The sequence below is a fragment of the Pseudomonas sp. LPB4.O genome, from assembly GCF_038383825.1.
Classification (GTDB): domain Bacteria; phylum Pseudomonadota; class Gammaproteobacteria; order Pseudomonadales; family Pseudomonadaceae; genus Aquipseudomonas; species Aquipseudomonas putida.
Window position 1 is genome coordinate 5,347,680 of sequence record NZ_CP151298.1, and the last position, 57,407, is coordinate 5,405,086.

Annotated in this window: 50 protein-coding genes, 2 tRNA genes and 1 other RNA gene (2 of these 53 cut by a window edge); 18 read left to right on the forward strand and 35 right to left on the reverse strand. The window is 61.0% G+C overall.

The features are described 5' to 3' along the window. From acs to MRBLPB4O_RS24205, 3 genes are all read left to right on the forward strand, one after another. On the forward strand, positions 1-721 hold the final stretch of the coding sequence (gene acs, locus MRBLPB4O_RS24195) for an acetate--CoA ligase (RefSeq protein ID WP_341796817.1). The gene continues 1,214 nt to the left of window position 1, outside the view; the window shows 721 of its 1,935 coding nt (coding positions 1,215-1,935); the start codon falls outside the window, past its left edge; its stop codon occupies positions 719-721. Positions 722-763: 42 nt separating this feature from the next. After that, positions 764-1,633, forward strand: coding sequence for an oxygenase MpaB family protein (locus MRBLPB4O_RS24200; RefSeq protein WP_341796818.1), 870 nt, complete (start codon positions 764-766; stop codon positions 1,631-1,633). 78 nt (positions 1,634-1,711) lie between these two features. Next, the gene (locus MRBLPB4O_RS24205) at positions 1,712-4,648 is read left to right on the forward strand and encodes a DUF748 domain-containing protein (RefSeq protein WP_341796819.1); all 2,937 of its coding nucleotides are present in this window, start codon (positions 1,712-1,714) and stop codon (positions 4,646-4,648) included. A gap of 137 nt (positions 4,649-4,785) precedes the next feature. On the opposite strand, the gene MRBLPB4O_RS24210 is transcribed toward MRBLPB4O_RS24205, so the two are convergent. Further along, positions 4,786-5,199, reverse strand: a complete 414-nt coding sequence (locus MRBLPB4O_RS24210) for a VOC family protein (RefSeq protein WP_010955354.1) — start codon at positions 5,197-5,199, stop codon at positions 4,786-4,788. Positions 5,200-5,259: 60 nt separating this feature from the next. On the opposite strand from MRBLPB4O_RS24210, the gene MRBLPB4O_RS24215 reads away from it, so the two are divergent. Continuing rightward, entirely contained in the window at positions 5,260-5,562 is a 303-nt protein-coding gene (locus tag MRBLPB4O_RS24215) for a putative quinol monooxygenase (protein ID WP_049277401.1), read from the forward strand. A 78-nt stretch (positions 5,563-5,640) separates the two neighbouring features. Here MRBLPB4O_RS24215 and MRBLPB4O_RS24220 read toward each other — a convergent pair whose 3' ends face one another. From MRBLPB4O_RS24220 to rlmE, 16 genes are all read right to left on the reverse strand, one after another. Continuing rightward, the gene (locus MRBLPB4O_RS24220; RefSeq protein WP_063422843.1) at positions 5,641-5,991 is read right to left on the reverse strand and encodes a BON domain-containing protein; all 351 of its coding nucleotides are present in this window, start codon (positions 5,989-5,991) and stop codon (positions 5,641-5,643) included. A gap of 262 nt (positions 5,992-6,253) precedes the next feature. Beyond that, positions 6,254-8,359 carry a polyribonucleotide nucleotidyltransferase gene (gene pnp / locus MRBLPB4O_RS24225; protein ID WP_341796820.1) on the reverse strand — a complete coding sequence of 702 codons (2,106 nt, stop codon included), beginning with the start codon at positions 8,357-8,359 and terminating at the stop codon, positions 6,254-6,256. Positions 8,360-8,608: 249 nt separating this feature from the next. Then, positions 8,609-8,878 (reverse strand): 30S ribosomal protein S15, encoded by a 270-nt coding sequence (rpsO, locus tag MRBLPB4O_RS24230; protein ID WP_012274241.1) that lies wholly within the window; start codon positions 8,876-8,878, stop codon positions 8,609-8,611. Positions 8,879-9,025: 147 nt separating this feature from the next. Then, positions 9,026-9,943: a tRNA pseudouridine(55) synthase TruB gene (gene truB, locus MRBLPB4O_RS24235; protein WP_016501634.1), complete on the reverse strand. Its 918-nt coding sequence runs from the start codon at positions 9,941-9,943 to the stop codon at positions 9,026-9,028. 3 nt (positions 9,944-9,946) lie between these two features. Continuing rightward, positions 9,947-10,345, reverse strand: a complete 399-nt coding sequence (rbfA, locus tag MRBLPB4O_RS24240) for a 30S ribosome-binding factor RbfA (RefSeq protein WP_016489165.1) — start codon at positions 10,343-10,345, stop codon at positions 9,947-9,949. A gap of 116 nt (positions 10,346-10,461) precedes the next feature. Continuing rightward, positions 10,462-12,990, reverse strand: coding sequence for a translation initiation factor IF-2 (gene infB / locus MRBLPB4O_RS24245; RefSeq protein ID WP_016501636.1), 2,529 nt, complete (start codon positions 12,988-12,990; stop codon positions 10,462-10,464). A 27-nt stretch (positions 12,991-13,017) separates the two neighbouring features. After that, positions 13,018-14,499 (reverse strand): transcription termination factor NusA, encoded by a 1,482-nt coding sequence (nusA, locus tag MRBLPB4O_RS24250; protein ID WP_016489167.1) that lies wholly within the window; start codon positions 14,497-14,499, stop codon positions 13,018-13,020. Positions 14,500-14,558: 59 nt separating this feature from the next. After that, positions 14,559-15,017, reverse strand: a complete 459-nt coding sequence (gene rimP, locus MRBLPB4O_RS24255; protein ID WP_033702568.1) for a ribosome maturation factor RimP — start codon at positions 15,015-15,017, stop codon at positions 14,559-14,561. Between the two features lie 130 nt (positions 15,018-15,147). Further along, positions 15,148-15,224 (reverse strand) — tRNA-Met (locus MRBLPB4O_RS24260). A 101-nt stretch (positions 15,225-15,325) separates the two neighbouring features. Further along, positions 15,326-15,411 (reverse strand) — tRNA-Leu (locus tag MRBLPB4O_RS24265). Positions 15,412-15,432: 21 nt separating this feature from the next. Then, on the reverse strand, positions 15,433-15,831 hold the full coding sequence (secG, locus tag MRBLPB4O_RS24270) for a preprotein translocase subunit SecG (RefSeq protein WP_341796821.1): 399 nt from the start codon (positions 15,829-15,831) through the stop codon (positions 15,433-15,435). A 4-nt stretch (positions 15,832-15,835) separates the two neighbouring features. Beyond that, a complete protein-coding gene (gene tpiA, locus MRBLPB4O_RS24275) occupies positions 15,836-16,591 on the reverse strand; it encodes a triose-phosphate isomerase (RefSeq protein ID WP_341796822.1) in 756 nt (251 codons plus the stop codon). 65 nt (positions 16,592-16,656) lie between these two features. Next, on the reverse strand, positions 16,657-17,997 hold the full coding sequence (gene glmM, locus MRBLPB4O_RS24280; protein WP_341796823.1) for a phosphoglucosamine mutase: 1,341 nt from the start codon (positions 17,995-17,997) through the stop codon (positions 16,657-16,659). A gap of 16 nt (positions 17,998-18,013) precedes the next feature. Continuing rightward, the gene (gene folP, locus MRBLPB4O_RS24285; protein WP_341796824.1) at positions 18,014-18,865 is read right to left on the reverse strand and encodes a dihydropteroate synthase; all 852 of its coding nucleotides are present in this window, start codon (positions 18,863-18,865) and stop codon (positions 18,014-18,016) included. Positions 18,866-18,873: 8 nt separating this feature from the next. Further along, the gene (gene ftsH, locus MRBLPB4O_RS24290; RefSeq protein ID WP_041167879.1) at positions 18,874-20,778 is read right to left on the reverse strand and encodes an ATP-dependent zinc metalloprotease FtsH; all 1,905 of its coding nucleotides are present in this window, start codon (positions 20,776-20,778) and stop codon (positions 18,874-18,876) included. Between the two features lie 202 nt (positions 20,779-20,980). Next, positions 20,981-21,607 carry a 23S rRNA (uridine(2552)-2'-O)-methyltransferase RlmE gene (gene rlmE / locus MRBLPB4O_RS24295; protein WP_041167880.1) on the reverse strand — a complete coding sequence of 209 codons (627 nt, stop codon included), beginning with the start codon at positions 21,605-21,607 and terminating at the stop codon, positions 20,981-20,983. A 102-nt stretch (positions 21,608-21,709) separates the two neighbouring features. Between rlmE and MRBLPB4O_RS24300 the strand changes: the two genes are divergently transcribed. Next, positions 21,710-22,018, forward strand: coding sequence for a YhbY family RNA-binding protein (locus MRBLPB4O_RS24300; protein WP_341796825.1), 309 nt, complete (start codon positions 21,710-21,712; stop codon positions 22,016-22,018). Between the two features lie 12 nt (positions 22,019-22,030). Here the strand turns inward: MRBLPB4O_RS24300 and MRBLPB4O_RS24305 are convergent, their stop codons facing one another. The 8 genes from MRBLPB4O_RS24305 to grpE all read right to left on the reverse strand — a co-directional run bounded on the left by MRBLPB4O_RS24305 (position 22,031) and on the right by grpE (position 32,448). Beyond that, entirely contained in the window at positions 22,031-22,480 is a 450-nt protein-coding gene (locus MRBLPB4O_RS24305; protein ID WP_012053750.1) for a hypothetical protein, read from the reverse strand. Continuing rightward, positions 22,458-22,940 (reverse strand): transcription elongation factor GreA, encoded by a 483-nt coding sequence (greA, locus tag MRBLPB4O_RS24310; protein ID WP_016501645.1) that lies wholly within the window; start codon positions 22,938-22,940, stop codon positions 22,458-22,460. The genes MRBLPB4O_RS24305 and greA overlap by 23 nt, the downstream gene beginning before the upstream one ends. Then, positions 22,937-26,158 (reverse strand): carbamoyl-phosphate synthase large subunit, encoded by a 3,222-nt coding sequence (gene carB / locus MRBLPB4O_RS24315; RefSeq protein ID WP_016501646.1) that lies wholly within the window; start codon positions 26,156-26,158, stop codon positions 22,937-22,939. The genes greA and carB overlap by 4 nt, the downstream gene beginning before the upstream one ends. A 105-nt stretch (positions 26,159-26,263) precedes the next feature. Further along, complete coding sequence (carA, locus tag MRBLPB4O_RS24320) at positions 26,264-27,400, reverse strand: glutamine-hydrolyzing carbamoyl-phosphate synthase small subunit (RefSeq protein ID WP_341796826.1); 1,137 nt, start codon at positions 27,398-27,400, stop codon at positions 26,264-26,266. A gap of 325 nt (positions 27,401-27,725) precedes the next feature. Beyond that, positions 27,726-28,529 carry a 4-hydroxy-tetrahydrodipicolinate reductase gene (gene dapB / locus MRBLPB4O_RS24325; protein WP_016501648.1) on the reverse strand — a complete coding sequence of 268 codons (804 nt, stop codon included), beginning with the start codon at positions 28,527-28,529 and terminating at the stop codon, positions 27,726-27,728. A gap of 13 nt (positions 28,530-28,542) precedes the next feature. Then, positions 28,543-29,667: a molecular chaperone DnaJ gene (gene dnaJ, locus MRBLPB4O_RS24330; protein ID WP_110746145.1), complete on the reverse strand. Its 1,125-nt coding sequence runs from the start codon at positions 29,665-29,667 to the stop codon at positions 28,543-28,545. A gap of 196 nt (positions 29,668-29,863) precedes the next feature. Continuing rightward, positions 29,864-31,789, reverse strand: a complete 1,926-nt coding sequence (gene dnaK / locus MRBLPB4O_RS24335) for a molecular chaperone DnaK (protein WP_341796827.1) — start codon at positions 31,787-31,789, stop codon at positions 29,864-29,866. A 101-nt stretch (positions 31,790-31,890) separates the two neighbouring features. Then, positions 31,891-32,448: a nucleotide exchange factor GrpE gene (gene grpE, locus MRBLPB4O_RS24340; RefSeq protein WP_016489179.1), complete on the reverse strand. Its 558-nt coding sequence runs from the start codon at positions 32,446-32,448 to the stop codon at positions 31,891-31,893. Positions 32,449-32,641: 193 nt separating this feature from the next. Between grpE and recN the strand changes: the two genes are divergently transcribed. After that, positions 32,642-34,315 (forward strand): DNA repair protein RecN, encoded by a 1,674-nt coding sequence (gene recN / locus MRBLPB4O_RS24345; RefSeq protein WP_341796828.1) that lies wholly within the window; start codon positions 32,642-32,644, stop codon positions 34,313-34,315. Positions 34,316-34,510: 195 nt separating this feature from the next. On the opposite strand, the gene fur is transcribed toward recN, so the two are convergent. Next, a complete protein-coding gene (gene fur, locus MRBLPB4O_RS24350) occupies positions 34,511-34,915 on the reverse strand; it encodes a ferric iron uptake transcriptional regulator (RefSeq protein WP_003249922.1) in 405 nt (134 codons plus the stop codon). A 97-nt stretch (positions 34,916-35,012) separates the two neighbouring features. On the opposite strand from fur, the gene MRBLPB4O_RS24355 reads away from it, so the two are divergent. Further along, positions 35,013-35,549 carry an outer membrane protein assembly factor BamE gene (locus MRBLPB4O_RS24355; protein WP_016501653.1) on the forward strand — a complete coding sequence of 179 codons (537 nt, stop codon included), beginning with the start codon at positions 35,013-35,015 and terminating at the stop codon, positions 35,547-35,549. 63 nt (positions 35,550-35,612) lie between these two features. Here MRBLPB4O_RS24355 and MRBLPB4O_RS24360 read toward each other — a convergent pair whose 3' ends face one another. Next, the gene (locus tag MRBLPB4O_RS24360) at positions 35,613-36,047 is read right to left on the reverse strand and encodes a type II toxin-antitoxin system RatA family toxin (RefSeq protein ID WP_016501654.1); all 435 of its coding nucleotides are present in this window, start codon (positions 36,045-36,047) and stop codon (positions 35,613-35,615) included. A gap of 162 nt (positions 36,048-36,209) precedes the next feature. Between MRBLPB4O_RS24360 and smpB the strand changes: the two genes are divergently transcribed. Then, positions 36,210-36,692, forward strand: coding sequence for an SsrA-binding protein SmpB (gene smpB, locus MRBLPB4O_RS24365; RefSeq protein ID WP_016501655.1), 483 nt, complete (start codon positions 36,210-36,212; stop codon positions 36,690-36,692). Between the two features lie 122 nt (positions 36,693-36,814). Here the strand turns inward: smpB and MRBLPB4O_RS24370 are convergent, their stop codons facing one another. Then, complete coding sequence (locus MRBLPB4O_RS24370; RefSeq protein ID WP_341796829.1) at positions 36,815-37,582, reverse strand: FCD domain-containing protein; 768 nt, start codon at positions 37,580-37,582, stop codon at positions 36,815-36,817. A 254-nt stretch (positions 37,583-37,836) separates the two neighbouring features. On the opposite strand from MRBLPB4O_RS24370, the gene MRBLPB4O_RS24375 reads away from it, so the two are divergent. The 7 genes from MRBLPB4O_RS24375 (at position 37,837) to MRBLPB4O_RS24405 (ending at position 45,570) form a co-directional block, all read left to right on the forward strand. Then, positions 37,837-39,507: a lactate permease LctP family transporter gene (locus MRBLPB4O_RS24375; RefSeq protein WP_341796830.1), complete on the forward strand. Its 1,671-nt coding sequence runs from the start codon at positions 37,837-37,839 to the stop codon at positions 39,505-39,507. 63 nt (positions 39,508-39,570) lie between these two features. Continuing rightward, positions 39,571-40,716 (forward strand): FMN-dependent L-lactate dehydrogenase LldD, encoded by a 1,146-nt coding sequence (gene lldD, locus MRBLPB4O_RS24380; protein ID WP_043202589.1) that lies wholly within the window; start codon positions 39,571-39,573, stop codon positions 40,714-40,716. Positions 40,717-40,791: 75 nt separating this feature from the next. Further along, on the forward strand, positions 40,792-43,602 hold the full coding sequence (locus tag MRBLPB4O_RS24385; RefSeq protein ID WP_341796831.1) for an FAD-binding and (Fe-S)-binding domain-containing protein: 2,811 nt from the start codon (positions 40,792-40,794) through the stop codon (positions 43,600-43,602). 217 nt (positions 43,603-43,819) lie between these two features. Continuing rightward, complete coding sequence (locus MRBLPB4O_RS24390; protein WP_016501659.1) at positions 43,820-44,116, forward strand: hypothetical protein; 297 nt, start codon at positions 43,820-43,822, stop codon at positions 44,114-44,116. A gap of 99 nt (positions 44,117-44,215) precedes the next feature. Beyond that, positions 44,216-44,614, forward strand: a transfer-messenger RNA (tmRNA) gene (gene ssrA / locus MRBLPB4O_RS24395). 361 nt (positions 44,615-44,975) lie between these two features. Beyond that, entirely contained in the window at positions 44,976-45,218 is a 243-nt protein-coding gene (locus tag MRBLPB4O_RS24400; RefSeq protein ID WP_341796832.1) for a hypothetical protein, read from the forward strand. Between the two features lie 88 nt (positions 45,219-45,306). Next, positions 45,307-45,570 (forward strand): DUF3077 domain-containing protein, encoded by a 264-nt coding sequence (locus MRBLPB4O_RS24405; RefSeq protein WP_341796833.1) that lies wholly within the window; start codon positions 45,307-45,309, stop codon positions 45,568-45,570. Positions 45,571-45,729: 159 nt separating this feature from the next. On the opposite strand, the gene MRBLPB4O_RS24410 is transcribed toward MRBLPB4O_RS24405, so the two are convergent. After that, entirely contained in the window at positions 45,730-46,578 is an 849-nt protein-coding gene (locus MRBLPB4O_RS24410; RefSeq protein ID WP_341796834.1) for a helix-turn-helix transcriptional regulator, read from the reverse strand. A 157-nt stretch (positions 46,579-46,735) separates the two neighbouring features. On the opposite strand from MRBLPB4O_RS24410, the gene MRBLPB4O_RS24415 reads away from it, so the two are divergent. Together MRBLPB4O_RS24415 and MRBLPB4O_RS24420 are read left to right on the forward strand one after the other, a co-directional pair. Beyond that, positions 46,736-47,284, forward strand: coding sequence for a GNAT family N-acetyltransferase (locus MRBLPB4O_RS24415; RefSeq protein WP_341796835.1), 549 nt, complete (start codon positions 46,736-46,738; stop codon positions 47,282-47,284). Between the two features lie 45 nt (positions 47,285-47,329). After that, a complete protein-coding gene (locus MRBLPB4O_RS24420; protein ID WP_341796836.1) occupies positions 47,330-47,767 on the forward strand; it encodes a GNAT family N-acetyltransferase in 438 nt (145 codons plus the stop codon). 205 nt (positions 47,768-47,972) lie between these two features. On the opposite strand, the gene MRBLPB4O_RS24425 is transcribed toward MRBLPB4O_RS24420, so the two are convergent. The 3 genes from MRBLPB4O_RS24425 to MRBLPB4O_RS24435 form a co-directional block, all read right to left on the reverse strand. Continuing rightward, entirely contained in the window at positions 47,973-50,366 is a 2,394-nt protein-coding gene (locus tag MRBLPB4O_RS24425; protein ID WP_341796837.1) for a TonB-dependent siderophore receptor, read from the reverse strand. A gap of 139 nt (positions 50,367-50,505) precedes the next feature. Beyond that, positions 50,506-50,991, reverse strand: a complete 486-nt coding sequence (locus MRBLPB4O_RS24430; protein WP_341796838.1) for a hypothetical protein — start codon at positions 50,989-50,991, stop codon at positions 50,506-50,508. 189 nt (positions 50,992-51,180) lie between these two features. Continuing rightward, complete coding sequence (locus MRBLPB4O_RS24435; protein WP_341796839.1) at positions 51,181-52,722, reverse strand: MFS transporter; 1,542 nt, start codon at positions 52,720-52,722, stop codon at positions 51,181-51,183. Positions 52,723-53,002: 280 nt separating this feature from the next. Between MRBLPB4O_RS24435 and MRBLPB4O_RS24440 the strand changes: the two genes are divergently transcribed. Beyond that, entirely contained in the window at positions 53,003-53,866 is an 864-nt protein-coding gene (locus tag MRBLPB4O_RS24440) for a LysR family transcriptional regulator (RefSeq protein WP_341796840.1), read from the forward strand. A gap of 67 nt (positions 53,867-53,933) precedes the next feature. Here the strand turns inward: MRBLPB4O_RS24440 and MRBLPB4O_RS24445 are convergent, their stop codons facing one another. The 3 genes from MRBLPB4O_RS24445 to MRBLPB4O_RS24455 form a co-directional block, all read right to left on the reverse strand. Beyond that, positions 53,934-55,325 carry an amino acid permease gene (locus tag MRBLPB4O_RS24445; protein ID WP_016501678.1) on the reverse strand — a complete coding sequence of 464 codons (1,392 nt, stop codon included), beginning with the start codon at positions 55,323-55,325 and terminating at the stop codon, positions 53,934-53,936. Positions 55,326-55,825: 500 nt separating this feature from the next. Beyond that, positions 55,826-57,181 (reverse strand): glucarate dehydratase, encoded by a 1,356-nt coding sequence (gudD, locus tag MRBLPB4O_RS24450; protein WP_341796841.1) that lies wholly within the window; start codon positions 57,179-57,181, stop codon positions 55,826-55,828. 19 nt (positions 57,182-57,200) lie between these two features. After that, on the reverse strand, positions 57,201-57,407 hold the 3' portion of the coding sequence (locus MRBLPB4O_RS24455) for an MFS transporter (protein ID WP_341796842.1). 1,146 nt of this gene lie beyond the right edge of the window; only the last 207 of its 1,353 coding nucleotides appear in the window; its start codon lies beyond the right edge, outside the window; it ends in the stop codon at positions 57,201-57,203.

Genomic DNA, 57,407 nt, shown 5'->3' on the forward strand with positions numbered 1-57,407 from the left:
CGTCGATACCTGGTGGCAGACCGAAACCGGCGGCATCATGCTCACCCCGCTTCCCGGCTCACAGTCACTCAAGCCCGGTTGCGCAACCCAGCCCATGTTCGGCGTGCAACCGGTACTGCTGGACGAAAAAGGCAAGCTGATCGAAGGCCCCGGCGCCGGCCTGCTGGTGATCAAGGCCAGCTGGCCGGGTCAGATCCGCAGCGTCTATGGCGACCACCAGCGCATGGTCGACACCTACTTCAAGCCCATGCCCGGCTACTACTTCACCGGCGACGGTGCCCGCCGCGACGCCGATGGCGACTACTGGATCACCGGGCGTATCGACGATGTGATCAACGTGTCCGGGCACCGCATCGGCACCGCAGAGGTGGAAAGCGCGCTGGTGTTGCATGACAGCGTCGCCGAAGCAGCGGTGGTCGGCTACCCGCACGACCTGAAGGGCCAGGGCGTGTACGCCTTCGTCACGCCCATGAATGGCGTGGCCCCGGACGATGCGCTCAAGGCCGAACTGCTGGCCCTGGTCAGCAAGGAAATCGGCAGTTTCGCCAAGCCCGAGCTGATTCAGTGGGCGCCGGCATTGCCCAAGACCCGCTCAGGCAAGATCATGCGGCGTATACTGCGCAAAATCGCCTGCAACGAGCTGGAGAACCTGGGCGATACCTCGACCCTGGCCGACCCCAGCGTGGTACAGGGCCTGATTGATAAACGCCTCAACCAGTAACCGGCGGCCACTGTCCATGGCCGCCCTGAACCACAGGTCGCCATGGAAGCCCTTCGCCGCCGCATCGAAACCCAGGTCATGAGCCTCACCGGGCTGGCCCTCGGCCAGCTCGACCTGGAATCGCCCAAGGGCGACCCCGGCCTGTTCGGCCCGCACAGCATCAGCTGGCGGGTACATGGCGACTTCCCGAGCATGCTGGTCGGCGGCATCAGTGCGCTGATGCTGCAGCTGTTGCACCCGCTGGCCCTGGCCGGTGTGTGGGACCACTCAAACTTTCGTGAAGACCTGCTCGGCCGCCTGCGCCGCACCAGCCAGTTCATTTCCGGTACCACCTTTGGTGCTACCGGCGATGCCGAGTGGCTGATCGACAAGGTGCGCACCATTCACCTGCAGGTCACCGGCACAGCACCGGACGGCCGCCCCTATGCCGCCAGCGACCCGGACCTGCTGACCTGGGTGCATGTGGCGGAGGTGAGCAGTTTCCTCGCCGCCCACCTGCGTTACCGCAACCCGCACCTGCCGCGCGCCGAGCAGGATGCTTACTACAACGAAATCGCCCTGATCGCCGAACGCCTTGGCGCCCGTGACGTGCCACGTTCCTGCCAGCAAGTCGAAGACTACCTGCAACGCATGCGTGCGCAGCTGCACTGCGATACGCGCAGCCATGAGGTGATACAGATCCTGCTCGACGCCCCTGCCCCCAGCCGCCTGGCACAGCCGGTAGGCAAGCTGATGCTGCACGCCGGCATCGACCTGCTGCCCGGCTGGGCCCAGGCCATGCTCGGCCTGCAGCACAGCCCCTTGCAACAGCGCCTGATCCGCCTGGGCCTGAAACGCACCGCGCCTGTGCTGCGCTGGGCAATGCGCGACGGCTCGGCGCATCGGGCCAAGCGGCGCATGGGCATCGAGTGAGGGCAAATGGTCGCCCCTGCGGAACTGATTTAACGTGCCATACTCCAAGCACTCCTGCTTAGACAGACGAAGCGACACATGTACAAAGGATTGACTCGCGCCGCTGGCGCAATCGTGGCCCTCGTAGCCCTCTACAGCCTGCTCGGCTTTCTCGTTCTTCCCGGTGTCGCGCTGCGCATCGCCAACCAGCAGTTGGTCCAGTACGCGACCGTGCCGGCCCACCTCGAGCGGATCGAACTCAACCCCTTCAGCCTCGAGCTGACGCTATGGGGTCTGCAGCTTGGCGAGCCGGGCAAGGAGCAAGTCGGTTTCGAGCGGTTGTACGCCAACCTCTCGCTCGACAGCCTGTGGACCAAAGCCCTGCATGTGGAAGCGGTGGAACTCGACAAGCCACGCAACGAGGTACTGTTCGCCAAGGACGGTACCCTCAACCTGACCCGGTTGTTCAAGCTGCCCGCCGGTGAGGCCAAACCCGACGAGCCGCCCAGTGACCCGTTCCCACTGCGCATTGGCAGCATCAAGTTAGTCGATGGCTACCTGCACTTCGAGGACCTGCGCCCCAGCGAGCCGATCGAGTTCCTCTACGACAACATGAACCTGGAGCTGAAAAACCTCAGCACCCTGCCCAACGACAATGCCGACATGACGCTGGTGGCCAACGGCCCCAACGGTGGCCGTGTCGACTGGAAAGGCACCTTGAGCCTGTCGCCGATTGCCTCCGAAGGCACCCTGAAAGTCACCGACGCGAAGATGAAGCTGTTCTGGCCCTACGTGCGCGATGCCGTGCCACTGGTGCTGGAAGACGGCGTGGTCAGCCTCGATACGCATTACAAGCTCAACCTCGCCAAACAGACCGAACTGCTGCTGGATAACGTGTCCGTACGCATTGCGCCGTTCGCCATCAAAGCCCCGGATGGCCGCCCATTGGCGCGCTTGGCCAGCCTGGAAGTGAGCGAAACCTCCATCGACCTGGTCAAGCAACGGGTGACCGTGGGCAAGATCCGCAGCGAAAAACTGGAAACCTGGGCGGCGCTGGAAAAAGACGGCCAGCTCGACTGGCAGAAGCTGTTCGCCAGCCAACCGGCCAAGGCCACACCGAAGGAAAAAGCCGAGCCTGCCGCCGCCGAGCCTACAGCTGAAGAGAAAGCCGCCAACGAACCAGGCAAACCTTGGCAAGTGCTGCTCAAGGATGTGCAACTGCGCAACTACCTGGTGCACCTGGCAGATCGCAGTCAGAAAGATCCGGTAGCCTTGGACATTGGTCCCCTCAACGCCGACCTGCAAGGTTTCGACAGCCTCAACCAGACGCCCTTCACGCTCAAGCTCGATACCGGCGTAGGCAGGCAAGGCAAGCTGCAGGCGTCCGGCCAGGTTAACCTGGCGCCAATATGGGCCAAGCTGGATGTGAGCACCCGCGACATTGACCTGCGTGTGGCCCAGGCCTACATCAACCCGTTCATCCTGCTGGAGCTGCGCAGCGGCATGCTCGCCAGCGACCTCAAGGTCGACCTGAAGAACACCGCGCCATTGGCCTTCACCGTAACCGGCAAGGCGCAAGTCAACCAGTTGCATACCCTCGACACCATCAAGAGCCGCGACTTCGTCAAATGGCAGCAGGTGAATGTCGACGGCTTGTCCTACGTGCACGGCGACGCCCTGTCGATCGACAAGGTGACCCTGCTGCAACCCTATGCGCGTTTCATCATCAACGAAGACCGCACCACCAACGTCAATGACCTGCTGATCCCACAACCGGCCGGCGCTCCGGCGAGCAGCCAGGCCAAGCCGGCCTCGGCCAGCAGCGACAAACCACTGGGCATCCACATCGGCCAGATCGACATCAATGACGGCTCGGCCAACTTTGCCGACCTGTCGCTTACCCCCAACTTCGCCACCGCCGTCCAGCAGCTCAACGGCCAGATCGGCACCATCGACAACCGCAAGCCGCTGCCGGCCAAGGTCGATATCAAGGGCAAGGTCGACCGCTACGCACCGGTTACCATCAAGGGTGCCCTCAACCCGTTCAACCCGCTTGCCAGCCTGGACATCGCCACCAGCTTCAAGCGCGTCGAGCTGACCACGTTGACGCCCTACTCCGGCAAATTTGCCGGTTTCCGTATCCGCAAGGGCCGGCTAAACCTCGACCTGCACTACCTGATTACCAACGGCCAGCTCAAGGCCGAGAACAAGGTAGTGGTGGAGCAGCTGCAGCTGGGCGAAAAAGTCGACAGCCCGGACGCCGTCGACCTGCCGATCCGCCTGGCGGTGGCACTGCTGAAGGATACCGAGGGCAAAATCTCGATCGAACTGCCTGTGACGGGCGACCTCAACAACCCACAGTTCAGCGTGATGCCGATTGTGTGGCAAACCCTGCGCAACCTGGTGCTGCGCGCGGCACAGGCGCCGTTCAAGTTCATTGGTGGGTTGGTTACCGGCGGTGGCTCGGAAGACTTGGGTAACGTGGCCTTTGCCCCGGGCTCCAGCGAACTCACCGGCGATGCCCAGTCGTCACTGGACAAGCTGGCGTCGGCGCTGAAAGAGCGCCCGGAGCTGCGCCTGGAAATCGAAGGCACCAGCGCCCAGGCCAGCGACGGCCCGCTGATCGCCCAGCAGCGCCTGGAGCGTGAATACCAGGCCACCTGGTACAAGATCCTCCAGCGCCGCGGTGACAAAGTGCCGGCCAATGCGTCGATGCTGGTAGTCGACGACAGCGACAAGCCAGCAATGCTGGAAGGCATCTACCGCACGCGCCTGAAACAGCAACCGCCTGCCGAATGGGAGCAACTGGCCCGCGACGAACGCACCACCAAGCTACGCGAAGCAGTGATCAAGTCGTGGGCCGAAAGCACCGCCCTGCTGCGTACACTGGGCCAGGAGCGGGCCAGCAGTATCAAGGATTACCTGGTGGACAAGGGCAAGCTGGAAGATGACCGGGTGTATTTCATCGATACCAGCCTGGGCCAGCCTGAGAGCGATGGCCGGGTGGTGACGCCGATGCACCTGGATGCCGAATAGTCGTTTAGACTGACACTTACCCTTGTAGGAGCAGCCTTGTGCTGCGAAGAGGCCAGAGCTGGTAAAGCATTTGGTATCTGCCTGTTCCGGCCTCTTCGCAGCACAAGGCTGCTCCTACAAGGGGATGTGGTTGCCTACTAGACCAACCGCTGCCCCGACACCGCCGGGTGATACAGCGGCTGCACCTTGTTCCCCGCCGGGTCCAGCAAGTGGAAGCTGCGCGCCCCGTCACCATGGTTGAACGGCCGGTCGAGCAAGGTCACGCCATGGGCCTTGAAGTATTGATACCAGGCCTCCAGCTCCTCCACGCTGTCCACAATGAACCCATAGTGGTCCAGTGTCTGCAGCCCGTTCGCCGCCCCCGCCCCACGCCCCAGCGAAAGGTTGTCGTTGCCGCAGGTGAGGTACACCAGGTCTTCGTTGGCGCGGTTCAGCACTTCCATGCCCAGCACGTCGACGTAGAAGCGTTCGCACTCCTCAAGGTTGGGTACCAGCAGGGCAATATGGCGCAGGCCATTCAGGCGGCCGGGACGTGCAGGCAATTCAGACATTGGTGAGGCTCCATTTTTGTATACAATTCATAATCGAATTTAAAACAAAAGGAGCGACTTGTGTATAGCCTGTTCATCAAGACCCGTGTAAAGCCCGGTTGTGCGAAGGAGTTTCTGGCAGCGATCAAGGTCAATGCCGCCGCGTCCGTTGCCAGCGAGCCCGGCTGCCTGGTGTTCGATGTGTCGCAGGACCGGGTCGACCCGGAGCTGATCTACCTGTACGAAATCTACCGCGACGATGCCGCGTATGAAGCCCATACCCAGACCGCGCACTTTCGCGACAGCCGCCCACTGGTAGAACCGCTGATCCTGGAGCAGGAATGCTTCGAGAGCGATGTAATCGCCCGCAACCCGGTGTACTGAGCGCCAAAAGCAAAGCCCCGGCACAGGGCCAGGGCTTCGGTAGAGGTGGCCAAATCCTTATGGCCGACGGGACATCCCTTATTCGGACTTCAGGCCATCAGCCGACACGGCCTGAACGCCTTTGATTTTCTTGGCGATGGCGACTGCCATCTCTTTCTGTGAATCGGTAATGGCAACATCGGACGACAGCGACACTACGCCTTTGTTGGTTTCAACCTTGATGTCGCTGCCTGGCACGCCTTTCTCGGTCATCAGGTCAGCTTTGACCTTAGTGGTGATCCAGGTATCAGAGGTAGCTTCCTTGGCTTGGGTCACCTCACCGGCCGCCAGCGTCATGGGGGCCTGGGTGGACTGTTGGGCAAATGCCGCGTTAGCCATGGTCAGGGTCAGAGCGGTAGCAGTAGCGGCAGCAATGGCGAACTTCTTCATGTGGGTCACTCCTGTTTTTTCGAAAGGTCTGCGCCTGTGTCCTGGCGGCAGGTATGAAGGTAGTTGCATGTGCTGTGCCAGCTTTGAGACTTCTATTTAACCCTTATAAATCAATTGGTTAGCACACAGCCATCATTTGCGTGATCGTGCATTTTGCAATCAGCGCGGTAAACCTGCATGCAAGATGCAAGTCCGCAAAAGGTTCCCGCCACCCATGAAAAAAGGGCCCCGAAGGGCCCTTTTTCTGTTGCGGTGCAGTCGCTTAGACGCCCGAGGCCTTGGCCGCGGCAACATCTTTGATCGACAGCTTGATACGGCCGCGGTTGTCCACGTCCAGTACCAGCACTTCAACTTCCTGGCCTTCTTTCAGGATGTCGGTGACTTTTTCGACGCGAGCATCGCTCAGCATCGAAATGTGCACCAGGCCGTCCTTGCCAGGCAGGATGTTCACGAAGGCGCCGAAGTCGACGATACGCTCAACCTTACCCACGTAGATCTTGCCGATTTCGGCCTCTGCGGTGATGCCCAGGATGCGCTGCTTGGCAGCCTCTGCCGCTTCCTTGGTTTCGCCGAAGATCTTGATCGAGCCGTCGTCTTCGATATCGATCGAAGCCTTGGTCTCTTCACAGATGGCACGGATGGTGGCGCCGCCTTTACCGATGACGTCACGGATCTTGTCGGTGTCGATCTTCATCGCGATCATGGTCGGGGCGTTGGCCGACAGTTCGGTACGCGACTGACCAATGATCTGGTTCATCTGGCCGAGGATGTTCAGGCGCGCTTCCAGGGCTTGGCCCAGGGCGATTTCCATGATCTCTTCGGTGATGCCGTTGATCTTGATGTCCATCTGCAGCGCGGTAACACCTTTGGCGGTACCGGCTACCTTGAAGTCCATGTCGCCCAAGTGGTCTTCGTCACCCAGGATGTCGGTCAGAACGGCAAACTTCTCGCCTTCCTTGACCAGGCCCATGGCGATACCGGCAACCGGCGCCTTCATTGGCACACCAGCGTCCATCAGGGCCAGGGAAGCGCCACAGACCGAAGCCATGGAGCTGGAACCGTTGGATTCGGTGATTTCCGAAACCACGCGGATGGTGTACGGGAACACGTCAGCAGCCGGCAGCATGGCCTGGACCGAGCGACGGGCCAGACGGCCGTGGCCGATTTCGCGACGGCCAGCACCGCCCATACGACCACACTCGCCCACCGAGAACGGCGGGAAGTTGTAGTGCAGCATGAAGGGGTCTTTCTTCTCGCCTTCGAGGGTGTCCAGCAGCTGGGCGTCACGGGCAGTACCCAGGGTCGCAACGACCAGAGCCTGGGTTTCACCACGGGTGAACAGCGCCGAACCGTGGGTCTTCGGCAGAACACCTACTTCGATGTTCAGCGGACGAACGGTCTTGGTGTCGCGGCCGTCGATACGAGGCTTGCCGTTGACGATGTTTTCGCGAACGGTGCGGTATTCGATTTCGCCGAAGATTTCTTTGACTTCGGAAGCCGAAGGCTGGCCTTCTTCACCGGAGAACTTGGCGATGGCCTGGTCACGCAGCTCGCCCAGGCGCGCATAGCGGTCAGCCTTGACGGTGATGGTGTAACCCTGCGAAACCGCTTCGCCGAACTCGGCGCGGATGGCGTTGAACAGCTCGGTGTTGGCAACCGCAGGTTTCCAGTCCCAGGTCGGCTTGCCAGCTTCGGCAGCCAGCTCTTTGACAGCCTGGATAACAGCCTGGAACTCGTCGTGGGCGAACAGTACGGCACCCAGCATCTGGTCTTCGGTCAGCTCTTGAGCTTCCGATTCAACCATCAGCACGGCGTCGGAGGTACCGGCAACGACCATGTCCAGGCTCGAGGCAGCCAGTTGCTCGTAGGTAGGGTTCAGCAGGTAGCCGGTGCTTTCGTGGAAGGCAACGCGGGCGGCGCCGATCGGGCCTTCGAACGGAATACCCGAGATGGCCAGGGCAGCCGAGGTACCGATCATCGCAGCGATGTCCGGGTCGGTCTTCTTGCTGGTGGAAACCACGGTGCAGACGACCTGCACTTCGTTCATGAAGCCTTCCGGGAACAGCGGACGGATCGGACGGTCGATCAGGCGCGAGGTCAGGGTCTCTTTCTCGGAAGGACGGCCTTCACGCTTGAAGAAACCACCTGGGATCTTGCCGGCGGCGTAGGTCTTTTCCTGGTAGTGAACCGACAGCGGGAAGAAACCCTTGCCTGGATCAGCCTGTTTGGCGCCTACCACAGTCACCAGCACGGTGACGTCGTTGTCGACGGTAACCAGCACGGCGCCGGTTGCCTGACGGGCAATACGGCCCGTTTCGAGAGTAACGGTCGACTGACCGAACTGGAATGTCTTGATTACCGGGTTCACGGTTTCCTACCTTTTTCAGTGGCTCTGGGGGAACTGGTTTCTTGCGAATTTGTGGGCAGAACGGGGAATCGGCCCCATTGACCGTCCAGATACAACACGAGGCTGGGAGCCTGGTTGAAGAGCGGAAAACCGCTCCACTTCACCAGGCTGCCAACCTCGGAGATACGCATGGCGTGCCCATAGACAACGCTGCCAGGCAGCGCTGCCACTGCATGAGACACGCCATGCACACCACTGACCAGGCCGCTATTAGCGACGCAGGCCCAGGCGACCGATCAGGGCGCTGTAACGAGTGGTGTCTTTACCCTTCAGGTAGTCCAGCAGCTTACGACGCTGGTTTACCATACGGATCAGGCCACGACGCGAGTGGTGGTCTTTACCGTTGGCCTTGAAGTGGCCTTGCAGCTTGTTGATGTTCGCGGTCAGCAGAGCAACCTGAACTTCCGGGCTACCAGTGTCGCCAGCGGCTTGCTGGAAGTCGGTAACGATTTGAGCTTTTTCTTCAACGCTGAGGGCCATTTGGCTTCTCCTGATAACGGATCCCGCAAGCGGGGTCCAATAGGCCAGGGACAAATCCCTGTATTAATAAAAAAGGTGTGACCGTGCCTACTGACAGCCACCCTTGATTCCGTAGGGTTCGGCCAAAGCCTTACCCCGCGGTTTCGGTCATTCCGACCGAATAAGCCGACGCGGCGCAATACGCCCGTCTTCGCTCACTTCACCGATACCGATGAAGCGCGCATTGTGATCTTGTACCCGGACCATGCCAAACTGTGGCGCGTCCGGCGCGCGTACCGCCTGACCATGCAGCCAGTAGAACGCGCTGTGCTCGGACAGGCTCACCATGGGCCAGTCCTGCAGGCCGCTGTCCGAGGGCATCAGGAAGCGATCGAGCGCTTCGTTACCGCCTTCGGCATGGGCCTGTTCAAGCGCTTCGAGCGTGACCGTTTGTGCCAGCGCGAAAGGCCCGGCCTGGGTCCTGCGCAGCTCGGCGACATAGGCACCGCAACCAAGGGCCTCGCCGATATCCTCCACCAGGGTGCGGATATAGGTGCCTTTGCTGCATCCTACGGTCAACCGTGCACGAGTGCCTTCGCACTCCAGCAACTCCAAGCGGTTAATAGTAACAGAACGCGCCTCGCGCTCCACTACCTCTCCTGCACGTGCCAGCTTGTACAACGGCTGGCCGTCACGCTTGAGCGCCGAGTACATCGGCGGTATCTGGCTGATCGGGCCACGAAAACGTGGCAGCACCGCTTCGATGTCGGCACGACCAACGGTCACTTCGCGGGTCTGCAGCACCTCACCTTCAGCATCGCCGGTGTTGGTAGTCTGCCCCATCTGCATGACGGTTTCGTAGCCCTTGTCGGAATCGAGCAGGTACTGCGAAAACTTGGTCGCCTCGCCGAAGCACAGCGGCAGCACGCCGGTTGCCAACGGGTCGAGGCTACCGGTGTGACCGGCCTTTTCCGCGTTGAGCAGCCAGCGCACCTTTTGCAGGGCGGCGTTGGACGTGAAGCCCAGAGGCTTGTCGAGCAGGATGATGCCGCTGACATTGCGGCGGATACGTTTGACCTGGGCCACCGCTTACTCCTTGGTGTCCAGCTCGTCGGTATCCTTGTGCAGGCGGTCTTCGGCCACTGCACGCTCGATCAGCGCCGACAGGTGCACACCGCGGCTGACGCTTTCATCGAAGTGGAAGTGCAACTGCGGCACGCTGCGCAGCTGCATCGAGCGGCCCAGGTGCAGACGCAGGAAGCTGGCAGCACTGTTCAGTGCCTTCAACGACTGCTTCACGGCGTCTGGCGTTTCCTCGCCCATGACGGTGATGAACACCTTGGCATGGCCCAGGTCACGGCTGACGTCCACGGCGGTGATGGTGACCAGACCGACACGTGGATCCTTGACTTCGCGACGGATCAGCTCGGCCAGCTCGCGCTGCATCTGATCGCCGATACGTTGGGTACGGCTGTATTCTTTGGCCATTCTTGCTACCTGTAACTTAAAGCGGCAAACGCCCGGTCAGACGAATGCCTGACCGGGCGCTACCTGAAGAGGTGCCGCAAACCGCCCTGTAGCGGGCGTTTGCGGCTAGCTCGCCCTTAGAGGGTACGAGCCACCTGGACTTTCTCGAACACTTCGATCTTGTCACCGACCTTGACGTCGTTGTAGCTCTTGACGCCAATACCGCACTCCATGCCGTTACGCACTTCGGCGGCGTCGTCCTTGAAGCGACGCAGCGATTCCAGCTCGCCTTCGAAGATAACCACGTCTTCGCGCAGTACGCGGATCGGACGGTTACGGTACACGGTACCCTCGATGACCATACAGCCAGCGATGGCGCCGAACTTCGGCGAACGGAACACGTCACGTACTTCGGCGACACCCAGGATGTTCTCGCGAACATCGCTGCCGAGCATGCCGGTCAGGGCCTTTTTGACGTCTTCGATGATGTCGTAGATCACGTTGTAGTAACGCATATCCAGACCTTCCTGCTCGACGATCTTGCGCGCGCCGGCATCGGCACGCACGTTGAAGCCGAACAGTACTGCATTCGAAGCCAGCGCCAGGTTGGCGTCGCTCTCGGTGATACCACCGACGCCGCCACCGATCACACGGACCTGTACTTCGTCGTTGCCCAGAGCGCCGAGCGAACCGTTGAGCGCCTCGAGCGAACCGCGAACATCGGTCTTGAGAACGATGTTGAGGGTTTTCTTCTCGGCCTGGCCCATGTTCTCGAAGATGTTTTCCAGCTTGCCGGCGTGAGCACGGGCCAGCTTGACCTCGCGGTACTTGCCTTGACGGAACAGGGCAACTTCGCGGGCTTTCTTCTCGTCGGCCACTACCGACAGCTCGTCACCGGCTTCCGGCGTGCCATCCAGGCCGAGGATCTCGACCGGGATCGACGGGCCAGCTTCCTTCACAGGCTTGCCGTTCTCGTCGAGCATGGCGCGAACACGGCCATAGTTGGAGCCACACAGGACCATGTCGCCCTGACGCAGTGTACCGTCCTGGACCAGGATGGTAGCAACCGGACCACGGCCCTTGTCGAGGCGCGATTCAACCACGACACCACGGCCTGGGGCGGTCGGCGTAGCGGTCAGTTCGAGAACCTCGGCCTGCAGCAGGACGGCTTCGAGCAGTTCGTCGACACCGGTACCCATCTTCGCCGAAACCTTGACGAACGGCGTGTCACCACCCCATTCCTCGGAGGTCACGCCTTCGACGGACAGTTCGTTACGGATGCGATCGAGGTCAGCACCTGGCTTGTCGATCTTGTTCACCGCGACCACCAGCGGAACGCCAGCTGCCTTGGCATGCTGAACGGCCTCGCGGGTTTGCGGCATCACGCCGTCGTCCGCCGCCACCACCAGGATGACGATGTCGGTCGCCTTGGCACCACGTGCACGCATCTGAGTGAAAGCTGCGTGGCCCGGGGTGTCGAGGAAGGTGACCATGCCGCGGTCGGTTTCGACGTGGTAGGCACCGATGTGCTGGGTGATACCACCGGCTTCGCCAGCAGCAACCTTGGCACGACGGATGTAGTCGAGCAGCGAGGTCTTACCATGGTCAACGTGGCCCATGACAGTTACCACCGGCGCACGCGACTCGGACTGGCCTTCGAATTTCAGCGATTCGGCCAGGGAGTCTTCCAGGGCGCTGTCGCTGACCAGGGTGACCTTGTGGCCCAGCTCTTCTGCGATCAGCTGAGCGGTTTCCTGGTCGAGTACCTGGTTGATGGTAACCGGGGTGCCCATCTTGAACATGAACTTGACAACTTCAGCGCCCTTGACGGACATCTGGTTGGCCAGTTCGGAGACCGTGATGGTCTCGCCGATGGTCACGTCACGGATGACGGGGCCGGTCGGGTTCTGGAAGCCATGCTGGTTACGCTTCTTCAGCTTGCCCTTGCCACCACGACCGCGACGAGCGCCATCGCTCTCTTCGTCGGTGGTACGCGGAGCAGCACGCGGAGTCGGCGCCTTTTCCTTTTCCTTGACCTTGACCTTGATCGACACACGAGGCGCCTCGCCACGACGACGATCGTCATCGCGAGTACGGCTTTCGTTGCGACGGGTCTCGTCCTTCTTGCGCTCGGCAGCACGGGCTGCAGCGTCTTCGGAGGCCGGGGCGTCGGCGACTACCGGAGCCGGGGCAGCGGCAGGTGCCGGCTCTGGCTTGGCGGCAGGCGCAGGAGCGGCTACAGCAGAGTCGGCTGCCTGACGGCGAGCCTGATCTTCGTTGCGCTGGCGGACTTCGGCATCAACCTTGTCACGAACGGCGTTTTCAGCCGCGCGGCGCTCTTCCACTTCACGCTTCTGCTCAGCCTGGACTTCTTCCGGGCTGCGCTGCACGAATACTTTCTTCTTGCGTACTTCTACGCTAATGCTTTTGCTACCGGCGACACGCAGGGTGCTGGTGGTTTTGCGCTGCAAGGTAATCTTGCGCGGCTCTTCCGCCTTGCTCTTGTGGCTGCTTTTCAAATGAGTCAGCAGGGTCTGCTTCTCATTGTCGGTCACTACCTGACCGGCGTCGGTGTGCGGCAGACCTGCCTCACGCATCTGCTGCAGCAGGCGCTCTACCGGTGCCTCGACCTCTTGGGCCAGTTCTTTCACCGTGACTTGCGTCATGCACTTCTCTCCTCAGGCCGCGCCTAATTACTCGAACCAATGGGCTCGGGCGGCCATGATCAACTTGCCGGCACGCTCTTCGTCGATGCCGTCGATGTCGAGCAGATCGTCGATCGACTGCTCGGCCAGGTCTTCGCGGTTAACCACGCCGCGCACCGCCAGTTCAGCCGCCAGGTCCTTGTCCATACCCTCAAGAGAGAGCAGGTCTTCGGCCGGGTGGGCGTCTGCCAGTTTTTCTTCGGTAGCGATGGCCTTGGTCAACAAACGGTCCTTGGCTCGAGCGCGGAGCTCATTGACGATATCTTCGTCAAAGCCATCGATGTTGAGCATTTCTTCCAACGGTACGTAGGCAATTTCTTCGAGGCTGGTGAAGCCTTCGTCGACCAGCACTTGGGCCAGCTCCTCGTCGACTTCCAGTTCATCGATGAAATTGCGCAGGATGTCACCTGTTTCGGCCTGCTGCTTGGCCTGAATGTCCTTCTCGGTCATCACGTTCAGGGTCCAGCCGGTCAACTGACTGGCAAGACGAACGTTCTGACCGCCACGGCCAATGGCCTGGGCCAGGTTATCCTCGGCGACGGCGATGTCCATGGCATGGGCATCTTCATCAACGATGATCGCCGCGACTTCAGCCGGCGACATGGCGTTGATGACGAACTGCGCCGGGTTATCGTCCCACAGGACGATATCCACACGCTCACCACCCAACTCCCCGGATACAGCTTGGACGCGCGAACCACGCATGCCGATACAGGCGCCTTGCGGGTCGATGCGCTTGTCCTTGGAGCGGACGGCGATCTTGGCTCGCGAACCCGGATCACGGGAGGCAGCCATGACTTCAATGAGGCCCTCGGCAATTTCCGGCACTTCAATGCGGAAAAGCTCGATCAGCATCTGTGGCGCAGTGCGCGACAGGATCAGCTGAGGACCACGGTTTTCAGTGCGAATTTCCTTGAGCAGTGCACGCAGGCGCACACCCACACGGAAGGTTTCGCGCGGAATAATATCTTCGCGGGCCAGCAAGGCCTCGGCGTTGTTACCCAGGTCAACGATGACGTTGTCGCGGGTAACCTTTTTAACGGTACCGGAAATGATCTCGCCTACGCGTTCGCGGTAAGCATCGACCACCTGGGCACGCTCGGCCTCACGGACCTTCTGTACGATGACCTGCTTGGCGGTCTGGGCGGCGATACGACCGAACTCGATGGACTCGATCTTCTCCTCGATCACGTCACCAATCTTGGCTTCCGGATGAGTGTCCTTGATCTTGTCCAGCCAGGTTTCGATCGCCGGATCATCAAGATCGGCTTCATCGACCACGGTCCAGCGACGGAAGGTCTCGTAGCTACCGGTGTGACGATTGATTTCCACACGCAGATCGACTTCATCTTCAAAACGTTTTTTGGTCGCAGTGGCCAGGGCCACTTCCAGCGCTTCGAAAATGACGCCGGGCGGTACACCTTTTTCGTTGGATACCGATTCAACAACCAGCAGTACTTCTTTGCTCATCGTACGCCTCGCCTTGCGCAAGCCATTGGGCCCGGATAGTCCGCCGGGCCCGGCACGTCTCAGTCAAAACTGGGAATAATATTGGCCTTGTCGATCGAGTCGATCGGCAACAGGAACTCTTGATCGTCCACCTGGACCACCACATCCTGCTCCTCCACACCGCGGAGAAGGCCCTGGAAGTTACGACGACCCTCGAAGGGTGAGCGCAGCTTGATCTTCACTTGTTCGCCGGCATGCGAGGCAAACTGTTCAAGCGTGAACAGCGGGCGTTCCATGCCAGGAGAAGAAACCTCTAGGGTATATTCAGAGCTGATCGGATCTTCCACATCGAGAACGCTGCTGACCTGACGGCTGACTTCTGCGCAGTCGTCCACCAGAATCCCGCCTTCCTTGTCGATGTAGACACGTAGTACCGAATGCTTGCCTTGGGAGACGAATTCAATCCCCCAGCATTCGAAGCCCAGCCCCGTGACCACCGGGGCCAACAAGGCCTGCAACTGTTCTAGCTTGCTCGACACCTGAACCCCCTCGTGCATGCTGTGCAAATGAAAAATGGGCGAAGCGCCCATCCCTGAAAGCGCCGTTGGACAACGACGCCGAAAACTGTTCGGTTAGCAAAAAGCCCCTGAAAAGGGGCTCCGCTGAAGCTGGTTGCGGGGGCTGGATTTGAACCAACGACCTTCGGGTTATGAGCCCGACGAGCTACCAAGCTGCTCCACCCCGCGACAAAGCTGGGGCGAAAGTATAAGACCGAACCCCATTGAGGGTCAAATCCAAACCTTCACCTACAAGAAAGCCCGCTAAAGCGGGCTCTCAAGCTTCAATATGGTACCGAGAAGGGGACTCGAACCCCTACACCCTATGGGCACAACCACCTCAAGGTTGCGTGTCTACCAATTCCACCACCTCGGCAATACTACTACTTGAAACCCGTTACTTCTGCTCTTGAGCCGGAGGAGGTACATCACCCGTATTATTGGGGGTTTCGCTCTTCTGCTGCTGGAGCACCGGTACATCATCATTAACTGCCGGCTTCTGCTGCTCTTTCACTTCTAGCACTGCTGGATCTGGAAGACCTGCTTGGCTAAGCTGGTGAGCTTGTTGCTTCGCGAAGTATCCTAACCCAAGTGCTGTCAAAAAGAAAGTGGCAGCGAGTATAGCAGTGAATTTACTTAGGAACGTTGCAGAGCCCTGGCTCCCGAACACGGTATTTGAAGCACCCGCGCCGAAAGATGCACCTGCTTCAGCACCCTTACCCTGTTGCAACAGTACCAGCACTACAAGCGACAGCGCTGCCAACAGATGAAAAACAACGATGACTGTTTCCAGCATTTGTTCAGTTTCCTGCGGCGCGACAAATTGCACCGAATTCGTCTGCGTTCAGGGAAGCCCCACCAATGAGACCCCCATCGATATCCGGCATGCCGAACAGTTCGGCCGCATTGGCCGCCTTCACGCTGCCGCCGTAGAGCAGCTGCACCTTCGCAGCTACTTCAGCATCTTCTGCCGCCAGCTGGCCGCGGATGGCGGCGTGCACATCCTGGGCCTGCTGTGGCGTGGCCGTCAGGCCGGTGCCGATGGCCCATACAGGCTCATAGGCAATTACTGCATTGGCAAAAGCCTGAACACCGAATGCTTCGATGATACTGCTTAGTTGACGCCCGACAACTTCAAGCGTTTTGCCTGCCTCGCGCTCTTCAAGGGTTTCCCCGATGCAAAGCACTGGCTTCAAACCTTTGGCCTGGGCCGCTGCAAACTTGCGATTGAGCACTTCGTCGGTTTCACCAATGATCTGGCGACGCTCCGAGTGACCCACCAACACCAACTTGCAACCTGCTTCAACCAGCTGTTCCGGAGCAACTTCCCCGGTCAGCGCACCCTGTTCGGGTTGTACAGCAGAATTCTGTGCGCCGACAGTTATTTCTTTACCTGCCAGGCCATCAATCACCTGATTGATGAACAAAGCCGGTGGAAACACCGCGACTTCCACTCCGCTCGGCAAGGCGAGATTGCTCAAGCCTTCGGTCAGCTCAGCGACGCTAGCGCGGGTACCGTGCATCTTCCAGTTACCAGCTACCATAGGGCGACGCATGCTTTACCTCGTCGGTCAAAGTGGGCGCAGATCTTACCCAACCAGATCTGCGCTGGCAAGCGCCTTCAGACACAAACTTCGCCGACCAGTCTGGCCAACGCTTCAGCGTGCGTCCGCACCTGGCTTTCGTCTTCGCCCTCGACCATGACCCGCACCAACGGCTCGGTACCGGACTTGCGCAACAGAACACGACCGCGACCAGCCAAGGCTTCGGTCACATTGGCACTGGCCTCCTTGACTGCCGGGTGCTCCAGCGGGTCGACCTTGCTCGCGCCGAAGCGCACGTTGATCAGCACCTGCGGGCACTTGCGCAGGGCCTGACGAGCCTGCGCCAGGGTTTCACCACGGCGCTTGAGCGCCATCAGCACCTGCAGCGCGGCAATGATCGCGTCACCGGTGGTGGTGTGGTTGCAGCACACGACGTGGCCAGAGTTTTCCCCCCCGACCAGCCACTCGCGCTCCAGCAGTTCGGCCATGACGTAACGGTCGCCGACCTTGGCCCGCACGAACGGGATATCCAGGTCCTTCAGCGCAAGCTCCAGGCCCAGGTTGCTCATCAACGTACCCACTACCCCGCCCTGCAGCTTGCCACGGTCGTGCAGGTCGCGGGCAATGATAAACAGCAGCTCGTCGCCGTCGACGATGGCGCCAGTGTGGTCGACCATCAACACGCGATCACCGTCACCGTCGAAGGCAATGCCGAGGTCGGCATGGCCAACCAGCACAGCGGCCTGCAGCGATTCGATGTGGGTCGAGCCGCAACCTTCGTTGATGTTCAGGCCGTCCGGCTGGGCATGCAGCACGGTCACGTCAGCACCCAGCTCGCGGAACACGCTTGGCGCGACCTTGTAGGTGGCACCGTGGGCACAGTCGACCACAAGCTTCAGGCCATCGAAACTGGTGCTGCTAGGCACGCTGCTCTTGCAGAATTCGATGTAGCGGCCAGCAGCATCGTTGATGCGAGAGACCTTGCCCAGCTTGCTCGAGTCGACAACGGTCATCGGCTGGTCGAGCAACTCTTCGATCATCAGCTCTACTTCGTCCGGCAGCTTGGTGCCCTGGCCCGAGAAAAACTTGATGCCGTTGTCTTCGTGCGGGTTGTGCGAAGCACTGATGACAATGCCCGCCTGGGCATGGAAGGTGCGAGTCAGGTAGGCGATGGCCGGTGTAGGCATTGGCCCCAGCAGCATGACGTCGGCACCTGCTGCGGCCAGACCGGCTTCGAGTGCGGACTCGAACATGTAGCCGGAGATACGCGTGTCCTTGCCCACCAGCACGCGGCAATGGCCCTGCTTACGGAAGGCCATGCCGGCCGCCCAGCCAAGCTTCAGCATGAAGTCAGGCGTGATCGGGAATTCGCCGACGCGGCCACGAATGCCGTCGGTACCAAAGTATTTTCTGCTCATAGGGACTCCAATGTTCTTATTCGGCGTTTTGTACCGCAGCGATCATGCGCACCACATCGACAGTTTCGGCCACGTCATGGACACGAAGGATGCTCGCCCCCTTGGTCATGGCCAACGCCGCCAGCGCAAGGCTGCCGTACAACCGCTCGCCGACCGGACGATCCAGCGTCAGGCCGATCATGCTCTTTCGTGAAACGCCCACCAGCAGCGGGCGCCCAAGGCGATAGAGCGCTTCCATGTGCTTGAACAGGCTAAGGTTGTGCGCCAGTGTCTTGGCGAAACCAAAGCCTGGGTCAAGGATGATTCTGTTCGCATCGATGCCCGCTGCAGCGCAGGCGGCCATCCGCTGTTCAAGATAACGCGTAACGTCGGCGGCCACATCATCGTAATGCGGGTCGTCCTGCATGTTACCCGGCTCGCCGCGCATGTGCATGAGGCACACCGGGAGCCCGGTATCCGCAGCGGCATCCAGGGCGCCATCACGCTCCAGGCCACGGACGTCATTGATCAGCCCGGCACCGAGGCGCGCCGATTCACGCATGACGGCAGGCGTCGAAGTATCGACCGAAATGACGACGTCCAGGCGGCTGTTGATAGCCTCGACCATCGGCGCCACACGCTCCAGCTCCTCGGTCACGGATACCGCCCGCGCACCGGGGCGCGTGGACTCACCACCGATGTCGATCAGCGTGGCGCCGGCGGCAGCCATCGCTTCGGCATGGCGCAGGGCCTCGTCGCGCTGACTGAAGCGCCCACCATCGGAGAAGGAATCGGGGGTGATATTGAGAATACCCATGACATGGGTACGCGACAAATCAAGAACCCGGTTGCCGCAAGGCAACCGGGTCGGGTACTGCACTGAGCTCATAGACGCCCTTAGTGTTGAGCTGCCGGACCGCCAATTGGCGATTCAGGGCGATCATCCTGGGCAGCAGGGGTGCCCGAATGCTTGTCGTCGTCCCAGTCACGCGGTTCGCGTGGTGTACGGCCAGCCATGATGTCATCGATCTGATCGGCATCAATGGTCTCATACTTCATCAGCGCTTCGGTCATCGCTTCGAGCTTGTCGCGATTCTCGATCAGCAGCTGCTTGGCAGTGGCGTAGCACTGGTCGATGATGCTGCGTACTTCGGAGTCGATCAGCTTGGCAGTCTCGCCGGACACACTGGCGTGCTGGCTGCCCGCGCTGCGGCCGAGGAACACTTCACCCTCTTCTTCTGCGTACATCAGCGGGCCGAGTTTTTCCGACAAGCCCCACTTGGTGACCATGTTGCGAGCGATCTGGCTGGCCCGCATGATGTCGTTGGAGGCACCCGTGGTGACGCCGTCGAAGCCCAGGGTCATCTCTTCGGCGATACGGCCGCCGTACAACGAGCAGATCTGGCTGATCAGTGCACGCTTGGACAGGCTGTAGCGGTCTTCTTCCGGCAGGAACATGGTCACGCCCAGGGCGCGACCGCGCGGAATGATCGAAACCTTGTAGACCGGGTCGTGCTCAGGCACCAGGCGACCAACGATGGCATGACCCGCCTCGTGGTAGGCAGTGTTGCGCTTTTCTTTCTCGGACATGACCATGGTCTTGCGCTCGGCGCCCATCATGATCTTGTCCTTGGCCAGCTCGAACTCTTTCATTTCGACCAGGCGCTTGTTGGAACGCGCGGCAAACAGCGAAGCCTCGTTGACCAGGTTGGCCAGGTCGGCACCGGAGAAGCCAGGGGTACCACGGGCAATGACCGCCGGGTTGACGTTTTCGCCAATCGGCACCTTGCGCATGTGCACCTTGAGGATCTGTTCGCGACCGCGGATGTCTGGCAGGCCCACCACCACCTGGCGGTCGAAACGACCAGGACGCAGCAGTGCCGGGTCGAGCACGTCGGGACGGTTGGTGGCGGCGATGACGATGATGCCATCGTTCATTTCGAAGCCGTCCATCTCTACCAGCAACTGGTTGAGGGTTTGCTCACGCTCGTCGTGACCACCACCCATGCCGGCGCCACGGTGGCGACCAACGGCGTCGATCTCGTCGATGAAGATGATGCACGGAGCGTGCTTCTTGGCCTGTTCGAACATGTCGCGCACACGGCTGGCACCGACACCGACGAACATTTCCACGAAGTCCGAACCGGAAATGGTGAAGAACGGTACTTTCGCCTCGCCCGCAATGGCCTTGGCCAGCAGGGTCTTACCGGTACCGGGCGGGCCTACCATCAGCACACCGCGCGGGATACGGCCACCCAGGCGCTGGAACTTGCCCGGATCGCGCAGGAACTCGACCAGCTCGCCCACTTCTTCCTTGGCTTCGTCGCAACCTGCAACGTCGGCCAATGTGGTTTTGACCTGGTCTTCGGACAGCAGGCGCGCCTTGCTCTTGCCGAAACTCATCGGCCCGCCCTTGCCACCCGCACCGCCTTGCATCTGGCGCATGAAGAACATGAACACGGCAATGATCACCAGGATCGGGAAGCTGGCGACCAGCAACTGCGTCCAGATGCTCTGCTGTTCAGGCTGCTTGCCTTCTACAACCACGTGGTTGTCGACCAGGTCACCGATAAGGCCATTGTCGGTAATGGCCGGGCGCACGGTCTTGAAATTGTCGCCGTCGGCGCGCTTGCCGGTAATGATGTAGCCGTCGACGGTCACACGCTCGACCTTGCCATCCTTGACCTGCTGGATGAAGTCGGAATAGTTGAGGGTCTGCGGCTCGTTAGGGCTGGAGAAGTTGTTCATCACTGTCACCAGGACAGCTGCGATGATCAACCACAGGATCAGATTCTTTGCCATGTCGTTCAATTCGCTACCCTCTGAGGCCGGCGCACGACGCAGCCGTGCCTCGCATGATATTCATCGCCCTAACTTACTACATTACCTACGCAGCCGCAGGCACCGTCTGTAACCCTTTGTGAAAGCTAGACTACACGAAGTTCGGACGATCCAGACGGGAGGGCCGATTGGAAATAACTATCGACCACCCGCAGCACGCTTTTCAAACACCTTTGAAACCTTTGCCCAACAGGTACTGCTCACGGGAACGGTCCCGCGAAGAGGACGGCTTGCGCATTTGCACCTTGTCGAACTTGGTGCGCACATCCTTCAGGTACATATCGAAACCTTCGCCCTGGAAAATCTTGATCAGGAAGTCACCGCCAGGCTTCAACACGCGGGTTGCCAGATCCAGGGCCAGCTCGCAGAGGAACATGGCGCGCGGCATGTCCACTTCGGGCGTACCACTCATATTGGGGGCCATGTCTGAAATCACAAGGTCTACGTGCGAATCACCGACCGCCGCGAGGATCTGCTGCAGCACTGCATCCTCGGTGAAGTCACCCTGGATGAAGGTCACGTCGGGGATCGAGTCCATTTCCAGGATGTCGGAAGCGATCAACCGGCCCTGACCACCAATCAGACGACTGGTCACCTGCGACCAGCCGCCAGGGGCCGCGCCAAGGTCGATTACACTCATGCCAGGACGGATCAGGCGGTCCTTTTCCTGGATCTCCAGCAGTTTGTAGCTCGCACGCGAGCGGTAGCCATCCTTCTGCGCCTGCTTCACAAAAGGGTCGTTAAAATGCTCTCGCAGCCAGTTTGCGCTGCTTTTGGAACGTTGTACCACGGGGCACCTCGATGATATGCGTCGTGATTGACTGGGCGGAGCCGGTGGCCCTCGGGTAAAATGCCGGTCAATTTTACAGAATCAGACGGAAAGGGTCAGATTATGCCGCTCAATAACGAGCAGAAGAAGCAATACAAGTCCATTGGTCATGACCTGAAGCCGGTCCTGATCGTTGCCGGGAACGGTCTGAATGAAGGCGTAATCGGCGAGCTGGAGCGCGCACTGGTCGACCATGAGCTGATCAAGGTCGAAATTCGCTCGGAAGACCGCGAAGAGCGTGCTGCCACCATTGCCGAGCTGTGCAAGGCCGGCCGTGCCGAGCTGGTGCAGACCATCGGCAAGAAAGCGCTGATCTACCGCAAGAACCCACAGCCGAACAAGCAGCTGTCCAATATCCACCGCTTCAAGTAACGGTGGCTCCGGTCAGTGGCGCGGCGAACGCGCCCTGACCGGTACCGGCTGGGCCACCAGCACGATGCCGGAAAAGCCCAGCACCAGGAAGCAGAACATCTGCCAGCGCTCGCCCACGGAAATACCGTAGCGCAAGGTGTAATACCCCACGCAGGCACCGAAGCCGAGCAACAGCATCTGGCCACGGAACTGCCGCCACCAGGCCGCCAGGCCGTCCACCCTTGCCAGCACTGCCAGCTGGGTCAACAAGCCAAGCAACGCCACGCCGATCAACCAGCGGTCGATCTGCCCAGCGATGTCCTGCACAAGCAGCGGCGCCAGACCACTGACCTTGAGCGCAGGCACCAGCCCTACATGGAACACCCACAGGCCACCAACCCAGAAAACCTGGGCCAGTTGCCAGAGGATCCCCTCAAGGGATGGCGCCCGCAGGCGCCGGTCAGATGTGCTGGACTTCGACAATCTCGTACTCGACCGTGCCGCTTGGCGTCTTGATGACGACGATGTCGCCTTCTTCCTTGCCGATAATGGCACGGGCAATCGGCGCGCTTGCCGAAAGCTTGCCGAGCTTGATGTTGGCTTCGTCCTCGCCAACGATCTGGTACTTCACCCGCTCGTCGGTTTCGGTGTTGGCCAGCTCTACGGTGGTGCCGAAGATGACCTTGCCGGTATGGGCAATGGTGGTCACGTCGATCACGACCGAGTTCTGCAGACGGCCTTCGATATCGCGGATACGCGCCTCGACCATGCCCTGCTCTTCGCGGGCGGCATGGTATTCGGCGTTCTCCTTGAGGTCGCCCAGTTCGCGCGCTTCACCGATCGCCTGGCTCAAACGCGGGCGCTCTGTCTTGCTCAGGAACAGGTGCTCCTCTTCCAGGGCGCGAGCGCCCTGGACGGTCATCGGGTACTTGGTAATGCTCATGCTTTCAGTCCTGCATGCAGATCTTGCAGGCGACGAACGGTCTTTTCAGGACCAAATTTCAGCGCCTCGCAGATGGCTTCACCGGCCGCAATGGTGGTGGTGCAGTAAATCTTGTGCTGCAGCGCATTGCGACGAATCGAGTAGGAATCGGCAATCGACTGACGGCCCTCGGTGGTGTTGATGATCAGCGACACTTCGTCGTTCTTGATCATGTCGACCACGTGCGGGCGACCTTCGGTCACCTTGTTCACACGGCGCACTTTCAGGCCAGCCGCCTCGATAACCTTGGCGGTGCCAGCAGTTGCAACCACTTCGAAGCCCAGGGCGATCAGGTCGCGGGCAACGCCAGCCACTTGTGGCTTGTCGTCGTCACGCACGCTGATGAACGCGGTACCACCGGTCGGCAGCACTTCGCTGGCACCCATCTGGGCTTTGGCGAACGCTTCACCGAAGGTGTCACCGACACCCATGACTTCACCGGTCGATTTCATCTCAGGGCCGAGGATCGGGTCAACCCCCGGGAACTTGGCGAACGGGAAGACGGCTTCCTTGACGCTATAGAAGTTCGGGATGATTTCCTGGGTGAAGCCCAGCTCTTTCAGGGTTTTGCCGGCCATCACGCGGGCGGCGATCATGGCCAGGGAAGTGCCGATGCACTTGGACACGAACGGCACGGTACGCGAGGCGCGCGGGTTGACTTCGATCACGTAGATCTTGTCGCCTTGCAGGGCCAGCTGCACGTTCATCAGGCCGACAACGCCCAGCTCCAGGGCCATTTTGGTGACCTGTACTCGGACTTCGTCTTGCACTTCCTTGCTCAGCGAGTAAGGTGGCAGCGAGCACGCCGAGTCACCGGAGTGAACGCCGGCCTGTTCGATGTGCTGCATGATGGCGCCGATCACAACGTCAGTGCCATCGCACACCGCATCCACGTCCATCTCGATGGCGCAGTTGAGGAAGTGGTCGAGCAGTACCGGGCTGTCGTTCGACACTTGTACCGCTTCACGCAGGTAGCGTTTGAGCTCGTCCAGTTCGTAGACGATTTCCATGGCGCGGCCGCCCAGTACGTACGACGGGCGCACCACCAGCGGGTAGCCGATGCCGCCAGCAGCGCGGATGGCTTCTTCTTCGCTGCGCACGGTGGCGTTTGGCGGCTGCAGCAGGTTCAGGCGCTGAACCATCTGCTGGAAGCGCTCACGGTCTTCGGCGCGGTCGATGGCATCCGGGCTGGTACCGATGATCGGTACGCCGGCTTCTTCCAGGGCACGGGCCAGTTTCAGCGGGGTCTGGCCGCCGTAATGGACGATCACGCCTTTCGGCTTCTCGACGCGGCACACTTCCAAGACGTCTTCCAGGGTCAGCGGCTCGAAGTACAGGCGGTCGGAGGTGTCGTAGTCGGTGGAAACGGTTTCCGGGTTGCAGTTGACCATGATGGTCTCGTAACCGTCTTCACGCAGCGCCAAGGCGGCGTGTACGCAGCAATAGTCGAACTCGATACCTTGGCCGATACGGTTCGGCCCGCCACCCAGGATCATGATCTTGTCGCGGGTCGACGGGTTCGCCTCGCACTCTTCCTCGTAGGTGGAGTACAGGTAGGCGGTGTCGGTGGCGAACTCGGCGGCGCAGGTGTCGACGCGCTTATATACCGGGAACACTTCGAGCTTGTGGCGGTGACGGCGCAGATTCTTGTCGGTGATACCCAGCAGCACGGCCAGGCGCTGGTCCGAGAAACCTTTGCGCTTGAGGCGCAGCATCAGGCTCTTGTCGATGGACGACAGGGCCAGGGTCTTGACCTTCTCTTCTTCCTTGATCAGATCTTCCATCTGCACCAGGAACCACATGTCGATGCCGGTGAGTGCAAAGATTTCTTCGCAGGTCATGCCCGAACGCATGGCGTCAGCGACGTACCAGATACGCTCGGCGCCCGGCACGGTCAGCTCGCGCTTGAGGATGCCGGCAGCTTCAGGGCTGGCCAGGTCCACTTTCGGGTCCAGACCGCAGGCACCGACTTCCAGGCCGCGCAGGGCTTTCTGCAGGGATTCCTGGAAGGTACGGCCGATGGCCATGACTTCACCCACGGATTTCATCTGGGTGGTCAGGCGGGCGTCGGCTTTCGGGAATTTCTCGAAGGCGAAGCGCGGCAGCTTGGTGACGACGTAGTCGATCGACGGCTCGAAGGAAGCCGGGGTGCGGCCGCCGGTGATGTCGTTCTGCAGTTCGTCGAGGGTGTAGCCAATGGCCAGCTTGGCGGCGATCTTGGCGATCGGGAAGCCGGTGGCCTTGGAAGCCAGGGCGGACGAACGCGATACGCGCGGGTTCATCTCGATGACGACCATACGGCCGGTGTCCGGGCAGATACCGAACTGCACGTTGGAACCGCCGGTTTCAACACCGATTTCACGCAGCACCGCCAGCGAGGCGTTGCGCATGATCTGGTATTCCTTGTCGGTCAGGGTCTGCGCTGGAGCAACGGTGATCGAGTCACCGGTGTGCACGCCCATCGGGTCGAAGTTTTCGATCGAGCAGACGATGATGCAGTTGTCCTTTTTGTCGCGGACCACTTCCATCTCGTACTCTTTCCAGCCGATCAGCGATTCGTCGATCAGCAGCTCTTTGGTCGGCGAAAGGTCCAGACCACGGGTGCAGATTTCTTCGAATTCTTCACGATTGTAAGCGATACCACCGCCAGTGCCACCCATGGTGAACGACGGACGGATGATGCACGGGAAGCCGAGCTTTTCGAGGACCGCATTGGCCTCTTCCATGCTGTGGGCGATACCCGAGCGCGGGCATTCCAGGCCGATATCCTTCATGGCCTTGTCGAAGCGCGAACGGTCTTCAGCCTTGTCGATGGTATCGGCGTTGGCACCGATCATCTCTACGCCGAACTTCTCCAGAACGCCGTGGCGCTCCAGGTCCAGGGCGCAGTTCAGTGCGGTCTGGCCACCCATGGTCGGCAAAACGGCGTCCGGGCGCTCTTTCTCGATGATCTTGGCCACCGACTGCCACTTGATCGGCTCGATGTAGGTGGCGTCGGCCATGGCCGGGTCGGTCATGATGGTGGCTGGGTTGGAGTTCACCAGGATGACGCGGAAACCTTCCTCGCGCAGGGCCTTGCAGGCCTGGGCGCCGGAGTAGTCGAATTCACAGGCCTGGCCGATCACGATCGGGCCGGCACCGAGAATCAGGATGCTTTTGATGTCTGTACGTTTTGGCATGGTGGTCACTCAAATCCGGGGTCAGTCGGCAAGCCGCTTAGAACAATCTGGGTCAGGCGCTTCCGGGCGCGGCGCGAGCCGGCCCGGGGCCTTGAAGCAGGATGCTCAGCGGCGCTTGGCCATGGCATCGGTGAAACGATCGAACAGTGGCGCGACGTCGGTCGGGCCAGGGCTCGCTTCAGGGTGGCCCTGGAAGCTGAACGCGCTCTTGTCGGTGCGCTCGATACCCTGCAGGGTGCCGTCGAACAGCGACTTGTGGATGGCGCGAACGTTGCCCGGCAGGGTAGTTTCATCAACAGCAAAACCGTGGTTCTGGCTGGTGATCATGACCACACCGCTGTCCAGGTCCTGGACCGGGTGGTTGGCACCGTGGTGACCGTGGCCCATTTTCACGGTCTTGGCGCCGGAGGCCAGGGCCAGCAGCTGGTGGCCGAGGCAGATGCCGAATACCGGAATCTCGGTTTCGAGGATTTCCTTGATCGCCTGGATGGCGTAGTCGCACGGCTCAGGGTCACCAGGGCCGTTGGACAGGAACACGCCGTCCGGGTTGAGTGCCAGCACTTCGCTGGCCGGGGTCTGGGCCGGCACCACGGTCACGCGGCAGCCACGGGCAACCAGCATGCGCAGGATGTTCAGCTTGACGCCGTAGTCGAAGGCAACCACGTGGTAAGGCAGGTCGGCAGCTTCGATGGTCGGGTGGCTGTCGGTTTTCAGCTCCCACACGCTGGAGCGCCACTCGTAGCGCTCTTTGGTGGAAACGACCTTGGCCAGGTCCATGCCCTTCAGGCCCGGGAAACCACGGGCAGCGGCGATGGCGGCTTCTTCGCTGATGTTGTCACCGGCGAGGATGCAACCGTTCTGGGCGCCCTTTTCACGCAGGATACGGGTCAGGCGACGGGTGTCGATGCCAGCGATGGCAACGACGTTGTTGGCCTTGAGGTATTCAGGCAGCGACTGGGTGTTACGCCAGTTGCTGGCCAGCAGCGGCAGGTCACGGATGACCAGGCCAGCGGACCAGACGCGGTTCGACTCGGCATCTTCCGGCGTAGTACCGGTGTTACCGATGTGCGGGTAGGTCAGGGTAACGATTTGCTGCGCATAGGAAGGGTCTGTAAGGATTTCCTGGTAGCCGGTCATAGCGGTGTTGAATACCACCTCACCAACGGTCTGACCGTCGGCACCAATGGCTTCACCGCGAAAAATACTGCCGTCGGCAAGGGCGAGTATGGCTGGCTTTGTCAAGAAGACCTCCCGTAAATCAAGCATGAAAGGGCGATCGCAGGTTGCAAAAAAGCGGAGTGACGTATGGACACGTCACCCCGCTTTCATGTGCTGAATTCAATTCGCTGCGCGCTTTTAGTGGACACACTAAAGCTGTAGCTTACAGAAAAGTGCGTTTTCGGTCTACCGCATATGTGTCTCTAAAACACATCAATGCGACAGACTGACATCGGCGGTGGCTTCTTCGCGGGCTCGCCCGCTCCCACAGAACCACCAGGCGCCAAGACCGGCGCAATACCTGTGGGAGCGGGCAAGCCCGCGAAGAAGCCAACACCACTCGAACGGCTCAGCGCAGCTCGAGCACATCCTGCATGTCGTAAAGGCCAGGCTCGCGCCCATCCAGCCACAGCGCCGCACGCACAGCGCCCTTGGCGAAGGTCATGCGGCTGGAGGCCTTGTGAGTGATTTCCAGACGCTCGCCTTCGGCAGCGAACAATACAGTGTGATCACCCACCACATCACCGGCACGCACAGTCGCGAAACCAATGGTCTTGCGATCACGCGCACCGGTCTGTCCTTCGCGGCCATACACGGCCACTTCCTGCAGGTCCCGGCCCAGCGCATTGGCAACCACTTCACCCATGCGCAGCGCAGTACCCGACGGCGCATCGACCTTGTGCCGGTGGTGCGCCTCGATGATCTCGATATCAACATCATCACCCAGCACCCGCGCCGCCATATCCAGCAGCTTGAGGCTGAGGTTGACGCCGACACTGAAGTTGGCGGCAAACACGATTGGAATGTCCTTGCCCGCCTCGGCCAGCAGCTGCTTCTCTTCAACAGAGAAGCCCGTAGTACCGATGATCATCGCCTTGCCGTGCTTGCGGCAGAACGCCAGGTTCTTGAGGGTGACCGAAGGGTGCGTGAAATCGATCAGCACGTCGAACTCGTCGGCAACCTTGGCCAGGTCATCGGACAGCAGCACACCGATCCGGCCGAGGGCCGCCAATTCACCGGCGTCCGCCCCGACCAGCGAGCTGTCAGGGCGATCGATCGCTGCCGTCAGGCCGGCACCCGGGGTTTGCTGCACAGCCTCGATCAGGGTCTTGCCCATCCGCCCTGCCGCGCCCATCACTGCAATACGTCGCATAGCCTTTTCCTTGTCAGAGATCGCCGAAGAAGCGCTTCACGCCATCGAACCAGCCACTGGCCTTGGGCGAGTGGGAACTGTCGCCTTCCAGCGAGTCCCGCAGCTCTTCGAGCAGCTCGCGCTGACGGCGGCTGAGGTTGACCGGGGTTTCCACCGCCACACGGCACAGCAGGTCACCCGCACCACCACCGCGCACCGGCGCCACACCCTTGCCACGCAGGCGGAACTGCTTGCCAGTCTGGGTGCCTTCCGGAATTTTCAGCTTCACGCGACCATCAAGGGTCGGCACTTCCAGCTCACCACCCAGGGCGGCATCGGTGTAGCTGATGGGCACTTCGCAGTACAGGTGCTTGCCGTCGCGCTGGAAGATCTCGTGCTCACGCACACTGATCACCACGTACAGGTCGCCAGTCGGGCCACCATGGGTACCGGCCTCGCCCTCGCCCGAGAGGCGGATGCGGTCGCCGGTATCGACACCTGCCGGCACCTTGACCGACAACGTCTTGTATTCTTCGACACGGCCTTCGCCGTGGCACGAGGTGCACGGGTCGGTAATGATCTTGCCCTGGCCATGGCAGCGCGGGCAGGTTTGCTGCACCGAGAAGAAGCCTTGCTGCATGCGCACCTGACCGATGCCGCCGCACGTCGGGCAGGTCGACGGGGTCGAACCCTTCTTGGCACCGGAACCGTCGCAAGGCTGGCAATTGACCAGGGTAGGAACGCGGATGCTGACCGTGGTGCCACGCACCGCTTCTTCCAGGTTCAGCTCCAGGGTGTAGCGCAGGTCACTGCCGCGCTGGGCACCGCCACGTCCACCACCGCGGCCGCCACCGAAGAAGTCGCTGAATACATCGCCGAAGATGTCGGAGAAGTTGGCGCCACCGAAGCCGGCACCACCACCGCCCATGCTCGGGTCGACACCCGCATGGCCGTACTGGTCGAACGCCGCGCGCTTGCTGGCATCAGACAGCACTTCGTAGGCCTCGTTGGCCTCCTTGAACATGTCTTCCGACTCTTTGTCACCCGGGTTGCGGTCCGGGTGGTATTTCATCGCCAGGCGGCGATAGGCCTTTTTGAGGTCAGACTCGCTGGCGCCGCGCTCGACACCCAGTACCTCATAATAATCACGCTTGGACATAGGTCATTTGCACCTTGTTGGGCGTCTGGCATCTGCGCCGCGCCATCAGCACCTGCCTGCGCCACCAAAGTTGGCTGACAGATGCTGTAAAAATTCTCGAATTCCAGATACGCCAACGCGGGAGCAAGCCCCCGCGCGGCGACATCCTACCAGCTCACCGCCAAACGGCGGTGGGCTGGCCGACAACATGCAGGGATTACTGCTTGTTGTTGTCTTTCACTTCTTCGAACTCGGCGTCAACCACGTCATCGTGCTTGGCTTCCGGCTCGGCCTGCTGCGCGCCACCCTGAGGCTGTTCGGCCGACTGCTCGGCGTACATCTTCTGAGCAACCGGGGCAGAGACCTTGGACAGCTCCTCGACCTTGGCATCGATTGCAGCCTTGTCATCGCCTTTGACAGCGGTTTCCAGGGCAACAACGGCAGCCTCGATGGCAGTTTTCTCTTCAGCGGTGACCTTGTCACCCGCGTCAGCAACCATCTTGCGGGTCGAGTGAACCAGCGCATCACCCTGGTTACGGGCAGCGGCCAGCTCTTCGAACTTGCGGTCTTCCTCGGCGTTAGCCTCGGCGTCACGCACCATGCGCTCGATCTCTTCGTCCGACAGGCCGGAGTTGGCCTTGATCACGATCGACTGAGTCTTGCCGGTAGCCTTGTCTTTCGCGCCTACGTGCAGGATGCCGTTGGCGTCGATGTCGAAGGTTACTTCGATCTGTGGAACGCCACGTGGTGCTGGCGGAATGTCAGCCAGGTCGAACTTGCCCAGCGACTTGTTCTGCGCAGCCTGCTTGCGCTCACCCTGCAGTACGTGGATGGTCACGGCGCCCTGGTTGTCATCGGCAGTCGAGAACACCTGCGACTTCTTGGTCGGGATGGTGGTGTTCTTCTCGATCAGCGCGGTCATCACGCCGCCCATGGTTTCGATACCCAGGGTCAGCGGGCTGACGTCCAGCAGCAGTACGTCTTTCACGTCACCGGCCAGTACAGCGCCCTGGATGGCAGCGCCCATGGCAACTGCTTCGTCCGGGTTGACGTCCTTGCGTGCTTCTTTACCGAAGAAGTCGGCAACTTCTTTCTGCACCAGCGGCATACGGGTCTGACCGCCGACCAGGATCACGTCGTCGATCTTGCTGGCGTCGATGCCGGCGTCTTTCAGGGCGATGCGGCAAGGCTCGATGGTACGCTTGACCAGGTCTTCGACCAGCGACTCCAGCTTGGCGCGGGAGATCTTCACGTTCAGGTGCTTAGGACCGGTGGCATCTGCAGTGATGTACGGCAGGTTGACGTCGGTCGACTGAGCGGAAGACAGCTCGATCTTGGCTTTTTCTGCGGCTTCTTTCAGGCGCTGCAGGGCCAGAGGATCGTTCTTCAGGTCCATGCCCGACTCTTTCTTGAACTCGTCGACGAGGTAGTCGATCAGGCGCATGTCGAAGTCTTCGCCACCCAGGAAGGTGTCGCCGTTGGTAGCCAGTACTTCGAACTGGTGCTCACCGTCGACTTCGGCGATTTCGATGACCGAAACGTCGAAGGTACCACCACCCAGGTCATAAACGATGACAGTGTGGTCGCCCTTGGCCTTGTCCATGCCATAAGCCAGTGCAGCGGCAGTCGGCTCGTTGATGATGCGTTTTACGTCCAGGCCAGCGATGCGGCCGGCGTCTTTGGTGGCCTGACGCTGGCTGTCGTTGAAGTAGGCCGGAACGGTGATGACCGCTTCGGTGACTGGCTCGCCGAGGTAGTCTTCGGCAGTCTTTTTCATTTTCTTCAGGACTTCGGCGCTGATTTGCGGCGGAGCCATTTCCTTGCCAGCAGCCTCGACCCAGGCGTCACCGTTGTTCGCCTTGACGATCTTGTACGGCACCAGCTTGATGTCTTTTTGCACAACGTCTTCTTCGAAGCGGCGGCCAATCAGGCGCTTCACTGCGAACAGGGTGTTGTGCGGGTTGGTCACAGCCTGGCGCTTGGCCGACTGACCCACCAGGATTTCGCCATCGTTGGCGTAGGCCACGATCGAAGGGGTGGTACGCGCACCTTCGGCGTTTTCGATGACTTTGACGTTACCGTTTTCCAGAATGGAGACGCACGAGTTGGTGGTCCCCAGGTCGATACCGATGATTTTACCCATGTTAACTCTCCCGAAACTTGAATTTGGTAGCAGCGACTACTTTGGCCAACTGCGGTAATACTTGAAGGCTTGACACCTAGATGGGGTTGCCCGGAAGGATTTCAAGCCTTTTCATTGATCGAGGGTTGCGCCGCGCTCGGCGCCTTGCTGACCACCACCATGGCGGGGCGCAGCAGGCGGCCGTTCAGCAGGTAACCCTTCTGGAACACATTCAGCACGCTGTTTGGCTCGACTTCGCCGTTTTCCTGCATGGCCATGGCCTGGTGGTGCTCAGGGTTGAACGGCTGGCCGTGCGGGTCGACTGCTTCGAGGTTGTAGCGCTTGAGGGTGTCCTGGAACATTTTCAGGGTCAGCTCGACGCCTTCGCGGATCTGCTTGACGTGCTCATCCTCGGCGCTGGAGTGGGCCAGGGCCAGTTCCAGGCTGTCGATGACCGGCAGCAGGTCGCTGGAGAACTTCTCCAGGGCGAACTTGTGGGCTTTCTCCACATCCTGCTCGGCACGACGGCGCACGTTCTGCACGTCGGCAACGGCGCGCAGCGCCTGGTCCTTGGCTGCGGCCAGCTGTTCCTCGAGCTCCAGAACACGGGTGTCAGCTGCAGTGCCTGCACCGGTTTCTTCCACGTTAAGGTCTTTCTCGTTCAGCTGTTCATCAGCCATGGGGTCTCTCCTGCGCAATTTTGTGGACTGCGAGCCAGGCTCGCCTGTGATGTCGGCTATATGGGGCCGGAAAAACCAGCTTCAAGGGGCAAGGTGGTTTTCCGGGTTGCAACAGAATCTGGCAGGGGGCATTGGCAGGCCTGAAAAAAGTACTGTATAAATAACCAGACCTGACTTTCGGGAGCCGCCCCTCATGCTGGTGCACCTGTCCATTCACAACTACGCCATCGTCGAGCACCTCGACCTCGAAATTGCCCGCGGCATGTCCGTCATCACGGGCGAGACCGGTGCCGGCAAATCGATCATGCTCGACGCCCTCGGCCTGGCCCTTGGCGACCGTGCCGACAGTGGCGTGGTGCGCCCTGGCACCGACAAGGCAGACATCCTCGCCACCTTCGACCTGGTAGACATCCCGGAAGCCCATGCCTGGCTGGCCGAACGCGACCTGGACAACGACGGGCTATGCATCCTGCGCCGGGTAATCACCGCCGAAGGGCGCAGCCGCGGCTACATCAACGGCACGCCGTGCCCGCTGGGCGACCTCAAGGCGCTGGGCGAGCTGCTTATCGATATCCACAGCCAGCACGAGCACCAGTCGCTGCTGAAAACCGACACCCACCGCCGCCTGCTCGACGAGTACGCCGGCGCCGTCGACCTGGCCCGCCAGGTGCATCTGGCGGCCAAGCGCTGGAACCAGACCCGCCTGGAGCTGGAGCGGCTGTCCAATTCAGGTGACGAGCAGCGCGCCCGTCATCAGTTGCTAAGCTACCAGCTGGAAGAACTGGACAACCTCGGCCTGGGCGAGCACGAACTGGAGCAACTGGAGCAGGAGCACAAGAACCTGACCAGCGCCGAAGCGCTGTTCGGCATTTGTCGCCAAGTGATCGACCAGTGCAGTGAAAGCGATTCGGGCAACGTGCTCAGCGCCCTCACCTCCAGCCTCAACCGGCTGGGCGCTGCCACCCACTCACCCAAGGCCCTGGGCGAGGCCGCCAACCTGATCGCCAGCGCACAGATCCAGATAGAAGAAGCCGTGGGCGAGCTCAACCGTTTCCTCGACAACTTCGACGCCGACCCGATGCGCCTGCAGGCTTTGGAAGAACGTCTCGACACCATCTATACACTCGCGCGCAAACACCGCGTGCACCCCACTGAACTGCCGCACCTGCAGCAACAACTGATGGAAGAAATCGAAGGCCTGAACGCCAGTGACGAGTCGATCGAGCGGCTGGGCGAGGAACTGGCGGCTTTCGCACAGCATTACAAAGAGCGGGCCCGTGAACTCAGCGCCCTGCGCCAGCAAGCCGCCCAGCAACTGGCGGGCGCCGTAGAGCAGGAAATCCAGCGCCTGGGCATGCCCGGCGGGCGTTTCCGCATCGAGCTGACGCCCACCGAGGGCGCAGACCTGTCACCGCATGGTCTGGAGCAGATCGAACTGCTGGTCAGCGCCAACCCCGGCCAACCGCTCAAGGGCCTGGCCAAGGTAGCTTCGGGTGGCGAACTGTCGCGTATCAGCCTGGCGATCCAGGTGATTACCGCACAGACATCGCGCATTCCTACCCTGGTATTCGACGAAGTCGACGTGGGTATCGGCGGCCCTACTGCCGAAATTGTCGGCCAGTTGTTGCGCCGCCTGGGAGAGCGCGGCCAGGTGCTGACCGTGACTCACCTGCCACAGGTAGCCGCGCAAGGGCATCACCACCTGTTTGTGCACAAAGTGCGCAACAGCGACACCACCCACACCGCCGTGGCCAGCCTGGGCAAGCGTGAGCGGGTAGAAGAAGTGGCGCGGATGCTGGGCGGCATTGACCTGACCAAGGAATCCCTGGCGCATGCGCGCAAGATGGTGGTTTCTGGCAAGGCTTGATGCTACCGGTACTGACCCTATCGCCGGCAAGCCAGCTCCCACAGGGTGATCACAGGACCTGGGATATGGGGTGTACCTGCGGGAGCTGGCTTGCCGGCGATAGGGCCAGTGCAGACAACCAAATTAATCTGCCGAAGCAGAAAGCACAAAGGCGACCCGAAGGTCGCCTTTGTCATTCATAACGATAAAAAATCGTTACTTCTTCTTACGCACATACAGGACCAGATTGTGGTCCACCAGCTCGAAGCCATGCTCGGCTACGATTTCGCGCTGGCGCTTCTCGATTTCGGCATCCATGAATTCGATGACTTCACTGGTATCCACGTTCACCATATGGTCGTGGTGACCGCCATCGGCCAGCTCGAACACTGCGTGGCCGCCGTCGAAGTTGTGGCGAACCACCAGACCCGCCGCTTCGAACTGGGTCAGTACGCGATAGACGGTGGCCAGGCCTACGTCCTCGCCTGCTTCCATCAGTGCCTTGTAAACATCCTCGGCACTCATGTGACGCTGCTCGGTGGAATCGAGCATCTGAAGGATCTTGACTCGAGGCAGGGTCACCTTGAGACCGGCTTTGCGTAATTCGCTATTTTCAACCATGGTCAGCTTTCTCGCCGATGCTGCTTCGCAGCTTCTCTTAATACGGGTATGATCGGGGTTTACGTTGTCCAGCCAAGATAGTGGAAGTCGCCCACCGATGCAAAACACCAAGCTCTTGCTAACCAGCCTCACCCTAGTGGGACTGCTCGCACTCGCCGGTTGCTCGTTTCCCGGGGTTTACAAAATCGACATCCAGCAGGGCAATGTCGTCACGCAGGACATGATAGACCAATTACGCCCGGGAATGACCCGCCGGCAAGTAAGGTTTATCATGGGCAACCCGCTGATTCAGGATACCTTCCACACCAACCGTTGGGATTACCTGTACAGCCTGCAGCCTGGCGGTGGTAAACGCCAGCAAGAGCGCATGAGCATCTTCTTCAACGAGAGCGACCAACTGGTCAGCTTGTCGGGCGACTTCATGCCAGGCGTCAGCCGCGACCAGGAAATCCTGGGGGGCAGCAGCGACACCACAGTCAGCCCGGCCACCGAGCCAGGCCAGACAGCGCAGCCAGCAGCTCAGCCTGAAGAAAAACCAGCTAAGCCAGGCTCGGTGGAAGAGTCCATCCAGCGCGAAATCGACACCATCGAGACCACCCCGGTCCCGACGCCGGCTCCGTTGGAAACCCGCTAAGCGGGAACAGCAGTCACAAAAAAGCCCGGACCTGGTCCGGGCTTTTTGTTTTCGCCGTATCTGTCAGGCATGCAGTTGCTTGGCACGCTGGCAGAAAGCATCGACCAGCGTGTTGGCCGCCTGATTGAACAGCGGGCCCAAGGTGGCGCGCACAATCGGCCCGGCATAATCGAAAGACAGGTCCAGGCTGATCTTGCAGGCCTTTTCACCCAGCGGCTTGAACACCCACACGCCATGCAACTGCGTGAACGGCCCCTCCTCAAGGTTCATCTCGATAGACTGCCCCGGCACCAGCACGTTACGCGTGACGAAGTACTGACTCATGCCGCCCTTGGCCACCTCGAGCTTGGCGTGCATGTGCGTGTCGCTGGCGTCGATCACCGTCGAGGCCGAGCACCACGGCAAAAACTCTGGGTAGCTGGCCACATCGTTGACCAGATCATAGAGCGCCTGGGCGGGGTATGGCAGCAGGGCGGAGCGTTGAATATGGGTTGTCATCCAGGCGTCACTTCCAAGGCTGGGTGGCGGCGCTTCGCAGCGTGCCGAAAACAGGTTCTGTCACCAAGACAGGCCCGTATTGTCCGGTATTCATTGCAGTGGCTCAAGCACACCGAAATCCCATAGCGGACGACGCACGGACTTGCCTATAATGCCGCCCCTATGGCTAAGCAAAAAAAACATCCGACCGGGACCATCGCGCAAAATAAAAAAGCGCGACACGATTACTTCATCGAACACAAGTTCGAGGCCGGGCTGGTCCTGTCCGGCTGGGAAGTAAAAAGCCTGCGAGCTGGCAAGGCGCACCTCGTTGACAGTTACGTGCTGCTCAAGGACGGTGAAGCCTGGCTGTTCGGCAGCCACATCACCCCGCTGACCACTGCCAGCACCCACGTCATCGCCGACCCCATCCGCACCCGCAAGCTGCTGCTGAACAAGCGCGAGCTGGAGCGGCTGGAAGCGGCTGTAGCGCAAAAGGGCTACACCTGCGTGGCGTTGTCGCTGTACTGGAGCAAGCACCTGATCAAGTGCGAAATTGCGCTGGGCAAGGGCAAGAAGGAATACGACAAGCGCGACACCGTGCGCGAACGCGATTCCAACCGCGAGCTGCAGCGGGTCGTGCGGAACAAGGGCAAGGAAGACTAATTAGTCTTTAGCCTGTTCCGGCCTCTTCGCGGGCACGCCCGCTCCCACAGGGATCGCGCCAGGTCCAAACCCGGCGCCCATCCTGTGGGAGCGGCGTGCCCGCGAAGAATCCAGCACCGATCTCAGCGCCCGCTGCGCCGCTCTGCCCGCGCCACCCGCTGCGCCTCTTCGTGTGCCTCTTGCAGCACCTCCTGCACATACAGAATGTGCCGGCTGGACACCTCCCGCGCATCCTCCGCCCTGCCCTCGACAATCGCCAGGTACAGTTCCCGGTGCTGGCTGATCAGCATGTCCCGGGTTTCGGTGCGTTGCTGGTACATGCCACCAATGTTGGTCACCACGTTGCGCTTGAGCAGGTCGAACAAACCACGAATGGTGTGCAGCAGCACCGCGTTATGGCTGGCCTCGGCAATCGCCAGGTGAAAGCGTGCATCGGCCACACCCTCCTCCGCCCGAGTGACTTCATCGACCCTGCTGTAGCAGTCCTGCAACGCATCGAAGGCCGCCTTCAAGCGTGCCCGGTCCGGCTCGGTGGCACGCTGGGCGGCGTAATAGGCACACGACGCCTCCAGGGTATGGCGAAATTCAAGTAGGTCGCGCTGCGCCTCGGCACTGTGCTCGAGCAACTGCAGCAATGGGTCGCTGAAGGTAGAGCCCAGTGACTCGGCAACAAAATTGCCGCCGCCCTGGCGGCTGACCAGCAGCCCTTTGGCCACCAGCTTCTGGATCGCCTCACGCAGTGACGGGCGGGACACGCCGAACTGCTCGGCGAGGGCGCGTTCGGCCGGCAGCCGCTGCCCCGAGGTCAGCGTGCCTTCCAGAATCATCCCTTCCAACCGATCGACGATGTCGTCGGACAGGCGCCGTTGGCGGACCTGATCAAAAACCATCACATGCTCTCCACAAACCCCCGGCAAATTTCAGGGGCGCCTATTCTCGCCGATCCAGGCCGCGCAAACATCCATCAAGCCGCGATTTTGCCAGCGCATCAGGCGCCCGCTCATCGGCACGCGACCAAAGTTTTGCACAGGACAAATTGACACACCCACGACAGCGCTTTTAACCTAGCGACCAGCCATTGTAAATTGGTCTTACCAATTATCCAATGCCAGTGCTGACCAACAACAATTAGGGGCCACCCCATATGCAAACCTGGCAACAACTCTATAGCCCGCTTGGTAGTCTTGGCTTGTCCGCACTGGCGGCAGTCATCCCTATCGTGTTCTTCTTCCTTGCCCTCGCCGTGTTCCGCCTGAAAGGCCACGTAGCGGGCAGCATCACGCTCGCGCTGTCGATCCTGGTGGCGATCTTTGCCTTCCAGATGCCTGTCGACATGGCCCTCGCTGCCGCGGGTTATGGCTTCCTCTACGGCCTCTGGCCAATCGCATGGATCATCGTTGCCGCGGTGTTCCTGTACAAACTCACGGTCAAGAGTGGCCAGTTCGAAGTGATCCGCAGCTCGGTGCTGTCGATTACCGACGACCAGCGCTTGCAAGTGCTGCTGATCGGCTTCTGCTTCGGTGCCTTCCTGGAAGGCGCGGCGGGCTTCGGCGCCCCCGTGGCAATCACTGCCGCGCTGCTGGTGGGCCTGGGCTTCAACCCGCTATACGCCGCCGGCCTGTGCCTGATCGCCAACACCGCACCGGTGGCATTCGGCGCCTTGGGCATCCCGATCATCGTGGCCGGCCAGGTCACCGGCATCGACGCCTTCCACATCGGCGCCATGACCGGCCGCCAGCTGCCGCTGCTGTCGCTGTTCGTGCCGTTCTGGCTGGTGTTCATGATGGACGGCCTGCGCGGCGTGAAGGAAACCTGGCCTGCCGCCCTGGTCGCCGGCCTGAGCTTCGCCGTTACCCAGTACTTCACGTCGAACTTCATCGGCCCTGAGCTGCCCGACATCACCTCGGCACTGGCCAGCCTGATCAGCCTCACCCTGTTCCTGAAAGTCTGGCAGCCAAAGCGTTCGTTCAGCGAAGCCAAAGGCAGCGTCGGCGCAGCCGTTGTGCAATCAAGCGGCAGCCAGCCAAGCCCTTACAGCTTTGGTGAAATCTTCAAGGCCTGGTCGCCGTTCCTGATCCTGACCGTACTGGTCACCATCTGGACCCTGAAGCCGTTCAAGGCAGCGTTCGCCCCGGGCGGTGCCATGTACAACTTCGTCTTCAACTTCGCCATCCCGCACCTCGACCAGTTGGTGATCAAGACCGCACCGATCGTTGCCGCGCCCACTGCCATGCCAGCAGTGTTCAAGCTCGACCCGATCTCTGCCACCGGCACCGCGATCTTCCTCTCGGCGCTGATCTCCATGGCGGTGCTGAAGATCAACTTCAAAACTGGTCTGACCACTTTCAAGGAAACGTTCTGGGAGCTGCGCTGGCCTATCCTGTCGATCGGCATGGTGCTGGCCTTCGCCTTCGTCACCAACTACTCGGGCATGTCCTCGACCATGGCCCTGGTACTGGCCGGCACCGGCGCCGCGTTCCCGTTCTTCTCGCCGTTCCTTGGCTGGCTTGGCGTATTCCTGACCGGCTCGGACACCTCGTCCAACGCCCTGTTCAGCTCGCTGCAGGCCACCACTGCGCACCAGATCGGCGTCAACGACACCCTGCTGGTAGCGGCCAACACCAGCGGCGGCGTGACCGGCAAGATGATCTCGCCGCAGTCCATTGCCGTGGCCTGCGCCGCCACCGGCCTGGTGGGCAAGGAATCCGACCTGTTCCGCTTCACCGTCAAGCACAGCCTGTTCTTTGCCACCATCGTCGGCCTGATCACCCTGGTCCAGGCTTACTGGCTGACCGGCATGCTGGTTCATCACTAAAGTGAAAGGGGCCGGGCGCCATTGCGCGCCCGGCACTCCCCACAAGCAACGCTGCGAGAATCCATGATCATTTCTGCCTCTACCGACTATCGCGCCGCGGCCCAACGCAAGCTGCCTCCCTTCCTGTTCCACTACGCCGACGGCGGCGCCTACGCCGAGCACACCCTGCGCCACAACGTGTCGGACCTGGCCGGCATTGCCCTGCGCCAGCGCGTGCTGAACAACATGTCCGAGCTCAGCCTGGAAACCAAGCTGTTCGACGAAACCCTGAGCATGCCGGTGGCCTTGGCCCCGGTCGGCCTCACCGGCATGTACGCGCGCCGTGGCGAAGTGCAGGCGGCGCGTGCAGCCGCGGCCCATGGCATCCCGTTCACCATGTCTACCGTGTCGGTGTGCCCGATCGAAGAAGTGGCCCCGGCGATCAACCGGCCGATGTGGTTCCAGCTGTACGTGCTCAAGGACCGCGGTTTCATGCGCAACGCCCTGGAGCGGGCCAAGGCCGCCGGGGTCAAGACCCTGGTGTTCACCGTCGACATGCCCGTACCCGGCGCCCGCTACCGCGATGCCCACTCGGGCATGAGCGGCCGCAACGGCCCGCTGCGCCGTGTGCTGCAAGCCATGACCCACCCCGAATGGGCGTGGGATGTCGGCGTGATGGGCCGCCCGCACGACCTGGGCAACATCTCCAAGTACCGCGGCAACCCCACCGGCCTGGCCGACTACATCGGCTGGCTGGGCAACAACTTCGACCCGTCCATCTCCTGGAAAGACCTGGAGTGGATCCGCGAGTACTGGGACGGCCCGATGATCATCAAGGGCATTCTCGATGCCGATGACGCCCGCGATGCGGTCAAGTTCGGCGCCGACGGCATCGTGGTGTCCAACCACGGCGGCCGCCAGCTCGATGGGGTGCTGTCCAGCGCCCGCGCCCTGCCGGCAATTGCCGACGCCGTCAAAGGCGATCTGAAAATTCTGGCCGACTCCGGCATCCGCAGTGGCCTCGACGTGGTGCGCATGATCGCCCTGGGCGCCGACACCGTACTGATCGGCCGCGCCTTCCTCTACGCCCTTGCCGTGCACGGCGAGGCCGGGGTGAAGAACCTGCTGGAGCTGTTCGAGAAGGAAATGCGCGTGGCGATGGTGCTGACCGGCGCCAAGTCGATCAGCGAGATCACCCGCGACTCGCTGGTACGCGAACTGGGCGCCTGACCGCCTGCAAGAAACACCGCCTGATTGACCCGGGGCATGTGGCGCACAGACGCCACGGCCCCGCGAGGAGACTGCATGAGCTTGCCCGCCGCGTTTCTGCGTGATGCCGAGCGCCTGATACCCGCCGAACGCCGCTTCGACGACCCCACGTCCACCTTGGCCTTCGGCACCGACGCCAGCTTCTACCGGCTGATCCCCAAGCTGGTGGTGCGCGTCGAGTCCGAGGACGAAGTGGTCGGCCTGATCAAACTGGCCCAGCGCGAGCGGGTGCCGGTCACCTTCCGCGCAGCCGGCACCAGCCTGTCTGGCCAGGCCATCACCGACTCGGTACTGATCGTGCTCGGCGATAACTGGAACGGCCGCGAAATCCGTGGCCAGGGCGAGCAGATCCGCCTGCAACCGGGCGTGATCGGCGCCCAGGCCAACGCCTGGCTGGCCCCCTTCGGGCGCAAGATCGGCCCCGACCCGGCGTCGATCAACGCCTGCAAGATTGGCGGCATCGTTGCCAACAACGCCAGCGGCATGTGCTGCGGCACCGCGCAGAACACCTACCACACCCTGGCCGGCCTGCGCCTGGTGCTGGCCGACGGCACCCGCCTCGACAGCGAAGACCCGGCCAGCGTCGCCGCCTTTGAAAGCAGCCACGCCGAGCTGCTGGAATCGCTGGCCCGCCTGGCCCGCGAGACCCGCGCCAACACCGCGCTGGCCGAGCGCATCCGGCACAAATACCGGCTGAAGAACACCACCGGCCTGTCACTGAACGCACTGGTGGACTACGACCAACCGCTGGACATCCTGCAGCACCTGCTGGTCGGTTCCGAAGGCACGCTGGGCTTCATCAGCGCCGCCACCTACGACACCGTGCCTGATCACCCGCACAAGGCCAGCGCCTTGCTGGTGTTCCCCAGCGTCGAAAGCTGCTGCCGCGCGGTGCCCGTGCTCAAGCAGCAGCCGGTATCTGCCGTGGAACTGCTCGACCGCCGCAGCCTGCGCTCGGTGCAGAACATGCCCGGCATGCCGCTGTGGGTAAAAGGCCTGTCAGACAACGCCTGCGCCCTGCTGATCGAGTCCCGCGCCGCCAGCCAGAGCCTGCTGCACGAGCAACTGCGCCAGGTGATGGCCTCGATTGCCGACTTCCCGCTGGAACAGCAAGTGGACTTCAGCGAAGACCCAGCCGTGTACAACCAGCTGTGGAAAATCCGCAAGGACACCTTCCCCGCCGTCGGCGCCGTGCGCCAGACCGGCACCACGGTGATCATCGAAGACGTGACCTTCCCCGTCGAGCAACTGGCCGAAGGCGTCAACCGCCTGATCCTGCTGTTCGACAAGCACCGCTACGACGAAGCGATCATCTTTGGCCATGCGCTGGAAGGCAACTTGCACTTCGTCTTCACCCAAGGCTTCAACAGCGCCGCGGAAGTCGCCCGTTACAAGGCGTTCATGGACGACGTGGCGCAACTGGTGGCGGTGGAGTTCGGCGGCTCGTTGAAAGCCGAGCACGGCACCGGGCGCAACATGGCACCATTCGTGGAACTGGAATGGGGCCATGACGCCTACCAGTTGATGTGGAAGCTCAAGCGCCTGCTCGACCCCAACGGCATCCTCAACCCCGACGTGGTGCTGAGCGAAGACCCTGACATCCACCTGAAAAACCTCAAGCCGCTGCCAGCCGCCGACGAAATCGTCGACAAGTGCATCGAATGCGGCTTCTGCGAACCGGTGTGCCCGTCCAAAGGGCTTACCCTCAGCCCGCGCCAGCGCATCGTCATGTGGCGGGACATCCAGGCCAAGCAACGTGCCGGCATCGACACCCGCGAACTGATGCAGACCTACCAGTACCAAGGCCTCGATACCTGCGCCGCCACCGGTCTGTGCGCCCAGCGCTGCCCGGTCGGTATCAACACCGGCGAGCTGGTGAAGAAACTGCGCAGCCAGGCCGCCGAACACACCAAGACCGCCGACTGGCTAGCCGAGCACTTCCACACCGCACTGGGTGGCGCCCGCCTTACCCTCACGGCCGCCAACACTGCACGCAAGCTGCTCGGCGCCCCGCGCCTGGGCCGCCTGAGCGCCTCGCTGAGCAACGCCAGCAAAGGCCGCCTACCCCAGTGGACCCCGGCCATGCCACAACCCCTGCGCCCGATCAGCTTCGGCCCGGCCAGCAACGACGCACGCCCCCGCGTGGTGTACCTGGCAGCCTGCGTGTCACGAGTGATGGGCCCGGCCTATGCCGACCGCGAGCAAAGCTCGCTGCTGGACAAAACCCGCGCCCTGCTGGAAAAGGCCGGCTACCAAGTGGTGTTCCCCGACAACGCCGACAGCCTGTGCTGCGGCCAGCCCTTCGCCTCCAAGGGCTACCCCGAACAGGCCGAGCACAAGCGCCAGGAGCTGATCACCGCCCTGCTGCACGCCAGCCGCGGCGGCCTTGACCCGATCTACTGCGACACCAGCCCCTGCACCCTGCGTCTGGTGCAAGACCTGGGCGAAACCCGGCTGGACCTCTACGACCCGGTACGCTTCATCCGCACCCACCTGCTCGACCGCCTGGAGTTCACCCCCCAGGACGAGCCGGTGGCCGTGCACGTGACCTGCAGCACCCAGCACCTGGGCGAAAGCCAGGCCCTGATCGACCTGGCGCGGCGTTGCAGCAAACAGGTGGTAATCCCCGAAGGCATCCATTGCTGCGGGTTTGCCGGTGACAAAGGCTTCACCACCCCCGAACTCAACGCCCACTCGCTGCGCAGCCTGAAGGACGCGGTGCAGTATTGCAGCGAAGGCATCTCCACCAGCCGCACCTGCGAGATAGGCCTGTCGAGCCACAGCGGCATCGACTACCACGGCCTGGTCTACCTGGTAGACCGCGTCACCCGCCCACGCAGCATCTAGGCCGGGAGCGGTTCGGCGTGGGGGTTGCAGCGCCTGGGAGATCGAGCACCGCGCGGGCGGCGCTCGATCTTCCAGGCGCCGCGCATTCCAAGGCGAACCCAGCAGCCACCCCGGTCCCACTGCCAATCAATCCCTCCCCCATCCCGATTGAACCCCCGCCAATCCCCCACAGTCCACCCTACAGGCCCACCTTCCAGAGGCCCCAGAGGAGACACCCATGAAAGGTACCGCGCTTTCGGCCCTGTTCGCGGCCGCCACCCTGCTGGCTTCGCCGGTGTTCGCCGCCGATGACCTCTGCACCACCAACCTGCAAAAGATCGACGACAGCATGGCCACCGCCGGCGCCACCTCCGAAGGCCTGGACAAGGCCCTCACCGAGCACGTCGACAAAGCCAAGGCCGCCCAAGCTTCGGGCGATACCAAGGAATGCATCGCCATCACCAGCAAAGTGCTGGAGCGCCTGGAAAAAACCGAAAAAGGCAGCAGCTCCGGCAGCGGCGGCGGCGGCGCGTGAGCCTTGATGCGGGCGACAGGACCGGCTGTCGACGTCGCCCGCGCAATGGCGTATACTCCATCCCACGTGCCGTAAGGTGCGTTAGCGTAACGCTAGTGTGGGGCCGATTAGGATTCGACGCCGGTAGCGAAACTCTAGGTGCATGCCGAGTTGGTAACAGAACTCGTAAATCCACTGTTGCAACTTTTATAGTTGCCAATGACGATAACTACGGCGCGGAGTACAAGCTGGCTGCGTAAGCAGTCTTCTTGACCCGTTGCTTCTGGTAGCTTCGGCTCCAGCAATCACTAGGGGATGCCTGTAAACCCGAACTGATTGTCATACAGAACAGGATCGTCGCGTAGCACGTTGTGGGCGAAGTGACTAAAACTTACACAACTCATCCAAAGCACCCTGCCCGTCGGGCGGCTGCGGATTAAATCAGTAGACACGGCTACGCATGTAGTACCGACAGCGGAGTACTGGCGGACGGGGGTTCAAATCCCCCCGGCTCCACCAAATCCAAAGAAGAAGACGCCCTCGGGCGTCTTTTTTTGTGCCTGGATTTTGGGCCCTGCGGGCCGAAAAATCGGATTTACCCCCTTTCTTGTAGGGCGTTTCCCAAAGATACTCCCAGCGCCTGTTTTCCGTTGCGGTCATTTTTTCGGGGTTTTAGTCTCGGTGGGTCGTTGCTCATCAACGGCATGACTTTGACAGGTCGCGACGGTAAACAACAAAACGGCTCGTCCTTATGGCGGCTGTACGTGCGGGCACGCTTGCGTGCGCCGGAACTTGTTGTTTCCGCCGGTCTGTCAACCCGCGTACAGCTGCCACCCTCTGTTTGACAGCAGATGGTGACGGCCCTGAAATGGAAGCAATCATGTTGAAGATAGTCCCCGACCCACCCCACCACCTCCACTCCCTGGAAGACACGATCATGATGGCCACGGACTACGCACTCTGCGCAGAAGCCGTAGCCCAGCAGGCGATGCTGATGCAGCCCAGGTCGCCCGCATCGGTGTTGATCATGGCCTCGATGCACGAGCTCGAAACCCTGCGCCGATTGCTCGAATCAGCGCTGGTGCAAATACAGCAGCCAGCGAACCCGCAACCGATGCACTGATTCGCATATCGAGCAGAAAACCTGTGGGACCCCGGCTTGCCGGCGACAGGGCCAGCCCAGGCAACCACCAGACCAGGGAGATTGATCAATGCCCACCGAAGACACGAACTGCACCGTCGGCAAAACCATCTTCTTTCAAGGCGAAAACCAGACTCACCCACTGTTCCGCATCGAACCCGGCATCCCTTGCCAGAACGCCCGCGAACAGGCCTCGGAACTGATGGGCTACGCGCGGGACCTGACTATTGATGGCCTGATGGAAGACAAGCCCAAGCTGATCTGGGCTGCGCACTACCTTTGCGCTTTGGGCAAAGCGCTACTGGATGATGCCGAACTCGGCATGATGCGTTGAAACCCAAACCGCTAGGCCTACCAGCCGCCGCCATCTGACCTAGGTGGCGGCCATATCATGGTAGGGCGGAAAGCGCTCTTTCAACCGTTCAATCGTTGATCGCCACTTCGGCGTTCCAGGCCGACACACCCTATTTTGATTACTTATTTTGACCGCAGGTCAGTCCCCCTCCGCCTTCTTGTGCTTACGATAACGGGAGAGCGAAACACCCGTTTGGCGCTTGAAGTAGCGACACAAGTACGATGCGTCGGCGAAGTTCAGTTCCTCGGCCACACGGCCAATAGATAAGTCACTGTACGAAAGAAGAGCCTTGATTTCCAAGGTTACCTGCCGATCGATCAGGCCCTTGGGAGTTTCATTGAAAAACGCATTGGTCAACTGCGACAGGTAGAACGGTGTGATATTCAGTGCATCGGCATAGAACTTCACATCTCGGTAGCGGCGGCAGTGTTTGCCAATCAACTCCCAGAAGCGCCAACAATGCATTTCCTGCCGGTTGAAGCCACTGTTTTCTATGGGAGTGGCTGGCAATTGCTCGGCTATTTTCAAAAAGAGGTTCTGCAGCTGATTGCGCAATATGATGCGTTGGTATGTGGGACAAGTCTGCGCAACGTTACGCATCTGTGCCACCCACCCCTCTACCAGCGGCATGTCGTCCTTGGATGGAACGCAATGAGGGTGGTCATGCAGAAATACGAACAAGCTATTTGGCAGCGGGTAGGCTACCTCCGCTGCAAAATTTTTCGGCATCAGGCAGAAGAAAACCTTGAAGCGGCGCGAGCGACGTTTGAGCAAGGCAATAGTGTCCTCAGCTAGCAGCATCACACCACCGCGCCTGACCGCATGCTCTTTGAAGTTGAGAGTGAAGTGGGCACTACCGGAGAGGCACACCAGCAGCGTCAAGTAAGCATGACCGAAGGAGAGCGGCAAACCACGCCCTTCCGCTAGCGTGGTTTCTCCCATCCGCATCGGATCGTCAGGAACGGAGAGCTTCGGAATGTGATGCATAGTGCCTCAGCGCTACAACAAACAGTAGCCATCATCGTATCACTGCGTGGCGCGATTGTTTCGAAAAGTACCGAAGAAGCCGAGTTACTGGCATGTACCGATGCCCTGTCTCCCAATACTCTATCCCGAACACACCAATCCACTACGAGTACAGGATATGACACTTAAAACAGAACGACTCTTGCTGCGCCCGTGGCAAGACACAGACGCCGCTGATCTATACGAATATGCCAAAGACGCCCGAGTCGGCCCCATCGCTGGCTGGCCCCCGCACACCAGTGTGGAGAACAGTGCCGACATCATCCGCACAGTCTTCAATCACCCAGAGGTGTACGCGGTCGAATTGAAGGAAAATCGCCGTGCTGTGGGTTGTGTGGGCATTCTCATAGGCAGCAACAGCCATTTTGAAATCAGTGAGCAGGAAGGGGAAATAGCCTACTGGATCGGTGTGCCGTACTGGGGCAAAGGCCTGATTCCGGAAGCAGTGCGTGAAGTGATGCGACATGCTTTTGAAAACCTGAGCCTCAAAGCACTATGGTGTGGTTACTTCGCCGACAACATCCAGTCCCATGCTGCTCAATCGAAGTGTGGCTTTCGCTTTCACCACACGGAAGAAAACAAATATAACCCATTCCTCCAAGACTACCGAACAGAACACATTAGCCGTATCACTTACCAAGAATGGCTAGGACATTCGAAAGAGTAAGAACACAAACCAAAGGTACCGCCAGGAGAAAACTCAGGAGACGCTATGGAAATCTCACTCGCCCAAATAACCCAACAAAACTATGAGGTAATTTGTGAACTGGAGGTCACTGAGGAGCAGGAGGACTACGTGGCTAGTAATACTTGGTCGCTCGTTGAGGCTGCATACAACCCAGGTTACTTCACACGCGCCATCATAGCGGATGAAGAGCCCGTGGGCTTCTTTATGTGGGTGCAGGAATCAAAAGAAAAAGTCTCCATCTGGCGCTTTATGGTAGACAAAGAACATCAGCAGAAGTCCATCGGTAGAGTAGCCCTGGGTCTCGCCCTGCAGGAAATAAAACAGATCGAAGATTTGAAAGAAATTGAAATTTGCTACAACCCCAACAACATCGTAGCCAAAGGGTTCTATTCCAGCTTTGGGTTTGTCGAGGTTGGCATGGATGTAGACGGCGAGGATATGCGGGCGAGGATCATGATTTGATCGCCAAATACAATCTGAGCGACATTCCGATCCCTCCCTCTCGACGCTCAAGCAGTTGCCGCTGAGCTCGCTGCTGCCGTTTTCCTTGGTGCTTACACCCAGGGCAGTTACCCCTACAGGCATCTTTGCAGACGTCAGTGTTTTGCACACCTGCAGGGGCTGATTTGCTCGAGAACACGGACGGAGTCCGTGCCCCCTACCCGCCTTACCAGCTGTAACTCACCTTCGCCGTAACCTCACGCCCCGGGTTGTAGTAATTCGCCGTCCCCGACCCCACCACATGCTGCTCGTCAAACAGGTTGCTGACATTCAGGGCAAGGTCAGTCCCTTTGGCAATCTTGTAGTTCAAGGCCGCGTCAAACAGCGTGGTACCGTCGCTCTTCTTGGTGTTGGCAGCATCCATGTAATAACCACCAACGTACCTGGCACCCAGACCAACGCTCACATCAGTGTTGGCAATGTCGTAGTAGCTCCACAGCGAAGCCGTATGCTTCGGCGCCACAGTGAATTCCTTGCCCTTGAGCGAACTGCCGTCATACAGCGCGCCGCGCAGCACCTCAGTTTCCATGTAGGAATAGGCACCGATCAGGCTGAGGTTTTGCGTGACTTGCGCCTTGGCTTCCAGGTCCAGGCCGCGGGCACGTGACTCGCCCACCGTCTGCTGTTCGATGATGCCGCTCGGCAGCACGACGGCGATGGTGACGTTTTCCTGGGTCAGGTCATAAACGGCAGCAGAGAACAACGCATCCATGCCCAGTGGCGAGTACTTCACACCCACTTCGTACTGCCTGCCGGTCTGCGGCGTTACGCCAACCTGCGGGGGCGAAACAGATTCCACCATGCTCACATAAGTGGAGACTTCATCGTTGACGATGTAAGTCAGTGCACCACGGTAGGACGTTTCAGAGAAGTTGTCGCTTTGCTTGCTCACCCCGCCGACGTACTCCGTGCTGGACAGGTCCATGGAGTCATTACGCACACCCGCTGTAGCGATCAAGCGGTCATGGAAGGACAGGTTCTGCTGCAGGAACACGGCCTTGGTGGTGGCGTCGTTCTTCTTGCGGGTATAGGGCGTGATGCCGCCCGGCACGCCGGTGAACACTGGGTTGGCGATATCGATGGAGGGCGCCAGGCTGTATACGGAGCTCTGTTTGGTGGTGGAGTCGAGGTATTCCACACCCACCAGGGTGCTGCTGTCGATGTGCTCGAACTGGGCATCGTATTGCAGCATCAGGTTGCCGTTGAGCTGATCGGCATCGCTGTCGGTGCCGAACACGTAGCGCGGTATGGTGGTGCCAACCCGCGAAGCGCTGTCGCTCAGGTAGACATAGCCAAAGTCATCGCTCAACTCGCTGTAGCGCAGGTTGCCGCGCAGCGTGAAGCCATTGTCGAAGTCGTGGGTGATGTTGCCGCTGAGGCTGGTGCGCTCGACATCGTGGAAGTTGTAGCCGGGCTCGCCGTAGAAATCGCTGCGGTCGTATTCCTTGTCCAGTGGGTAGCCACCGCTGTTTGGCGAGCTGTTGGTCTTCAGGTAGTCGAGGATCACGGTAGCCGAAGTGAAGTCGGTAGGCGCCCAGGTCAGGCCGCCCATCACGAACCGGTTATCGTCCTGCGAGTGGTCGTACTCACGGTCGCTGTTCTGCATCTTGGCAGTGAAGCGGCCAGCCAGCGTCTGTTCGTCGTTCAGGGCGTCGCCTACATCGATACCGGTTTCGGCATGGTCATACGAGCCGTAGGTGACATAGCCCTGGCCAAATTTTTCGAAGCGCGGCTGCTTGGTCACGAAGTTGACCGAGCCGCCTGGGTCTGCCGGGCCGAACAGGGTGGAGTTGGCGCCGCGCAGAATTTCGATGCGCTCATAGGCGAACGGGTCTTCACGCACACCGCGCATCGAGCTCAAGGTCAGGCCGTCACGGTAAGTGGTGGCCTGGAAGCCGCGGATCTGGAAGTAGTCGTTGCGGTCGTCCGAGCCGTAGAAGTCGCTGACCACACCAGGGGTGTATTGCAGCGCCTCTTCCGTGGTGCTGACGCTGCGCTGCTGCATTTCCTTGTTGGTCACTACCGACACGGAGGCTGGCGTGTTGAGGATGCTGGTCGCCACCTTGCCACCCACCCACAGTTCCTTGGCAACCACCGAGTTGGTGTCATCGTCGGCACTGGCCTTGACCTTGGCGTTGATGATGACGGGCGCCAGGCGGTAGTCCTCGGTCGCGCCCAGTTCCAGCGGGCCGGTCGGCTTTGGCTGCGGTACCACCAGGTAAGCACTCGGGCCTTGCTGTTCAGCCTGAAGCTCGGTCCCCTGCAACAACGACGAGAGTGCAGCCGACGTACCCAGCGCACCCTGCACACCCGCCGTGTTGCGGTTGGCTACGCTCTGTGCGTCGAAGGACAGGCTGATACCGGCCTGGCGCGCAAAGTGGTCAAGCGCCGGGGCCAGTGGGCCCCCAGGAATATTCCATTGCTGGACCTGGTTGTTGCGCTCAGCGGTTGCCTCTTGTGCAAGCGCAGGCAGCGCAGCGCTGCTGACAACCAGGCCCAGGAAAGCAGCGTGCACAGCACGGCTCAATGGATGGCGCTGTGAAACCGGGGTCAAACTCATTTTCTCGCTCCGTAGAGGGGTCGGCGGGCTGGCCTGTATTCCGGCCTTCTCTACAAGCCGAACGAGAATGAGAAAACACCTCATTTATTTTTCGGATAGCTGGAGGCACCACATCGCGGGCGCTTCCAGCACTTAAACCTTATTCACTATCGCGGCTCGCAAACGGGTCAAACTCGGGGTCGTTCAACTTCAGGATGTGGTTCTTGATGGCATAACCGGCCAGCTCGATGTATTCCATATAGAAGTCTTTACCCAGTTGCCGCAGCGGTGAGCCCTTCAATGATTCAGCGACAGCTTTTAACGTTATGGTCCCGGATTGTTCAGCGATGATTTCCACACTGCGCACACGCTTTTCAGGGTGGTCATAGGGCTTCTGGTACCAGCTCGCGATCTGATACTGGATATCCTCTCTTTCCAGCGCCTGATACAGATGGCTGGCAAACGCGATGCTGGTTTCGCGAATCAGGCCCGGGTCGATATCGCGCTTTTCAAGTAGCGTTTCAGTGGGTTGGTAAGCAACATAAAGCAGGTCGGCGATGGTGAAGCCCGGCATCGGCGGAAAAACGCCTGGCGGTAGTTGGTCCGCCGGGATTGATAGCTGGTCGGAATAGTCGTCGTTGTGCACGGGAAGCTCCTTGCCTCGGTGTAGTTTTACTGGCCAGCGCCAGCATCATCCACGCGCCATTGCTGGCGCGCAGTGAAATGACATTTTCCGGTTGTATTAGTTGCGCGCAAGGGTGAAATAACCGCGGTCAGCTACCTACTCATCCGAGTGCGGTTTCAAAGCGGTTTCGCCGGTGTGGATACAGGCCTTTTACAGGGGTTGGCTTTGCGCCAGTAGCGTTTCCTGCGTAGCGGGCAGCGGGCGGCTCAGCAGCACGCCAACCACCACCGCGAACACCAGCGCTGCAAAGCCCGCAACCTGCAACACGGCCTCGAAGCCACCCATGAACGCCTGGCGGGCCAAGGGTGCCACCGCTTCACGCAAGCCCGGATCAAGCAGCGCCAGGGCCGCCTGCAGGTCGCCCGCCGCTACCCGCGTGGCCATCGCAGCAACCTGGCCCACTTGCGATGGCGCTACGGCAACCAGGGCTTCGTGAAGCAATTGCCCGCTGCGGGCGGCCAGTACGCCCCCCAGTAAACCGATAGCCAGGACGATGGCCCCGAAGCGCGTAGTTGTACTTAACCCGGAAGCCATCCCGGTACGCTGGCGTGGCACACAAGCCATGATGTTTTTCTGGGTGTCGCCATTTAGCAGCCCGGCACCCGCCCCCAGCACCAAGCTGGCCAGGGCAAAGGCTGCATAGCCGCCAAACCCGGCGGCCCAGGCACACAGCAGGTTGCCCACCCCCACCAGCACCAGGCCCAACGCAAACACCTGCGCCGGGCTCAAGCGGGTGGCCAGGCGCATGCCCAGCCGCGGCGTCACCAACATGGCGATGGCGAACGGCAACATGCCTGCGCCAGCGGCCAGGGCCGAAAGCTGCAGGCCGTTCTGCAGGTACAGCGGTAGCAAGGTCATCATCACCTGGGCGCAAGCGGCGTACGCGAACATGCCCAGCAGGGCGCCGACGAAACGCCCGCTGCGCATCAGCCGCAGCTCGATCATCGGCCGTGCCTGGCTGCGCTCGACCATGACGAACAAGCCGAACAGGAAGGCGCTGATCACCAGCCGCCCAAGGGTTTGCGCGCTGCCCCAGCCCACCTGGTTGGCATCGATCATCGCCCAGATCAGGTAGCCCAGGCTGCCGGCGAAGGTCAGGCTGCCCCATGGGTCGAGCCGGGCGGCGTCGGTGTCGCGAGATTCTTCGACACTGCGCATTACCATCACGGCAAGCAGCGCAACCAGCGGCAGGTTGATGTAGAAGATCCAGCGCCAACCCAGGGTGCTGGCGATTATGCCGCCCAATAACGGCGCAAAGGTGATGGTGGCGCCCATGCAGGCACCCCAGAAAGCCCACGCGCGCATGCGCTCCTGCGGCTCATGAAAGCGGTTGCCGATCGCGGCCAGGGCCGAGGTCAGCAACAACGCAGCCCCAACACCCTTGGCGGCCCTGGCCAGGTCAAGGAACAGCAGGTTGGGCGCGGCACCACACGCCAGCGAGGCCAAACCGAACAGCACCAGGCCGAGCAGCAGCATGCGCCGCCGGCCAAAACGGTCGGCCAGGCTGCCGGCGGGCAACAGGCAGGCGGCGAAGGCCAGCAGGTAGGCGCTGACTACCCACTCGATATCGGCGAACGAGCCGGACAGGTCGCGGGCGATGCTGGGCAGGCTGACCGCGACGATGTTGGTGTCGAGAATGATCAGGGCACAGACCAGGGAGGCAGTGAGCAGGGTGAAACGTGCAGAGGGCATGATGGGGCTCCGGAAGCTGAGCGGGCTGGCTCGGAGGTACTGTCAGCTTGCAGCATCGCCGGGGCTGCTTTGCAGCCCATCGCAGGCAAGCCAGCTCCCACAGGTTTTGCGTAACCTCCGAAAGCGCTGCAGCCCCTGTGCAAAGCGGTACCCTGCAATTGCACAGGCAGGCTTTGCCGCCAAGCCACCAGCCTTGTAGTGTTGGCCTTACCATACCGCCGCCTGCGCCAAGGCTTGTTAGCCCCGGCGGCCCGCGTCATTACCCTGCAGGTAACACCTGATGGAAATCCGCCATTTCCGCTATTTTCTCTGCGTCGCCCGCCACGGCCATTTCACCCGGGCCGCCGAGCAGTTGGGCATCGCCCCGCCCACCCTCAGCCGGCAGATCCAGGACATGGAACGCGAGCTGGGTGTGCGCTTGTTCGAGCGCAGCCAGCGCGAGGTCAACCTGACCGCCGCCGGCCAGGCGTTGTTGATCGAGGCGGAGCACGCCGTGCGCCAGTTCGATGCGGCGCAACTGGGCGCACAAAGGGCCGCCCGTGGCGAAAGCGGGCGTATCGAACTGGGCTACGTGGCCTCGGCCGCCTACTCGGGCATGCTCCAGCAGCACGTCAGCCGCTACAGCGAAACCTGCCCTGGCGTGCGCCTGAATATCCGTGAACTGCCCATGGCCGAACTCCCCGGCATGGTCCGCGACGGCTTGCTCGACCTTGCCTACGTGCGCTCACCGATGGAGCTGCCAGACGAACTGGAAGCCATCGCCCTGCACCAGGAAGGTTTCGTCCTCGCCCTGCCCGCCAGCTCGCGGATCAACGAAGTACCGCAGATCCCGGCCTCGCGCCTGGCCAACGAAACCTTCATCCTGCCCGAGCAGATTTCCGGCACGCTGGAAGTGGCCGCGCAAGGTGGTTTCGTCCCCAGGCTTGGCCCACAACCCGGCAGCCTGGTGGCCGTGATTACCTTGGTATCCCTTGGGCAAGGCATTGCCGTAGTCCCGGCATCGGTGGTGCAGCGCATCAACCTGCCGCAGGTGAATTACCGGCAGATCGTCGATTGCCAGGCCAGTTCGTGGCTGAGCCTGATCCACCGGCGGTTCGAAAAAGCGCCGGCAGTGATGAGGTACATCGAGATGATGAAGGCCTGACCGTCGCCCTGAAAAACAAAGGGCACCCTCCTCGGGTGCCCTTCGCCTTACCGCCCGGTGAACTCAGTCACCCCATCGACCGCGCCCCCACCGGTTGCGCATGGCCGCGCGAGGTCACGATCCCCAGGAAGGAAATCACGATCGCCAGGCCCAATGTAGAGCTGACTTCCACCCGGTGCTCGGGCGTGTACATCATCACTGCCAGCGCCCCGGCAATGAAGATGATCACCGCCCAGGTCAGGTACGGGAACAGCCACATGCGGAACTTCAGCTCGGTGTTCTCCCGCTCCAGGCGGCGGCGCATGCGCAGCTGCGAAATGGCGATGACCATGTACACCAGCAGGGCGATGGCCCCGGAGCTGGCCAGCAGGAACTCGAACACGCCCTTCGGTGCGAAGTAGTTGAGCACGGCGATGGCTGCGCCGATCAGGGTGCTGCCAAACACTGCAGCGCGCGGTACGCCAACCTTGGAGGTCTTGTTGAGGAAGGCCGGGGCGTCACCGCGCTTGGCCAGCGAATACATCATCCGCGAAGCAATGTAGATCGACGAGTTCATGCAGCTGGTCACAGCCACCAGCACCACCAGGTCGACCATGAACGCCGCATTGGGGATGTTCATGATTTCCAGCGCACGCTGGTACGAGCCCACCACCGCCAACTGCGGGTCGTTCCACGGTACCACCGAAATGATCACGAAGATCGACAGGATGTAGAAGGTGCTGATACGCCAGATCACCGAGCGCGTGGCTTTGGCGATGTTGCGCGAAGGGTCGCTGGATTCGGACGCGGCGATGGTCACCGCCTCGGTGCCGATGAAGCTGAACATCACGGTGATGAACGCACCGACCACTGCCGACCAGCCCTTCGGCGCAAAGCCGCCGTACTCGGCCATCAGCCCGCTCAGGCCGCTGACCTCGCGGTTGGGCAGCCAGCCCATCAGTGCAGCAAAGCCCAGGCCGATGAAACCCAGAATCGCCGTAACTTTCAGGATGGCGAACCAGAACTCGAACTCACCGTACTTGGCCACGCTGAACAGGTTGGTGCAGGCCAGCAGCAGTACCGAGGCCAAGGCGAAGATCCAGCTGTCCACCTGCGGGAACCAGGCATTCAGCACATGCCCGGCAGCCAGTGCTTCGATAGGGATTACCAGTACCCAGAACCACCAGTACAACCAGCCGATGGTGTAGCCGGCCCAGCGGCCGATGGCCTGGTCGGCGTAGGTGGAAAACGATCCGGTATCAGGGTGTGCTACGGCCATTTCGCCGAGCATGCGCATGACCAGTACCACGAGGGTTCCGGCCACGAAATAAGAAACTATGGTAGCTGGCCCGGCCGCCGCGATGGCGTGACCAGAGCCTACGAAAAGTCCGGCGCCGATGATGCCGGCGATGGACAGCATCGTTACATGACGAGGCTTGAAACCTTGTGCAAGGTTGCCATCAGATCCCACGGTGCTCATTGGTGTTGTTCTCTTTTTGCTGACACAAGGATGGACGGGCAGGCGTAGGCGAAAATATCTCCTTTCAAATCAGTTAGTCGACAGGTTGCTCGCGCGCTGTTGTTGATCTTTGGCGCGCATCACAGAGCAACGTGTCCGTGCGGTTCGGGCTTCATTTAAGCCTCGCAGGGCTGCGGGAAATTACACGAGAACGCCCCGGAACTGTTCGATCACGACAGGGCAGTTCCATTACCGCCAGATGTCGCGAATGGCATGCCCGATCGCGCCATCGGGCCATCTGGCGCTTTTGTTTTTCATTTGGATGTGTGTTGCCAGTGCCGGCCTCTTCGCAGCACAAGGCTGCTCCTACAGGGACCGCACCAGTCTCAACGGCAGTGGGGTACCTGTAGGAGCAGCCTTGTGCTGCGAAGAGGCCAGCACTGGCCCAGGCGATTTCAGCTACTCACAAAAAAGCCCCGGTCACCCGGGGCTGTCTTTGCACTGCGGGGCCTGTAACCGCCTCAACGCACCAGGCAAGGCCGCTTGTTATCGAACTGCCAGCCCGAGATCAGAAACTGCATCGCCACGCTGTCATCCCGCGCGCCCAACCCCATGTTGCGGTAGCACTCATGGGCCTTGGCCAACTGGTCCTCATCCAGTTCCACCCCCAGCCCCGGCCGGGCCGGTACCCGCACGTGCCCGTCCACTATGCGCAGCGGTTCACGGGTAAGGCGCTGGCCGTCCTGCCAGATCCAGTGGGTGTCGATTGCGGTGATCTCGCCCGGCGCCGCAGCCGCCACCTGGGTGAACATCGCCAGCGAAATGTCGAAGTGGTTGTTCGAATGCGAACCCCACGTCAGCCCCCAGTCATTGCACATCTGCGCCACCCGCACTGAACCCTGCAAGGTCCAGAAGTGCGGGTCGGCCAGCGGAATATCCACAGCCTGCGACTGGATCGCATGGCCCATCTGCCGCCAGTCGGTGGCAATCATGTTGGTGGCGGTGCGCAGGCCGGTGGCACGGCGGAACTCGGCCATCACCTCACGGCCCGAGTAACCGTTCTCGGCGCCGCAGGGGTCTTCGGCATAGGCCAGTACGTGATGCTTGTCGCGACACAGGGCAATGGCCTCTTTCAGTGACCAGGCGCCGTTGGGGTCAAGGGTGATGCGCGCTTCGGGGAAGCGCTCGGCCAGCGCCGTCACGGCCTCCATCTCCTCCTCGCCACGCAGCACGCCGCCCTTGAGTTTGAAGTCGCTGAAGCCATAGCGCTGCTCGGCCGCTTCGGCCAGGCGCACCACCGCTTCCGGGGTCAAGGCCTTCTCGTGGCGCACGCGGAACCAGTCGTCATCGGCATCGGCCTCGTTGCGGTAGGCCAGGTCGGTCTGCTGACGGTCGCCGATGTAGAACAGGTAGCCCAGCATCTTCACCGCATCGCGCTGCTGCCCCTCGCCCAGCAGAGCCGCCATGGGCACGTTGAGGTGCTGGCCAAGCAGGTCGAGCATCGCCGACTCGATGGCCGTTACCGCATGCACGGTAATCCGCAGGTCGAAGGTTTGCAGGCCACGGCCCGCCGAGTCACGGCTGGCGAAGGCCTGGCGCATGGCATTGAGCACGCGCTGGTAGTGGCCGACCGGCTGGCCGACTACCAGGCTGCGGGCGTCTTCCAGGGTCTGGCGAATCTGTTCACCGCCAGGCACCTCGCCCAGCCCGGTATTGCCAGCACTGTCGCGCAGCACTACTACGTTGCGGGTAAAATACGGGCCATGGGCGCCACTGAGGTTCAGCAGCATGCTGTCATGGCCGGCCACGGGGATCACCCGCAGGTCGGTGACCACCGGGGTGCTGGTATGAACGGCGGGATTGGTCTGCATATTCATGATTGTTGTCTCGCAGTATTCAGTGGGTCTGGCCCAGGGCCGAGGGGGCCTTGAGGTCATCGGAAGGGGCGCCCTTTGGGCGAGTGCGTACGAAGAAGATGGCAATGGCCGCCAGCACCGAGGTCACGGCCAAGCCATACAGCCCGCCCTGGATCGAGCCGGTCTGCTGCTCCAGCAGGCCGAAGGTGGTGGGGGCAACAAAGCCGCCGAGGTTGCCGACCGAGTT

What these genes read in the sequence shown, in the direction of transcription:
- glmM (WP_341796823.1), bottom strand. Translation starts at nt 17,997, where the DNA reads ATGAGCAGAAAATACTTTGGTACCGACGGCATTCGTGGCCGCGTCGGC.
- folP (WP_341796824.1), bottom strand. Translation starts at nt 18,865, where the DNA reads ATGAGCTCAGTGCAGTACCCGACCCGGTTGCCTTGCGGCAACCGGGTT.
- nusA (WP_016489167.1), bottom strand. Translation starts at nt 14,499, where the DNA reads ATGAGCAAAGAAGTACTGCTGGTTGTTGAATCGGTATCCAACGAAAAA.
- MRBLPB4O_RS24200 (WP_341796818.1), top strand. Translation starts at nt 764, where the DNA reads ATGGAAGCCCTTCGCCGCCGCATCGAAACCCAGGTCATGAGCCTCACC.
- carB (WP_016501646.1), bottom strand. Translation starts at nt 26,158, where the DNA reads ATGCCAAAACGTACAGACATCAAAAGCATCCTGATTCTCGGTGCCGGC.
- MRBLPB4O_RS24205 (WP_341796819.1), top strand. Translation starts at nt 1,712, where the DNA reads ATGTACAAAGGATTGACTCGCGCCGCTGGCGCAATCGTGGCCCTCGTA.
- smpB (WP_016501655.1), top strand. Translation starts at nt 36,210, where the DNA reads ATGGCTAAGCAAAAAAAACATCCGACCGGGACCATCGCGCAAAATAAA.
- MRBLPB4O_RS24300 (WP_341796825.1), top strand. Translation starts at nt 21,710, where the DNA reads ATGCCGCTCAATAACGAGCAGAAGAAGCAATACAAGTCCATTGGTCAT.
- MRBLPB4O_RS24355 (WP_016501653.1), top strand. Translation starts at nt 35,013, where the DNA reads ATGCAAAACACCAAGCTCTTGCTAACCAGCCTCACCCTAGTGGGACTG.
- secG (WP_341796821.1), bottom strand. Translation starts at nt 15,831, where the DNA reads ATGCTGGAAACAGTCATCGTTGTTTTTCATCTGTTGGCAGCGCTGTCG.
- ftsH (WP_041167879.1), bottom strand. Translation starts at nt 20,778, where the DNA reads ATGGCAAAGAATCTGATCCTGTGGTTGATCATCGCAGCTGTCCTGGTG.
- fur (WP_003249922.1), bottom strand. Translation starts at nt 34,915, where the DNA reads ATGGTTGAAAATAGCGAATTACGCAAAGCCGGTCTCAAGGTGACCCTG.
- MRBLPB4O_RS24370 (WP_341796829.1), bottom strand. Translation starts at nt 37,582, where the DNA reads ATGGTTTTTGATCAGGTCCGCCAACGGCGCCTGTCCGACGACATCGTC.
- MRBLPB4O_RS24375 (WP_341796830.1), top strand. Translation starts at nt 37,837, where the DNA reads ATGCAAACCTGGCAACAACTCTATAGCCCGCTTGGTAGTCTTGGCTTG.
- infB (WP_016501636.1), bottom strand. Translation starts at nt 12,990, where the DNA reads ATGACGCAAGTCACGGTGAAAGAACTGGCCCAAGAGGTCGAGGCACCG.
- tpiA (WP_341796822.1), bottom strand. Translation starts at nt 16,591, where the DNA reads ATGCGTCGCCCTATGGTAGCTGGTAACTGGAAGATGCACGGTACCCGC.
- MRBLPB4O_RS24210 (WP_010955354.1), bottom strand. Translation starts at nt 5,199, where the DNA reads ATGTCTGAATTGCCTGCACGTCCCGGCCGCCTGAATGGCCTGCGCCAT.
- dnaJ (WP_110746145.1), bottom strand. Translation starts at nt 29,667, where the DNA reads ATGTCCAAGCGTGATTATTATGAGGTACTGGGTGTCGAGCGCGGCGCC.
- rbfA (WP_016489165.1), bottom strand. Translation starts at nt 10,345, where the DNA reads ATGGCCAAAGAATACAGCCGTACCCAACGTATCGGCGATCAGATGCAG.
- MRBLPB4O_RS24445 (WP_016501678.1), bottom strand. Translation starts at nt 55,325, where the DNA reads ATGAGCACCGTGGGATCTGATGGCAACCTTGCACAAGGTTTCAAGCCT.
- MRBLPB4O_RS24385 (WP_341796831.1), top strand. Translation starts at nt 40,792, where the DNA reads ATGAGCTTGCCCGCCGCGTTTCTGCGTGATGCCGAGCGCCTGATACCC.
- MRBLPB4O_RS24440 (WP_341796840.1), top strand. Translation starts at nt 53,003, where the DNA reads ATGGAAATCCGCCATTTCCGCTATTTTCTCTGCGTCGCCCGCCACGGC.
- MRBLPB4O_RS24435 (WP_341796839.1), bottom strand. Translation starts at nt 52,722, where the DNA reads ATGCCCTCTGCACGTTTCACCCTGCTCACTGCCTCCCTGGTCTGTGCC.
- MRBLPB4O_RS24405 (WP_341796833.1), top strand. Translation starts at nt 45,307, where the DNA reads ATGCCCACCGAAGACACGAACTGCACCGTCGGCAAAACCATCTTCTTT.
- MRBLPB4O_RS24220 (WP_063422843.1), bottom strand. Translation starts at nt 5,991, where the DNA reads ATGAAGAAGTTCGCCATTGCTGCCGCTACTGCTACCGCTCTGACCCTG.
- MRBLPB4O_RS24420 (WP_341796836.1), top strand. Translation starts at nt 47,330, where the DNA reads ATGGAAATCTCACTCGCCCAAATAACCCAACAAAACTATGAGGTAATT.
- lldD (WP_043202589.1), top strand. Translation starts at nt 39,571, where the DNA reads ATGATCATTTCTGCCTCTACCGACTATCGCGCCGCGGCCCAACGCAAG.
- MRBLPB4O_RS24425 (WP_341796837.1), bottom strand. Translation starts at nt 50,366, where the DNA reads ATGAGTTTGACCCCGGTTTCACAGCGCCATCCATTGAGCCGTGCTGTG.
- MRBLPB4O_RS24415 (WP_341796835.1), top strand. Translation starts at nt 46,736, where the DNA reads ATGACACTTAAAACAGAACGACTCTTGCTGCGCCCGTGGCAAGACACA.
- recN (WP_341796828.1), top strand. Translation starts at nt 32,642, where the DNA reads ATGCTGGTGCACCTGTCCATTCACAACTACGCCATCGTCGAGCACCTC.
- greA (WP_016501645.1), bottom strand. Translation starts at nt 22,940, where the DNA reads ATGAGCATTACCAAGTACCCGATGACCGTCCAGGGCGCTCGCGCCCTG.
- MRBLPB4O_RS24400 (WP_341796832.1), top strand. Translation starts at nt 44,976, where the DNA reads ATGTTGAAGATAGTCCCCGACCCACCCCACCACCTCCACTCCCTGGAA.
- grpE (WP_016489179.1), bottom strand. Translation starts at nt 32,448, where the DNA reads ATGGCTGATGAACAGCTGAACGAGAAAGACCTTAACGTGGAAGAAACC.
- MRBLPB4O_RS24390 (WP_016501659.1), top strand. Translation starts at nt 43,820, where the DNA reads ATGAAAGGTACCGCGCTTTCGGCCCTGTTCGCGGCCGCCACCCTGCTG.
- rpsO (WP_012274241.1), bottom strand. Translation starts at nt 8,878, where the DNA reads ATGGCCCTCAGCGTTGAAGAAAAAGCTCAAATCGTTACCGACTTCCAG.
- MRBLPB4O_RS24410 (WP_341796834.1), bottom strand. Translation starts at nt 46,578, where the DNA reads ATGCATCACATTCCGAAGCTCTCCGTTCCTGACGATCCGATGCGGATG.
- gudD (WP_341796841.1), bottom strand. Translation starts at nt 57,181, where the DNA reads ATGAATATGCAGACCAATCCCGCCGTTCATACCAGCACCCCGGTGGTC.
- dapB (WP_016501648.1), bottom strand. Translation starts at nt 28,529, where the DNA reads ATGCGACGTATTGCAGTGATGGGCGCGGCAGGGCGGATGGGCAAGACC.
- MRBLPB4O_RS24360 (WP_016501654.1), bottom strand. Translation starts at nt 36,047, where the DNA reads ATGACAACCCATATTCAACGCTCCGCCCTGCTGCCATACCCCGCCCAG.
- dnaK (WP_341796827.1), bottom strand. Translation starts at nt 31,789, where the DNA reads ATGGGTAAAATCATCGGTATCGACCTGGGGACCACCAACTCGTGCGTC.